Genomic DNA, 55,630 nt, shown 5'->3' with positions numbered 1-55,630 from the left:
CAAAGACATTCACGGCGTCGGTCACGCGGTAACGCAGCATCAGGCCCACGCCCGCACTCTTGAGCCCGCTGCCTGCGGTGTAGACCGGCAGGCCGGAGTTCAGTGACTGTTCGCTGCTGACGCCGAAGTAGCGTTGCATGTACTTGTCGTTGGCCCAGACGACATCGGCCGAAGGGATCAGCGCCAGCTTGTCGTTGAGCCTGAACAGGTAGCCCAGCCCCAGCTCTGCCGTGGTGCCTGTCTTGCCTGTGCCAGTGGTGAGGGTCTTGGCGCCTGCCCGCACGAAGGCGCGCCCGATGCGGTAGTTGCCGAATGCGCCGACCTCGGTGCCGCCTTTCACGTCGCCAAGGCCGCGAAGTTCCTGGCTGGCGGATTCCTTGCGGCCGCGCTGGTAGCCGAGCGACAGGCCCAGATTCAGCCCCTCGGCGGGGCGGACCGACCAGTTGAGGCCACCTTCGCCCAGGCCGAAGCGGCCGACGGGGCTGTTCGCATAGGCCCTGATGATCGGTAGCGCGCGCAGGGCGTGTTCGTCACTGCCCTCGTAGCGCGGCCGCAGCCCCACGCCGCCACCCAGGTCGAGGCCGGCGCGACCACCGCCATCGCCGGGAATTTCCTGGGCGTGGATCTGGGCAAGGGGGAGCATGAACAGCGCCGCCGCCATTGCGTGCAGGCGGAGTCGGGATCGCAACATGGTGAGAAACCTGCGGCAGTGAGAGAGCCCGCATTCTGGCGGCTTCGTCAGCGCACCGTCTCAGCGATTGTGTAAGTGATTGTTTGCGCCGGGAGGGCGGTCATGGCGCGCGGCAGGTGAGGCGTGGCATATGACGCGCGGACTTCCCTGGCACGGGCCGCCGAGCCCGGCGTCAAAGCCGGAAACGTTGTGCTGCGGCTTGCAGGCGTTGGGCCTGGGCGCTGAGCGTGCGTGCTGTCGTCGAGACGCTGCCTGCCGCCTGGCTGTTTTCCTCGGTCATCTGCGAGACGACTTCGACGCGGTTGGCGATTTCGGTGCTGGCGAGTTTCTGTTCCGCCAGACTCTCGGAAATGTCGCGCACCAGTTGAGCGACCTCTTCGGCGCCGCACTGGATGCTGTGAATGGCTTCACTGGCAGCTCCGGCCCGTTTGGCGCCTTCACCAGCCAGAGTGCTGGCGTCATCAATGTGGATGCGCGCGCGGGCGCCTGCGTCCTGGATGGCAGCCACCACTTGCGTGATTTCACCCGTCGAGGCGCTGGTGCGTTCTGCAAGTTTGCGTACTTCGTCAGCCACTACGGCAAATCCACGGCCCTGCTCTCCGGCCCGTGCCGCCTCGATAGCGGCGTTGAGCGCCAGGAGGTTGGTCTGGTCCGCGACCTCGCGAATGACCGACACGACGGAAGCAATCTGCTGGCTCTGTTCGGTGAGGCGGGTGATGGTTTCAGCCGAGGCGGCGACAGTCCCGGCGATCCGGTTGACGTCTGCCACGGTGGCCCGGACGCCTTCGGTTGTGCCGGCAGCCGTCTGGTGGGAGCGCATCGCGGTGTCGCTCGCTGTCGAGGAGTGCGCAGAGATCGTCTCGATGCTGACGGCCATCTGTTCGACGACTGCGGCAATGGCGGACGCGGCATCTGCTTGCCCTTCGGAGCCCTTGGCCACCTGCTGTGCCGCCGCAGAAAGCTCGTGGCTGGATGCGGTGACCTCGCTGGCGCTCTGATTCAGGTCGGTCGCGAGATCACGCAGGTTGCGATGCATGCTGGCCATGGCTCCCATCACGCTGTTTTCATAGCCCGTGCGCACGCTCACATTGCCGCTGAGATCGCCTGCCGCGACGCGGCTCGCCACGCGTGACACTTCGTCCGGCTCTGCGCCCAGTGCGTGCAGCAGGTGGTGGATGATCTTGTACGCCAGCCCGGAGCCCAGCGCGATGGCCACGAGCAGGACGCCCGCATTGAGTACCAGGCTGTTGCGGCGGGCCACCTGTGCTTGCGCGAACTCTTCGCCGGCGACACGCAGCTGCAGATCCATCAGTGAAGAGATGGCTGCGGTGAGCGGGTCGATGGCAGGGTACATCTCGGTGGCCGCAAAGCTGCGCAAGCCGTCCTTGTTGTCGGCACGCATCAGGGCCTCTGCCTTGGCGGTGGCGTTGTCTGCTGCGCCAAGACGGGCCGTGGCTTGCACCACAAGCTGCTTTTCTTCGTCGGTGAGATAGGTTGCCGTGTAGGCCTGCCAGTTCTTGCTGACGGCTTCACGAGCCCGGGCCACACTTTGCAAGCCCTCTGCAGGCGTCAGCGCGCCATCGCGAACCTTGTGGGTGGCATCGACGATATCGACGGCATAGGCGTCCGAAACACGTTTGAGCTGATCCAGCGGAATCACGCGATCCTGGTAGGTGGTCGAGAAACGATCGAGCATCTCCCCACTGCTGCGCATGCCCATCAACGCGATGAACAGCTGGCAGGCAAGCAGGGCAGCCACGAGAGCGCCTAAGCGCTTGGCAACGGACCATTGGGAGAACATGGTGCCTCCGGTGAAAGGGCTGGGAGAGCCGAAAATGGCTTTCTGAAGACGGTAACGACCTGAAATACATGCCGCTTGAGTGACGACTGTGAGGATCTGTGTCCTTGCAGCCCCGAATGGGCGCTTGAAAGCGCCGCCACGGCCACCTAGCATCCAGCCATTCCGCTGCGCGAGACGGCGGTAAGAACTCCAGAGAGGTCGGCGATGGTCGAGATGCAGGGGGGTAGCAGTCCGGAACGTCCGCAGGAGAAAGGTGGCGACGCGCCGCGCGGCGCACCCGCGCCGGACGGCGCGCAGTCACCCGCCTACCGCAACGCGCCGCTGGTGGGCATTGTGTTGAGCCTCGTGCTGCTGGCTGTGGCGACGGCTTTCGCGATCCGTCAGGCACCGCACCCCGACATGCTGCGCCCGGTCGGCAACTGGGACGTCGGTAATCCCGGCTGGTGGGCCTGGCCGCTGGAGCGCAACGCTTTCAAGCGGCAGATCATCCGTGGCCACCTGCGCGACGTATACCGCTTGCCCGGTACCAGCCAGCTGTGGGCGGTGGGCGAAGGCGGTCTGATCCTGCACTCGACGGATGGCGGCGAGCACTGGACGCAGCAGCATCCGGAGCCGCCCAAGCCGCGGACTACCAGCTTCAACCTGATCAGTGCGGCACAGGCCTTTGACGGCCCCGACATCAAGCAGGCCTACACCTCGCAGTCCAAGGCTGCGCCAAGCGACAAACTGCCGTCGCAAAACCAGTCGTACCAGAACCAGCAGGTTCAGCAGACGGTGCTGCCGGAGAGCAGGGTACCTGCGGCAGACAGCAAGAGCGCGCCAGTCGCTGACAAAGGCCAGGCTGCACGCCCACAGCCACGCGCCACACCGCGCCCCGAACCGAAGGACCCGCTGACGGCGGACCTGAGCGGCGTGTACTTCATCGACGCGCAGCTGGGCTGGGCCGTAGGTGGGAACGGCGCCGTGCTGAAGACCGAAGACGGTGGCGAGAGCTGGACCGTAGTGAACGTCGGCGCAGAGACGCATTTTGGTGGCGTCGTCTTCTCGGCAGACGGCAAGCGCGGCTGGGTGCTGCCCGCGCAGTCGTCGGGCGCCGCGCGCGTCTCGCAGGACGGTGGGCGCAGCTGGTCGGCCAGCTCGCTGGGCAGCCTGTCGATGCTTGATGCGGCACCGGCGCTGGGCAGTGATCGCAATGCGCTGGCCCTGCGTGGCAATGCGCGCGGTTTGCTGCGCAATGGCGGCAAGGAATCCTGGTTCATCGAGCCCGCCGGGGCCGGCAGCCGCTTGAGCCGCGAACGTGGTCAGCCACGCGAGACCCAGGTGCTCGCCGAGTGGCCGGACTTCCGCGCGCTGGCGCTGCAGGTGTCGGCCGATGGGCAGCGCATTGTGCTCAGTGGCGAGCGCGGCATGATCCGCAGCAGCCGCGACGGCGGGCGCAGCTGGCAGGACGCGACGGCTGTCGGCGGCGACCTGCATGCCCTGCAATGCGACGACGCGCTGGATGACTGCCTCATCGTCGGCGATCAGGGCACGGTGCTGCGCGGCAATCTGGAACGCGGCTGGCGGCGCATCACCGCAGGCGCCGGCGCCAACCTGTTGTGGGCGCGCGTCGGCAGCAGCGTCGACATCGACGTGCTGACAGCCAACAACCTGCAGCTGCGCAGCCGTGACGAGGGTGAGACCTGGTCGGTACTGGCCCGCAACACCCTGCCGGCGGATGTCGCGCGCACGGGTAGCGTGCAGCCGTCGCGTTTCATCGATGGTAAATACCAGTGGCGGGTCGGGCCGCAAGGCTATGCGGAGCGCAGTGACGACGGTGGCAAGACTGTCAGCCTCGTCAACACCGGCACGCAGGCCTGGCTGACCGGCGTGGTGTTTCTCGCTGACCATCAACGCGGCTGGATCGCCGGTGATGACGGAAGCATCCTCGCAACGCGTGATGGCGGCGCCACCTGGCAGAAGCAGGGCACGCCGACGCGCAACTGGCTGTGGCACATCGGCATGAATCCGGACGGGCGCACGGGGCGCGCGGTGGGTGCCTATGGCACGGTGCTGCTGACCCGCGACGGCGGTGCGCACTGGCGTGAAGCGGCGGACTACGTGCGCTACCCCGCGCCGTGGTACTGGCTGGTGTTCGTTGCGTGCGGCATCGCGCTGGCGGTACTGGTGCCGCGCCACCTGCGCAGCCGCCAGCCTTCGGTCAACGAGGGCGAAGGCGCGGCGGCAGCATTCGATTCGGATCAGCCCGTGACCGACGTGAAGCAGGACCGGCTCGGCTACCGCCCCGCCGTCGAGGCGATGGCCGACTTCCTGCGCAACGCGGCGACCGAGCCGCGCATCACGGTGGCGATCACCGGCGAATGGGGCAGTGGCAAGTCGTCGATGATGCGCATGCTGCAGACCGAGATGGCGGCCAAGGGTTATCGCACAGCCTGGTTCAATGCCTGGCACCACCAGCAGGAGGGGCGCCAGCTCACCGCGCTGTTCAACGTCGTGCGCCGGCAGGCCGTGCCGAAGTTCTTCCGCCAGCCACTGGCTGCGCTGCGTGTGCGCTCGCGCCTGATCTGGGGCCGCAGCGCGTTCTACAAGTTCGTCTGCGTCGCCGTGCCGCTGTTCGCTCTGGTTGCGCTCGGTGACTTCTCGCGCCAGTCCGATGCGCTCGAACGCCTCAAGTGGTGGACGGCGCATCAGTTGCTGCAGTGGGATCGCGTGGTCATCACCGACAAGAGCCTCGACAAGCTCAAGCCCGTGCTGACGCGCACGGCGGCTGAATCATCGAGCAGCAGTGCAGCGGCTGACCCCGACGGCAGCGATGCGCCGCCCATGAGCACGTCGACGGCGGGCAATGTGAAGGCCGCCGTGCAGCTGTCGCAGCGCTCGCCGGTGCGGCCCGAAGTGTTCAACTACATGAAGAGCGCCCTGGTGTGGGAGTCCGGCAGCGGCACCCCCAGTGGCCGCTGCGGTGACAAGCGCAACATCGCCGACGAGGATCGCTGCGTCTTCAAGCAACCCGCCCAGCTCATCGCCACCATCGAGCAGCGCGTCGGGCCGCTGTGGCCCAGCGAGCGTGAGGCCATCCTCAAGGCGGCCGAGTCGATTCCGCTCAAGCCGCTGTTCCCGGCGCTTGAGCACTTCATCGTGCCCTTGCTGGGGCTGTTCACGCTGCTCTTCACACGCGGCATGACGGTATACGGGCTGCAGATCCTCGCGCCGCTGCAGAGTCTGCTCGGTGCGAAGTCTGACAACGGTGGCAAGGAGGCGAGCGGCTCGGTCGAACACTACAGACGCGAGTTCTGTCTGCTCACCGAAGCGCTCGATGGCCGTTTGCTGATCTTCATCGACGACATCGACCGCTGCAATCCGGACACCGTCAACAGCATCATGGAGCTGACCAACTACCTCGTGGACGTTGGTCGCTGCTTCGTTGTGCTGGGCATGGCGATGGAACGCGTCAAAGCCAGCATCAAGCCGCCCAACGACAAGGCCGAGGCTGACTACGCCGACAAGTACCTGCGCAAGCTCGTGCATATCGAGCTGCCCGTGCCCATCGCCAGCGCGCAGGAGAGTCTGGGGCTGTTCGCACAGCGCAAGCTGTCGCCCGAAGACAATCTGCGCAAGACCGAGCGCCGCCGCTGGCTCGTCGAGTGGTGGCACTTGCTGCGGCCCTGGTTGTTGAGGCTGATGGTCCTCGCCGGTGTGCTGGCGATGATGACGGCGGCAGTGAGTACGGGGCGCCTGCTCAACAACTATCGCCAGCTGCCCGCACTCAAGATCGTCGAGCCCGATCGCGTTGCGACGGCGCCTGCAGCGACAGCGCGTGGCGGCGCGACCAGCTCTTCAGCCTTGCCTGCCGCGCCAGACAACAGCGCCCAGGTGCCCGAGGCGGATCTCGCACTGGGCGGTGGCGACATCGGCCTCAGCGAGCCGGAGGTCACCAACATGCCCTGGCGGTGGCTGGGCTTTGTCGCCTTGGTGCTGATCTTCGCGCTGGCGCTGCGCAGTTCGAGTGTGCTGCAGGAGCGCGTGCTGCTGGCCCTCGGCAGCGCCCTGCGCACGCGCGACTCCGAACGCTTCCGCGAAGCCGTGCAGCTGTGGCTCGACGTCGTGCGCCTGCACGACAACACGCCGCGCGGCATCAAACGCTTCTGCAACCGTGCGCGCTTGCTGTCGATCTATGAGAAGCAGGACGTGGCGGCATTGAAGCGGGAGGGGCAAGCTGATCTGGAGCCGACGCCGGAGATGCACATTGTTGCGTTGGCGGCGATTCATCATGTGTCGCCAGCAGCCTTGCAGTCAGTGGAAGGGATTGCAGGAAACCGCATTGCTGATCTTGCGGTGTCGGAGTCACCGACCCATGCTTCGTTCCGTGATATCGAGCCATACCTAAAGCGGCACAAGGAGAGGTTTGGATGGCCTGACCATGAGGTCATTGCACGCTTCATCGAACGCGTGAAGCGAATCTCGGTGCGATAGCAACACTCCCGCCAGAGTAGGGTGGATAAGCGCAGCGCATCCACGCGTCGGGCGCACAGCTGGTGGATGCGCTTCGCTTATCCACCCTACACATGCCTCGCTGTACCGGTCGCCCGACCGGTACAGCATCGGCCTTCCCCTGACTGACGCCAGCGCGGCTTATCGGTGATACTGCCCAGCCATTCCTGCCGGAGCCGGCCATGCCTGCATCGCGCCTTCCCACCTACTGGATCATCACCCTCCTCGCTGCCGCCACGCTGATGGTCACCATGGGCGCGCGGCAATCGCTGGGCCTGTTCGTCTCGCCCATCAACACCAGCACCGGGTTGGGCGTCGCGAGCATCAGTCTGGCGATGGCCATCGGCCAGTTCGTGTGGGGTGCCGTGCAGCCGATCACCGGCGCTGTTGCGGATCGCTACGGGCCCGGCCGTGTCATCGCTTTCGGTCTCGTACTGCTGGCGCTCGGCAGCGCGCTGACGCCTTTTGTGTCGAGCACTTTCGGCCTGTGCATCACGCTGGGCCTGTTGTCGGCAGCAGGCTCGGGCGCTGGCAGCTTTTCCGTGCTCATCACCGCCGCCGCGCAACGCCTGCCTGCTGAGCGACGCGGCTTTGCGTCGGGCGTCATCAACGCTGGCGGTTCGTTCGGGCAATTCGTCTTCGCCCCCGTGCTGCAGAAGCTGATCCAGACCTTGGGCTGGATGGGGGCCATGTGGTCGCTTGCCGCCATCACGCTCGCCGCGCTGCCACTCGCCTTCGGCCTGCGTCGCCCGGTACAGACGGCGGCCGAGAAGCAGGCTGCGCAGAACAGCGGGCCCAGCCTCGGCGCCAGCGTGCGCAGCGCGCTGCAGGACCGCAGCTACCTGCTGCTGCACGCCGGCTTCTTCACCTGTGGTTTTCACATCGCTTTCCTCGTCACCCACCTGCCGGGCGAAGTCGCGCTGTGTGGTCTGCCGGCCGGCGTGGCCAGCTGGTCGCTGGCCATCATCGGCCTCGCCAACATCGTCGGCAGCCTCTGTGCGGGCTGGGCCGTGCAGCACTACCGCAGCAAGTACGTGCTGTTCTGGATGTACGGCTCGCGCGCGCTGCTGGTGCTGCTCTATCTCGCCGCACCCAAGACCGCGCTGACCTTCTACCTCTTCGCTGCCGGCCTCGGCGTCACCTGGCTTGCCACCGTACCGCCCACCGCGTCGGTCGTCGGCAAACTGTTCGGCAGCAAGTACCTGGGCACCCTGTTCGGCCTCACCCTGCTGAGTCACCAGGTTGGTGGCTTCTTCGGCGCCTGGCTGGGCGGGCTGGCGATCACGCGGCTCGGTGATTACTCGGTGATGTGGTGGATCGACATCGCCCTCGCGGCGACAGCAGCACTGTGCAATCTGCCGATCCGCGAGGCGAAGCTGATGCCTGCAGCGCAGCCAGCAATGCCAGCGCGCTGACGAGCGTGAATGGCTGTTCGAGCTGGCCTGTCAAGGAAGGCCGGATACCCGAATCCGCCCCTCGCGTTGCCCGTGCGTCTTCCGATATCGTGAGAGCAAAGAAAAGGCGCTGTGCGCTAGCGAAGCGCCTTTGGTGGGCAGTACCGGTTTTCAGCCCAGCCGGCGGCGTGCCATCAGGCCCAGCAAACCAAAGCCAGCCAGCAGCATGGCCAGACCGGAGCTTTCTGGCACGGCGGTCGTGATGCCAAACGAAGAGGACAGCAGCGACACGGCGCCGCCCGCATTGCCCTCGAGTTCGTTGTAGTTGTAGCCCAGCGGGTAGACCCCGGCGTTGCTCAGCACGGCGTACTCGAACGTGAAGGATTCGCCCGGTGCCAGCGTAGCCAGTTCGACATACCCCGTGTAGTTCAGCGTGAAGACGGTCTTGCCCGCAGCCGGCGTACCGGCATAGATGGCAGTCAGGGGATCAACCGGCTGATCGCCGAGCGCGGCCAGCTCGGGTGCGGTGGCGCCGTTGCCAGAGAGGCGATGGGAACTGTTCCAGACATTGCTGCCGTTTACGTTGATGAGGATCTGCTGGTCCACGAACGAGGGCTCACCGCTGCCAACGAAATCGAGGATGAGTGCGCCAGTCAGCGAGAAGTTGAAGCCGTACGACTTGCTCGTCGCGCCATCGTTGAGCACGGTGGCGTAGTAGCGGCTGCCCGAGTAGGAGGGGCCGCCGAGGCTGGCTTCCAGACCGCCAAAGCCGGAGGCTGCGCCCACGAAAAGCGTGTTGCTGGAGACGTTACCCGCGACGTGGTAACCATCAACATAGCCACCGCTGGTCTGGCACAGCAGCATGCTTTGCGCGTCGCACTTGTCTGCAAAGGCACTGACGTCAGTGCCGTAAACCGCGCTCGATGCGCCGAGATTCGGAACGTAGTAGTGACCGAGGATGTTCTCGCTGCCGCTGACGACATCGGTGCCAACTGCATTGGCGGTATTGGCGAGGGATGCGCTCACGGCAGCAACGATGGCTGCCAGGAAAATTTTCTTGTTCATGATTGTTGCGACTGCAGGTTGGGGGGCTATGGCGGACGCCAACAGCGAGGCCGATTGTAGTCGTGGAATGCCTTCGGCATGCACGGGGTTACGACAGGCGTGCAGGAATCGACCGGACAGACGGCGCAATCTGCCGTAGCTGTCGAATACGGAAAATTCGCGGCGGTGTGCCGGGTGCGCGATGCCTGCTGACGAGGTGGATCAGTACGCTGCGATCACTCAGCTCGCGAAGGTCACCACATGATCCACATCCAGGCGTATGCCGATGGCTTCGCCGATGGCGTGGTTGTGGTGGCTGGGCACGAGGGACAGAACGGTCTGGCCGCTGGGCAGGCGCAGGGTGTAGAGGAATTCGCTGCCGCGGAAGGCCTTGGCGACGACTTCGGCCTTCGTGTCGCTCGCATCGTCGTGGATGATGTCGTCGGGCCGCAAGAGCACTTCGATGGGGCAGTTGCGTTCGCAACGCTCGCAGCCGATGTCGCATTGGCGTGGCACGCTGGCGTGCAGCTCGCCGAGCTCGAAGCGCACGCTGTCGCGTGACAGGACTTCGGCCTTGACGAAGACACCCTGCCCCACGAAGTCGGCGACGAAGCGGTCGGCCGGCTCGTGGTAGAGGCGGTAGGGCGTGTCCCACTGGCGGATGCGGCCTTCGCTCATGACGCCGATCTCGTCGGCCATGGCGAAGGCTTCATGCTGATCGTGCGTGACGAGGATGGCGGTGGTGCCGGCACGTTTGAGGATGTCGCGCACTTCGAGCGAGAGACGCTCGCGCAGGTCGACGTCGAGATTGGAGAAGGGTTCGTCGAGCAGGATCAGCGCCGGGTGCGGGGCCAGTGCGCGCGCGAGCGCGATGCGTTGCTGCTGGCCCCCGGAGAGTTCGTGCGGGTAGCGCGTGCCGATGTCGGGAAGGCCGATGAGCGCCAGCATTTCGGCAACGCGTGCGGCTCTGGCGGCGCGGTCCATGTCGCGCAGGCCGAAGGCGATGTTGTCGGCGACCGTGAGGTGCGGGAACAGGGCGTAGTCCTGGAACACCATGCCGATGCGTCGCGCTTCGGGCGCGAGGTGCAGGTCGCTGGCGGCGATGCGGCGGCCATCGAAATGAATCTCGCCGTCGCGTACCGGTTCAAAGCCGGCAATGGCCCGCAGGATGCTGGTCTTGCCGCAACCCGAAGGGCCGAGCAGGCAGGCGATGCTGCCTTGTTGCAGCTGGAAGCTGGCGCCGTGCACGACCTCGTGCTTGCCGTAGGCCAGATGCAGGTTCTCGACGCTGAGGACGGGTGAGGCGCTCATGCGAGGGGGTCGCTGATTTCGATGACGGCGCGAAGCATGACCGGAATGCCCGCACGCAGGGAGTTGGCACCGACCACCGAGCGCGCATGCACGCCGCGTTCGCCGAACACGGCGGCGAGCAGGTCGGACGCGCCGTTGAGGACGCGTGCGTGCTCTTCGAAAGTCTCGACGGTGTTGAGGAAGCCTTGCAGCTCGATGATGCGGGCGATGCGATCCAGCGAGCCGAGTTCGTTGCGCATGACGGCGATGAGGTCGAGGCAGGCCGAGCGCGCGAAGTGGTAACCCTGATCCGCGTCGAATTCGCGCCCGAGGCGGCCCTTGGGCAGTTTGCCGTCGACGGCCTGTGGCGCCTTGCCGGAGAGGAACATCAGCTGACCGCTGCGCACGGCGTTGGCGTAGTTGGCAGCAGGGGCGCTGCCAGCGGGCAAGCTGAGGCCCAGGTCGTGCAGGCGTTGTTCGGCGCTCATGGTGTCGGGTGGAACGGCTGGCGGGATGCGTGCCATCCACGCAATACGGACGGGGATAGCAAGTTGAGAATGGTTATCATTGTAGCCGTCAGCGATGCACGGGTGACAGCCCGGCGTCGCGCAACGTCACCGAGCCCCTGTCTTGCAAGCTGAATCTTCGTCCCTGCCTCCGCCCGCTTACCTGCCGCGATTGCCGCGCGTGCGTTCCTTGACGGTGCTGGCCGCCGTCATCGCTGTCGTGCTCGCCGTTCCCGTGTTGGTGGTGGCGGGCAGCGTGCTGGCGGGTGATACCGGCGGCATCTGGGCGCATCTCGCTTCCACCGTGCTGCCCGAGCTGCTCGGCAACACGCTGGTGCTGGTGGTGTTCGTTGCCCTGGGCGTCGGCATCATGGGTGTGGGCTGCGCGTGGCTGGTGAGCATGCTGGACTTCCCCGGCAGACGCATCTTCGAGTGGGCGCTGGTGCTGCCGCTGGCGATGCCGGCCTATGTGATGGCTTACGTCTATACCGATCTGCTGCAGTTCGTCGGACCCGTGCAGAGCGGCATCCGCGCAGCTTTCCACCTCAAGGCCGGGCAGTACTGGTTCCCGAATGTGCGCTCGCTGGGCGGGGCCTGCCTGATGTTTGCGTGCGTGCTCTACCCCTACGTTTACATGCTGGCGCGCACGGCTTTCCTGGAACGTGCCGGCAACGTGCTCGATGCGGCGCGCTCGCTGGGGCAAGGGGCCTGGGGCGCGTTCTGGCGCGTTTCGCTGCCGCTGGCGCGGCCGGCCATCGTGGCGGGTGTATCGCTGGCGCTGATGGAGACGCTGGCCGATTTCGGTACCGTCTCCTACTTTGGTGTGCAGACCTTTACCACCGGCATCTACCTCGCGTGGTTCTCGCTGGGCGACCGCATCGCGGCCGCGCAGTTGTCGGCGGCTTTGCTGGGCGTGGTGGCACTGGTGCTTGCCGCCGAGCGCCTGACGCGCGGCCGTGCGCGTTTCGGCGGCGGTCAGCGAGGCGGAGCAAAGCGTCGCGTGGCGCTGCACGGCGTGCGTGCCTGGCTCGCCATGCTGGCCTGTGCAGTGCCGCTGACGCTGGGTTTCCTGTTGCCGGCCGGCTTGTTGTTGCGCATGGCTTTCAGCGAGGGTGATGCGCAGTTCGGCAGCCGCTACTTCGAACTGGTCGGCAACAGCGCGATCCTCGCTGCGGTGACGGCAGTGTGCGCAGTGCTGCTGGCCGTTGTGCTGGGGTATGCCGTACGCAAGAGCAGCGCGCGCCTGCCGGCCTTGCTCAATCGCATCGTGGCGCTTGGTTATGCCGTGCCCGGTTCGGTGATCGCTGTCGGCATCCTCATTCCGGTTGCGCGTGTCGATCTGGCGCTGGCCTCGTTGGTTGAGTTGCTCAGCGGCCATCGCCCGGGCCTGTTGCTGACGGGCGGCATCACGGCGCTCGTCTATGCCTACCTGGTGCGCTATCTCACGGTTGCACTGGGCTCCGTGGAGTCAGGGCTGGCGCGCATCCGCCCCGCCATGGACGAGGCGGCACAAAGCCTGGGCAGTTCGCAGAGTGAAGTGCTGCGTCGCGTGCACTGGCCCTTGTTGCGCGGCAGCCTGCTCACGGCGGCGTTGCTGGTGTTTGTCGATGTCATGAAGGAGCTGCCGGCAACGCTGGTCATGCGCCCCTTCGACTTCGATACCCTGGCGACCCAGGTCTACACGCTGACGGCGGACGAACGACTCGCCGAGGCTTCGACTGCGGCGCTGACTATCGTGGCTGTTGGCCTGCTGCCGGTGATCGTGCTTTCCTGGCGGATTGCGAAGGGCCGCTGAACCTTCGCGCGCTCATGAAAAACCCCGCCGAAGCGGGGTTCCCTGTCTTACGAGACAGCTTTGCTCAGCGCCAGCCGGCGCGGTTGTAGACCATCTGCGCCTTGATGGCCGACTTGGAGATGTCGCCGATGGGTTGCGCGTCGGCCTTGAAGGGGCCGAGACGTTCGAGGGCAGGGTTCTTCACCTTGACGCTGGGCACGACGGGCCATTCATTATTGCCGTCAGCAAAGTAGACCTGCGCTTCGTCAGAGGCGAGGTACTCAAGGAACTTCACGGCAGCCTCCTTGTGCGGCGCGTTCTTGAGCATGCCGCCGCCCGAGATGTTGATGTGCGTGCCGGTGCTCTTCTGGTTGGGCCACACGACGCCGACTGCTTCGGCGATGGCGCGGTCTTCAGGCTTGCTGGAACGCATCACGCGTGCGAAGTAGTAAGTGTTGACGACAGCGACGCCGCATTCACCGGCGGCCACGGCCTTGATCTGGTCCAGATCGCCACCGACGGGGTTGCGCGCGAAGTTGGCCGCCAGGCCGCGCGCCCATTCTTCAGTCTTCGCTTCGCCAATGTGATTGATGAGCGAGGCGCCCAGCGACAGGTTGTAGGCGTGCATGCCGGAGCGCATGCAAACCTGGCCCTTCAGGCCGGGGGCAGCCAGCGACTCATAGGTCTGCACGTCCGCCGCCTTGACGTTGAGCTTGTTGTAGACGATCACGCGGGCACGCGTCGAGAAGGCGAACCAGTCGTTGGTGCGCAGGTTGGCAGGGATGCGCGACTCGAGGATCTGCGACTTCACGGGGGCGAACAGGCCGGCGGCGTCGGCTTCGGCGAGACGCGCGGCATCAACGGTGATCAGCACGTCGGCGGGGCTGTTGGCGCCTTCGCTCTTGATACGTTCGAGCAGGGCGGCTTCGGTGCCGTCGATGCGGCGGATCTTGATGCCCGTAGCTTTCTCGAAGTTGGTGTAGAGGGCTTCGTCCGTCTGATAGTGGCGGGCCGAGTAGAGATTCAGCTCCGTGTCGGCAGCCTGGGCGGACAGGCTCACGGCGCAGAGGGCGAGCAGAAAGGTGTTCTTCATGGTGGAATTTCCGGGGACGAGTGGGATCAGGTTTGAGACCAGGACTTGGGCGCATGCTAATGTGGCATTGCGCTAAACGCAACTGATTCTCATTGGCAGCCTTGTCCGGAAAAGGTTCCCGTCAGCCTTCCACAAAGGCTGCGATAACCTTGAACCTTCCCGGATCCTCCCCATCTAAGACGCTGTTGCCGCGCGAAGTGCGCGAGCCATTTCCCCCTCTGGAGAGAAGAGCATGTTCAAACGGTTTGCCCTGTCATTGTTCGTTCTGGTCGCCGCGCTGGGCCTGTCGGTCGAACAGGCTGAAGCCAAGCGCTTGGGTGGTGGTGGCTCGGTCGGCATGCAGCGCACGATGCCGCAACGTCAGGCCACCATGCCACCCGCCTCGGCGCAGCGTCCGGCAACCCCCGCCCCCACACCGGCTGCGCAGCCCAGCGGCTGGCGCAAATGGGCTGGCCCCCTTGCCGGTCTGGCTGCGGGTCTGGGTCTGGCCGCACTGGCTTCGCACCTGGGCCTGGGCGCCGAGTTCGGCTCGGTGCTGCTCATGATTCTCGTGGCCGTGGTTGCTTTCGCCCTGATCCGTCGCTTCATGGCTGCGCGCTCGCCGCAGCCCGCCACCGCGGCTGGTCCGGGCTGGCAGCAAGGCCCGGCGCATTTTGAATCGCAGCAGGCCTATGGTTCGTCACAAGATTCGTCATATGGTTCGTCGGCTCCGGTTGCCAACATTCCGGCTGACTTCGATGTGGCAGGCTTTTCGCGTCAGGCCAAGGTGAACTTCATTCGCCTGCAGGCTGCCAACGATGCCGGCAACCTCGACGACATCCGTGAGTTCACGACGCCCGAGATGTTTGCCGAGATCAAGATGGACATCGACTCGCGCCGTGGCGCCTCGCAGAAAACCGACGTGGTGAACCTCGATGCCGAAGTGCTCGAAGTTGCCGAAGAGGGCAATCGTTACGTCGTCAGCGTGCGCTTCTTCGGTCTGCTGCGCGAAGAGAAGGATGCCTCCCCGACCCAGTTCGACGAAGTCTGGCACCTCACCAAGCCGCGTGACGGCAGCCGCGGCTGGACGCTGGCTGGCATCCAGCAGGTCGCCTGAGGATGTTGCAAGAGCTGCTCTTGCAGCCGCTCAACCGCCTGATCCGGGCTGAGAGCTGGGCGCGTCTGCTGCTGCAGGGCCATGCGGGCAAAGGGGCCGAACTGAAAATCGGCCCCGCCGCATTGCGCTTCCGTATTGCAGACGACGGCTTGCTGGTGCCGCTGGCCGACGGTGTCGAACCGGCCGTTTGCATCAGCGTGCCTGCCGAGGCCTTGCCGCAGCTGCTGTCGGGCGGGCCCGATGCGCTCGTGGCCCGCGCCCAGCTGAGTGGTGATGCCGGCCTTGCTGACGCCCTGGCCCGCCTGATCCGCCACTTGCGTCCCGACCTTGGCGCTGCCCTGAGCCCCGTGCTGGGGCGTGTGCTTGCCAACCGGGTCGAGCAAGGGGCAGGCAAAGCCTTTGCAACGCTCCAGGATGGCGCACAGCGTCTCGGCGCCAACCTGCGCGAATACCTTGCCGAAGGTGTGGCCCCCGCCGTCACCCGATCCGAGCTGGATAGCCTTGCCGAAGGCAACCGCGCCCTTGCCGCGCGGCTGGATCGACTCGAAGCACGCCTCCCGCGCCAAGGCTGACATCCCGGCGCCTGCCGGGCGGGAACACACCTTGCTTGAAGCCTTGCGTCAATCACGCTGACGCCGGGCTGCTGCGCCCGTTACGTTGCACTGACCGGCATGCGCCGGCGGTTGCGGTCAGCTTCGAACGGGAGGATCCAGCATGTCGCACACGGCCAATTGGGAATCGGTGGATGTCCACCTGCTGCGCGTTCTGCACGCCTTGCTTGTCGAATGCAGCGTGTCCAAAGCGGCGCGCCGCCTCAACCAGTCGCAGCCTGCAGTGAGCACCGCACTGCGCCGACTGCGCGAACTCACGGGTGACCCGCTGCTCGTGCGCAGCAAGAACGGCATGACGCCGACCGAACGTGGCGCAACCCTGCTGGAGCCCGTCAAGCTCGCGCTGAGCAATATCGAGAGCATCGTCGTACACCAGTCGCGCTTCGACCCGGCGACGACGCGGCGCGTGTTCAACATCGCCACGCCTGACTATCTCAACGCTGCGCTGCTGGGTCGCATCGTCGCCCGCATGCGGCGCATCGCGCCGTGCTCGCAGGTGATCTTTCACTCCCTGGGGCCGGACCAGGACTTCACGACAGCACTCGAAGACGGCGACCTCGACGTGGTCATCGGGAACTGGCCGCAGCCCCCCGAGCAGCTGCGCATTTCGCCCCTGTTCGATGACGAGGTCGTGTGCCTGATGCGCGCTGATCATCCGCTGTCGACGCGGCCCATGACGATCAAGCACTACCTCGACGCCGAGCATGTTGCGCCAACGCCGTACTCGGTCGGTCGTCGCGGCGTCATCGACATGCACCTTGCGCGCGAGCGCCTCAAACGCAACATCGTGGCCTGGGTGCCTTACTTCAACCTCGCGCCCTACATGCTGCTGGAATCGGACATGATCTTCACCAGCCCGCGCATGCTCGCCGAACACTATGCACGCCTGCTGCCGCTGGCCATCACGCGTTCGCCGATCGACTTTCCGCCGATGAACTTCTACCTGCTGTGGCACGACCGTACGCACCACGCAGAAGAAGCGCGCTGGTTCCGTGAGCAGATCGTGTCGGTGTCGCGCGCCTATGCCAGCAAGCCCACGCATGCCACGCCGGTGATGCCGGTGCGTCTGCACGGCATGCCGATGGCGGTGTGAGTCACATCGCTGATCAATAGACCCTCATTCCCGCGCAGGCGGGAATCCAGCGTCGTTTGATACGCACGGAAAGACACTGGATTCCCGCCTGCGCGGGAATGACGTAGTAGAGCGGACTTCCGTCACCAGTCCGCCACCCGCTCTTCCATGCGCAGTCGCGCAATACGCGTGATCTGCTGCAAGGCTTCGCTGAACTCGTTTTCCACGCTGTTCTCCAGTCGCTCTGCAAAGCGCTGGATGATCTGTGCGCGATCGTAGCCGCGAACGGCGAGGATGAAGGGGAAGCCGAACTTCTCGCCATAAGCACTGTTGAGTGTCTGCAGGCGTGCGAACTCTTCCGGTGAGCAGGCGTCGAGCCGCGCACCAGCCTGTTCGCGCGTCGACTCTGCGGTGAGCTCCCCGCGCACCGCAGCCTTGCCCGCCAGCTCGGGGTGCGCACGAATCAATGCCAGCTGCTCATCATGCGTGGCAGACAGCATGGTGCTGCACAGGGCTTCGAGCAAGGCCTCACGACTCGCAAACGGTCGTAGCGTCCAGGCGCGTTCAGCGACCCAGGGCGAGTGCTCGAAGATTCCTTCCATGGCCTGCACGAACTCGTCCTGCGAGAGAGCAGAGAGGCTTGTTGTGGTCAGCGTTGTCATTGTCCTGACGGTACGGGTCTTGTCGGGTTGTCGGGAGTTCACGGTTTCGAGCTTAGAAAGCTGCTCGCAACTCGGCAAGCGAGCTTCCGTTATATCGCCTTTCGATGCCGGCGTATGTTGCCGCGCTCAAGCAGTCCGTCGGGCCACTGGCAATACGTCATTTGACTCAAGGAGCGGAAATCCCGCTGCGGGAATAATGCCTCTCAGCGACGCTCTGCGATGAAAGCAGAGAGCGTCTCCAGTCTCAGCAGCATGGAGTGTCGGCATGACTCAGCGTGATATCGGACCGCGGACAGGGCAACCCGTCTGCCAGATCTGCCCCGTCAGCTCGTGCGCGCTCCCGGCTCTCGCGCTTCACAGTCCCGTTCATGAACTCACATGGCATTTGAGGCACGGTGCGATCAGCTCGCGCCGGGCGCAGCCATGTCTGGATTCCTTGCAGTCCGATCACGCCACAGAGCGTGTCATCCCCGACGGGCGAGGTGCATTCCGCGCCACCGCCTGCACTCTTCACTGACGACTTATCGGAGAAATCATGCGTATCAAGACACTCACCCTGGCAACCGTCTGTGCACTGGCCAGCACTTTCGCTCACGCCGAAGATCCCAAACTGAAATACACCGTCTACGGCATCGTGGGCATTGACGTCGTCAATGCGAGCGACGTCTACAACTCGACCTCGGGAAAGTCTTTCGCCAAGACTTACGTCGACAACAGCGCACAGAGCGCCTCACGCCTTGGTTTCAAGGGCACGCACGACGTCAATGCTGACGTGCAGGCCTTCTTCGGCATCGAGGCCGGCCTGCGTGCCGACACCGGCGAGACCACCGCCAGCCGCCTGTTCAATCGCGGTACGGTGCTGGGCCTCAAGGGCAAGTTCGGTACCGTCAGCGCCGGTCGCCAGTGGAACCTCAACGATGACTCCGTCTGCGGTTACATCGTCTGCGGCGGTTACGCCATGTTCCGCTTCTCCGAGTTTGGTGATGTCAGCAATCTCTACGACAACTCGGTCAAGTACTACACGCCGAGCTTCGGCGGCGCGCAGGCCAGCGTGATGTACGGTGCTGGCGAAGCCAGTTCGAGCACCGATGGCTCCAACATGTACGCCGGCAAGCTGACCTACGGCATCGGCGGTTTCAACGCCATGGCCAGCTACCATGCCAATATCGATTCGCTGGGCGACAAGACCAATCGCCTGTCCCTGTTCGGTGCCAGTTACAACTTCGGCGTCGTGAAAGCACGTGCTGCTTACGCCGTGGCACATCAGCCGAGCATTCCCTCGAATGCCTCTTCCTACGATGTGGGCGTGGACTACACCGTCACCCAACCGCTGGTGCTGTCGCTCGACTACGTCAAGCGTGACAAGAAGAAGAGCCCGGACGACACCTACTACGTCCGTCTGCGCGCCGTCTACGCCATCGACACTGCGTTGAGCCTCAACGCCAATCTCATCTGGCTCAAGAACAAGGCCGCGGCGACAGAGCACTTCTACGGTGACGGCCGCGCCGGGCAGAAGCAGCGTGTCATCGGAGTCGGCATGGCCTACGCGTTCTGAGCCTTCCGGTTCCTTCCGGTGCCACGGCGCCCCCGACCCTTGCAGGGCGGGGGCGTTTTTCATGCACCGGGACAGCGCGCGCAGCACTGATTGCGTGCATTTGAAAACGGTTTTTGCATACAAAACAGGGTAGGCAAGGGGTGTCTGGCGCGTAAACCGCACTTGACCGTGCTTGGCATGTCGCGTGCTAGGTCTCCGGGCAGACCTGCAACGGGCGGGTCGCGACCGTGTGCCAGCGTCGGCCCGGTCGTCACGGCAGAGGAGCCACCCATGTCCGGCAAGCAATCCGATCTCGAACTCATCAAGGTCAGCAAACGCTATGGACAGGTGAGTGCCGTCGACGCCATCGACCTGCGCATTCCGTCTGGCAGCTACTGTTGCCTGCTTGGCCCCTCGGGCTGCGGCAAGACATCCACCCTGCGCATGATTGCCGGGCACGAGACGGCCAGCGATGGCGACATCCTGCTGGGCGGCCGCAACATCACCGTGCTGCCGGCGGCTGATCGCGGCACGGCGATGATGTTCCAGAGCTACGCGCTGTTTCCGCACCTCACGGTGCTCGACAATGTGGCGTTCAGCCTGAAGATGAAAGGCGTTGCCAAGGCAGACCGTCACACGCGTGCCCAGCAGCTGCTGGAACGTGTCGCCATGGGCCAGTACGCCCACCGCAAGCCGGCCGAACTGTCTGGCGGGCAACAACAGCGCGTGGCCCTCGCCCGTGCATTGATCACCGAACCGAAAGTGCTGCTGCTCGATGAGCCGCTGTCAGCGCTCGACCCATTCCTGCGCATCCGTATGCGTGCCGAGCTCAAGCGCTGGCAGTCCGAGCTGGGCTTCACCTTCGTGCACGTCACCCATTCGCAGGAAGAGGCGATGGCGCTGGCCGACCAGGTGGTGGTCATGAACGCCGGCAAGATCGAACAGGTCGCCACGCCGCACGAAGTCTTCAACGCGCCGGCGACCGAGTTCGTCGCGCGCTTCATGGGTGGCCACAACGTGCTCGATCAGGGCGAGGACAGGATTTCGGTGCGCGCCGACCGCATGCGCTTGTTGCGTGAGCCCGCAGGCGGCGCCATCGAGGCGCGCGTGGCAGCGGTCGAGTACCAGGGGACCTACGTGCTCGTCGAACTGCAGCACGAGGCCATCAGCGAGTTTTCCGCGATGGTCTCCGAAGCGGACTTCTACGCCGCGCCCTGGCAGCCCGGCGAGACCACCTGGGTTTCCTGGCAGGCCGGCGACGCACACAGGCTGGCCTGATCCCGCGACTTTCTTCCCGCCGGCGTGCAGTCGGCTTTTGCGCTCACTTTTCGATGGAGATGACGATGGCAGAGAATGAATCCGGCAAGACACAGTCCGCTGTGCCGCAAGACGCGGCGAGCGACACCAGCAACATGCGACGCAATGTGCTCAAGGGCACGGCCGCGATCCTCGCCAGCGGCATGTTTCCCGCCATCCACGCGCAGGAGAAGCTGGTGCTGCGCTACCTCGGCACGGCGGTGAACCAGGACAAGGCGATTGCCGACAAATTCAAGGCCGACACCGGCATCGAGATCCAGTACATCCCGGTGACGACGGACGAAGTGACCAAGCGCGCGGTGACGGCACCGAACAGCTTCGACCTCATCGACACCGAGTACTTCTCGCTCAAGAAGATCGTGCCGACCGGCAACCTGCTGGGCATCGACGTCAAGCGCATCAAGAACGCCGACAAGATCACGACCCTCTTCACCAAGGGCGAAGTCGCCGGCAAGAAGGTCGGTGACCAGGGCACGGCACCGAAGAAGGTGATGTACCTCGAAGGCGCCACCTCCAAGAAGTTCTCGGCCACGCCCACGCAGTTCATGACGCTGATTCCCACCGTCTACAACGCCGACACGCTGGGCATCCGCCCCGACCTCATCAAGCGCCCCATCGACTCGTGGAAAGAGCTGCTCAACCCCGAGTTCAAGGGCAAGGCCGCGATCCTCAACATCCCCTCGATCGGCATCATGGATGCCGCGATGGTCGTGGAAGCCATGGGCATCCACAAGTACAAGGACAAGGGCAACATGACCAAGGCCGAGATCGACCTGACGATCAAGACCCTCATCGAAGCCAAGAAGGCCGGCCAGTTCCGCGCGCTGTGGAAAGACTTCAACGAGTCGGTCAACCTCATGGCCTCCGGCGAAGTGGTGATCCAGTCGATGTGGTCGCCCGCCGTAACTGCCGTGCGCACCAAGGGCATCGCCTGTACCTTCCAGCCGCTCAAGGAAGGTTATCGCGCCTGGGCGGCCGGTTTCGGTGTGCCCAAGACTGTGTCGGGCAAGAAGGCCGACGCCGTGTACGAGTTCATCAACTGGTTCCTCGATGGCTGGGCGGGTGCCTACCTCAATCGTCAGGGCTACTACAGCGCCGTACTGGAGACCGCCAAGGCCAAGATGGAAGCCTACGAGTGGGCCTACTGGATGGAAGGCAAGGCTGCGACGCAGGACATCAAGTCGCCCAACGGCGATGTGCTCGCCAAGGTTGGTGCCGTGCGTGACGGCGGCTCGTACGAACAGCGCATGGGCGGCATCGCCTGCTGGAACGCTGTGATGGACGAGAACGAGTACATGGTCCGCAAGTGGAATGAGTTTGTTGCCGCGTAAGCGGCCTGTTCAGGCGCCCCTCTCCCGCTTGCGGGAGAGGGGTTGGGGGAGAGGGCCGGTTGCCGCGGCTTGACTCCCCTCTCCCGGCGCGTCGCGCCACCCTCTCCCGCTTGCGGGAGAGGGGAACCCCACCTGAATGACGGCGAATCCCGATGAGCGCAGCTATCAAAAACCTCTTCTCGCGCGCCGCGCCCGCCTGGCTGCAGGCCGGCCCCTATGCGCTTGTCTTCCTGCTGTTCTTCCTGCTGCCCTTGGCGCTGATCGTTGCGGTGAGCTTCTGGGACGCCACCGAGTACGAGCTGATCCCGGCCTTCGTGCCGAAGAACTACGTCGCCATCTTCGAAGGCTGTGCGAGCGGCCCTGATCTGTGCGTGACCTTCAAGACTTATCTGTCGACGCTCAAGTTCTGCTTCCTCACCTGGTTCTTCACCCTGCTCATCGGCTTCACGGTCGCCTACTTCCTGGCCTTCCATGTGCGTACGCCGGGCATGCAGACCGCGCTGTTCGTGCTCTGCACGATTCCGTTCTGGACGTCCAACGTCATCCGCATGATTTCGTGGATGCCCCTGCTGGGTCGCAATGGCCTCGTCAATGACGGGCTGATGGCCACCCACCTCATCTCTCAACCTCTGGAGTGGCTGCTGTTCTCGCCGTTCTCGGTGGTGGTGGCCTTCATCCACCTCTTCACGGTGTTCATGATCGTGCCCATCTTCAATTCGATGATGCGCATCGACCGTTCGCTGCTCGAAGCCGCGCTCGATGCCGGCGCCACGCCCTGGCAAACGCTGTGGAACGTGATCATCCCGCTCTCGCGCACCGGCATCATCATCGGGTCGATCTTCGTCATCACCATCGTGATGGGCGACTTCGTCACCATCGGTGTCATGGGCGGTCAGCAGATCGCCTCTGTCGGCAAGATCATCCAGGTGCAGACGAGTTACCTGCAGTTTCCGCTCGCTGCTGCCAACGCCGTGATCCTGCTGCTGGTCGTTCTCATGATCATCTGGGGCCTCACGCGGCTCGTCGATATCCGCAAGGAACTGTGAGGAGGCCAGAATGAACGAAAACCGCAGCTTCGGTTTCTATGCGCTGGCCGTCTTCTTCGGCCTGTTCCTGCTGTTCCTCTACGGCCCGACGATCACCATCTTCGTGCTCAGTTTCCAGGGGCCCGAGGGCGGACTCACCTTCCCCATGCGCGGCTGGTCCACGCACTGGTTCAGCGAGCTGTTCAAGGGCATCGGCGTCATCGACATCGGCGCGGCCTTCCTGCGTTCGCTCAAGCTCGGCGCGCTGGTTACGCTGTTCACGGTGCTGCTGGCGGTGTCTGCAGCCCTGGCCTTCCGCAAGGCGCTCAAGGGCGGTGGCAGTCTGTTCTACATCACGGTGGCGAGTCTCATCATGCCTTCCATCATCGTGTCGCTGGGCATTGGCCTCTCGTTCCGCCTGCTCGACACAGGGCTCAAAGCCTTCTTTGAGTGGGCCGGCTGGACAGGTATGGCAGAGAGCTTCAGTACCACGATGGGTCTGTATACTTCGGCGCTCGGAGCGCAACTTACCTGGACCCTGCCTTTCGGCCTGCTGATCATGTTTGCCGTCTTCAATCGATTCAATGCCGCCTACGAGGAAGCCGCACGCGACCTCGGCGCCACGCCCTGGCAGACGTTCCGGCACGTCGTGCTGCCCCTCATCGGGCCATCGGTCATTGGTGTCGGCATGTTCGGCTTCACGCTGTCGTGGGACGAAATCGCGCGCAGCTCGCAGGCCATCGGTGACCTCAACACCTTGCCACTTGAACTGCAGGGCCTCACCACCACGGTGACCACGCCGGTCATCTACGCGCTGGGTACAGTCACCACCATTGTTTCCTTCGTCGTCGTGGCCGTGACCCTCGGGCTCATCGCGCTGGGCAAGCGCCGCGCCCGTTCGCGGAGCAAGGGATGAGCGCTGCCGCGCCGACCGATGTGATCGAAGCCGCGCTCAGCGATGCCGACATCTACGAGCGCATCGTCGAGGCCGTCATGGATCATCGGCTTGCGCCCGGCACCCGGCTTGGCGAAGAGAAGCTTGGTCGCGCCTTCGGCGTGTCGCGCACGCGCATCCGGCAGGTGCTGATCCGCTTGGCGGCCGAACAGATTGTCGTCCTCAACCACAACCGTGGCGCCAGCATTGCCTGTCCCACGCCGCAGGAGGCGCAGGAAGTATTTGGTGCGCGCATCCTCATCGAACTGCCCATCCTCGAATCCTTCATCGACAACGCCAGCGCACGTGATCTGGCGAACGTAGCGCGCATCCTGCGAGAGGAAGAGCAGGCACGCCGCACGCAGAACCGTCGTGCGGCGATCCGCCTGTCCGGCGAGTTTCACCTCGCCATTGCAGCCGGTGCCAACAACGCCACGCTGGAGAAGATGCTGCGCGAACTCGTCTCGCGGACCTCGCTGATCCTCATGACCTACCAGGACACCGAGGCGGGCCGGCACGAACATGGCTGCGGCTGCGACGAACACGAGTCCTTGCTTGAAGCCATGCAGGCGCGCGACGTGAAGACCGCCAGACGCCTCATGAAGCGTCACCTTGAGCACCTGCAGTCGCAACTCTCCTTCGAGCCTGACAGCAGCGATTCGCCCAACATCGAGAACCTGTTCCGGCCAGCATGAGCGAATGGCGATATTGCTTATCGCCACATCCCCATGCCAGCCTCCTTATACTTGGATGAACTGATCGTCAGGCAGGCGAAATACACATGGGCAGACTGACCACACACGTACTCGACACCGCGCACGGCTGCCCCGCTGCCGGCATGGCCTTCGCGCTGTTCCGCGTCGACGACCCGGCTGCGCTCGTCAGCGGTTGCACCAATGCCGACGGCCGTTGCGACGCGCCCCTGCTGCAGGGCGATAGCCTGCTGCCGGGCAAGTACATGCTGCGCTTCGAGGTGGCCGCGTACTTCCGCGCACGCGGCGTGCAACTGCCCGACCCGCCCTTCCTCGATACCGTGACGCTGGACTTCGGCATCGCCGACACCAGCGCGCATTACCACGTGCCGCTGCTGGTCTCGCCCTGGAGCTTCAGCACCTACCGGGGCTCGTAGGGCGGAACGCCGCAGGCGGTTCCGCCGCCCCATGGCGCGAATGAACACTGTAGGGCGGGTTTTAACCCGCCATCCCGGCTTCGTGCCGGGTGATGGATCGGAATGCGACGTGGGTTTGTGCGGTTGAAACCGCACCTACGAAGCGCCGCCGGGTTGGTGGTTTCGCCGCGCAAAAAATACGCGCACGACAAAATCGGATTGAGCCGGGTCGTGCGGGTGCCGCGTCAAAAGGCACCCGTGAAGTCAGGAGTCACTCATGGATTGGTCTTACCTCATCGACGCCGCCAGCATGCTGCTGCGCTGGCTGCACCTCATTGTCGGCATCGCCTGGATCGGCGCCTCGTTCTACTTCGTCTGGCTCGACAACAGCCTCAAGCCGCCTAAAGACCCCAAGCTCGTTGAAGACGGCGTCGGCGGCGAACTGTGGGCCATGCACGGCGGCGGCTTCTACAACCCGCAGAAGTACGCCAACACCCCGAAGCACCTGCCTGAAGACCTGCACTTCTTCTTCTGGCCCAGCTACACGACCTGGATCACCGGCTTCCTGCTCATCTCGGTGCTCTACTACTTCCAGGCCGCCACCTGGATGATCGATCCGGCCGTCTCGTCGATCACGCCGGGGCAATCCGTCCTCATCGGGCTGGCGACGCTGGTGATCGGCTGGGTGGTGTACGACCAGCTCGCACGCCTGCTCATCGAGCGCAGCCAGCTGCTGTTCGCCGTCATCTACGTCGCCTTTGTCGCGCTCGTCAGCTACGTGCTCTGCAACCTCCTCGCCGGCCGCGCCGCATACATCCACGTCGGCGCGATGATCGCCACCACGATGAGCGCCAACGTGTTCTTCTGGATCATCCCGGCGCAACGGCGACAGGTCGCGGTGATGAAGGAAGGCGGCGAGGTCCCTGCCATCTGGGGCAAGCGCGCCAAGCAGCGCAGCTATCACAACAACTACCTCACGCTGCCCGTGCTGTTCGCGATGATCAGCAACCACTACGCCAGCACCTACAGCCACCCGCACGCCTGGGCTGTGCTGATCCTCATCATGCTGGGCGCGGTGCTGATCCGTCACTTCTTCAACCTGCGTCACAAGGGCATCATCCGCTACGAGTACCCGGCGACCGGCCTCTTCATCATCCTCGCGGTGCTGGTCTGGATCGCGCCGAAACATGCCCCCATTGCGGCGGGCAAACCCGTGCCTGCAATGACCGAGGTCAAGGCCATCATCGATGCGCGCTGCACGGGCTGCCATGCCGAGAAGCCCACGCTGATGCCCACAGCACAAGCCGGTGTGATGCTCGATACGCCCGAGCGCATCAAGCAGCATGCACAGCGCATCTACGAACGCTCGGTGCAGCTGAAAACCATGCCACTCGGCAACGTGACGAAGATGACGGACGAGGAGCGCGAGAAGCTCGGCATCTGGTTCCAGTCTGGCGCAAAATAGTGACTTCGCATCCAGCCGGATGCCTGCACGGAGTAGCGCCGACAATGGCTTCGGGAAAGACGCTCGGTATTGCGGTAGTGATCGCGGCGGTCGTTGCGGCCGGTTTCTGGATGCAAGGCGAGCGCAGCAAACTCGCAGCCGAAAAGGCGCGCCTTGCCGAGGCCGAAGCGCGGCTCGGGGCAGGCGTCGAGCAGGGCGTTCGCGCGCTCGATGCGGCGGCCGGCAGGGTCGGCCAGGAGACCGCAGCGCTTAACGACGCCGTCAGCGCCGGTGCCAGTCTCGCTGCAGCTCAGAGACAGCGTGCCCTGCAGACCGGGCGCCTGATGGAAGCCTTTGTCGCGGCGATGCAGGTCAAGGCTGCGATCGTCTCGGCCTACCAGAGCAACGATGCCTGGCCGCGTGACAACCGCGAAGCCGGCGTGCCAGCGCCCGAGGACTTCCGCAACGAGCGGATCTACAGCCTTTACGTGCAGCCCGGTGGGCAGATTCGCGTCGTACTCGCACAGGATGGCAAGCCTGCCGAATCGTTGATCCTCCAGGGTTCGGTCAATCGTGCCGGCCTCGTCAGCTGGCAATGCAGCAGCCCCGACCTGGCGGATATCGAGCAGCTCGTGCCGGCTTGCAAACGACAAGGAGAGGGTTCATGACGGATCAATCATCTGCCTATCCACGCGATCTCGTCGGCTACGGCCGCAACCCGCCCCACGCCAACTGGCCCGGCCGCGCAAAGATCGCCGTCCAGTTCGTCCTCAACTACGAAGAAGGCGGCGAGAACTCCGTACTGCACGGCGACCCCGGCAGCGAACAGTTCCTCTCCGAGCTCTTCAACCCGCCCGCCTTCCCCGACCGCCACATGTCCATGGAAGGCATCTACGAATACGGCTCGCGCGTCGGCGTCTGGCGCATCCTGCGCGAGTTCGAAAAACGCGGCCTGCCCCTCACCGTGTTCGGCGTCAGCATGGCCCTCGAACGCCACCCCGAACTCACCGCAGCCTTCAAGGAACTCGGCCACGAAATCGCCTGCCACGGCTGGCGCTGGATCCACTACCAGCACATCGACGAAGCCACCGAGCGCGAACACCTGCGCATCGGCATGGAGATCATCGAGCGCCTCACCGGCGAACGTGCACTCGGCTGGTACACCGGCCGCGATTCGCCCAACACCCATCGCCTCGTCGCCGACTACGGCGGCTTTCTCTACGACAGCGACTACTACGGCGACGACCTGCCCTTCTGGATGCCCGTGCAGAAGACCGACGGCAGCACCGAGCAGCAACTCATCGTGCCCTACACGCTCGACGTCAATGACATGCGCTTCGCCCTGCCACAAGGCTACTCGCAGGCCAGCGATTTCTTCACCTACCTGCGCGACACTTTCGACGTGCTCTACGCCGAAGGCGAAGACGCCCCCAAGATGATGAGCATCGGCATGCACTGCCGCCTGCTCGGCCGCCCGGGGCGCATGAAGGCCCTCATCGACTTCCTCGACCACATCGAGAAGCACGACCGCGTGTGGGTCACGCGTCGGGTGGATATTGCGCGGCACTGGCGCGCGCACTTTCCGGCGCCCTGAGGTAGCAGTGAGGCGTCAGAATCCCCTGCATCCCGCCCTACATTTTAGGGTTTTGTTGTAGCTCCCTCTCTCACCCCGGATAGCTACAATCCTGACGGCTGCGGATTCGACCGTGCGCGTCGTTGTAGCTCCCTCTCTCACCCCGGATAGCTACAATCTTCGACGCCGTCGTGCGCATCAGCCGCGTCGTTGTAGCTCCCTCTCTCACCCCGGATAGCTACAATCCGCGGCAGAGACATTCTCTGCTCAGGAAGCGTTGTAGCTCCCTCTCTCACCCCGGATAGCTACAATCGGCCAGGCCGGCACGCTGCGCGCGGCGTCAGTTGTAGCTCCCTCTCTCACCCCGGATAGCTACAATCTGCGGCGTACCCAACATGGGCATCCAATCGGTTGTAGCTCCCTCTCTCACCCCGGATAGCTACAATCGCCGACCTCAGCCTGCAGATGGACGACGACGTTGTAGCTCCCTCTCTCACCCCGGATAGCTACAATCTGGATCTCGTCCGCGATGCTCGACCGCCTCGTTGTAGCTCCCTCTCTCACCCCGGATAGCTACAATCGTAGTCGAGCCGCGCCATGCCGATGGTGCCGTTGTAGCTCCCTCTCTCACCCCGGATAGCTACAATCTTGGCATGTGTGCGAAGCACTCACAGGAGAGTTGTAGCTCCCTCTCTCACCCCGGATAGCTACAATCTGAGACATAACGTTTGAGATCAGCGGCAGCGTTGTAGCTCCCTCTCTCACCCCGGATAGCTACAATCCCGACGCGCTGCGCGACACCTACCTCAACGGGTTGTAGCTCCCTCTCTCACCCCGGATAGCTACAATCCGCGACAGTTGGCGCACCCTGCAGAGCTGGGTTGTAGCTCCCTCTCTCACCCCGGATAGCTACAATCGAGGCGCGCAAGCGTGCGTCGTTCCAGATTGTTGTAGCTCCCTCTCTCACCCCGGATAGCTACAATCGACAGAGCGGTTCAGGCCATCAGCGGCAATGTTGTAGCTCCCTCTCTCACCCCGGATAGCTACAATCCCCTTCTTTGCGCAGGCCTCAGCAGCACTCGTTGTAGCTCCCTCTCTCACCCCGGATAGCTACAATCACGGCAGCGGCTGATGCCTTCCTGCAGCTGGTTGTAGCTCCCTCTCTCACCCCGGATAGCTACAATCGCGGCAGCAGCTCCATCGAATAGCAAATGCGTTGTAGCTCCCTCTCTCACCCCGGATAGCTACAATCGCTGCGCCTGTATTCCTGTTCTGTTTTGTTGTTGTAGCTCCCTCTCTCACCCCGGATAGCTACAATCGCTCTGTCCAGTTGTGAGAGCCTGTCACGAGTTGTAGCTCCCTCTCTCACCCCGGATAGCTACAATCCTACATCGCAGACGACGCAGCCGGCGCGCTGTTGTAGCTCCCTCTCTCACCCCGGATAGCTACAATCCAGCGCGCGCAACGAGCCATCGCGCCAGCAGTTGTAGCTCCCTCTCTCACCCCGGATAGCTACAATCGCTCGTCGTGATCAAACCAACCGGCGAAATGTTGTAGCTCCCTCTCTCACCCCGGATAGCTACAATCCGACAACTGACCACCCCCAGCAATCCGCACGTTGTAGCTCCCTCTCTCACCCCGGATAGCTACAATCGTAGAGATAGAACACATCGGGCGCGCCATCGTTGTAGCTCCCTCTCTCACCCCGGATAGCTACAATCACACTCCCGCGCCTCGTCAACGCCGCCGCGGTTGTAGCTCCCTCTCTCACCCCGGATAGCTACAATCCGTCGCACGGTTGATGCGATGCTGCAACTGGTTGTAGCTCCCTCTCTCACCCCGGATAGCTACAATCGGCCTGCAGTTCATCCTCTCGCGACAACGTGTTGTAGCTCCCTCTCTCACCCCGGATAGCTACAATCAGACACAGCGTCTTGCCCTGCACAGGCAGGGTTGTAGCTCCCTCTCTCACCCCGGATAGCTACAATCGAGTGGCATCGCATCGTGTTCAGCGGGAAGGTTGTAGCTCCCTCTCTCACCCCGGATAGCTACAATCGAAGAAGTGATGAAGTCCATCACCACCCGCGTTGTAGCTCCCTCTCTCACCCCGGATAGCTACAATCCTTGCAGTCGTCCAGCACCTCGACCATGATGTTGTAGCTCCCTCTCTCACCCCGGATAGCTACAATCCGACCGGTTGTCGAAGTTGCCGTTCGCGGCGTTGTAGCTCCCTCTCTCACCCCGGATAGCTACAATCGCGAGGCGCTTGAGGTAGTCGCTCATGTGGGTTGTAGCTCCCTCTCTCACCCCGGATAGCTACAATCGAAACCGAACTCAAGAAGGCATACGACAACGGTTGTAGCTCCCTCTCTCACCCCGGATAGCTACAATCAAATCGTCTCATCTTTCCACTGAAAATGAGGTTGTAGCTCCCTCTCTCACCCCGGATAGCTACAATCGGCGGTGTGAATGTGGGCAAGACGCATGTGGTTGTAGCTCCCTCTCTCACCCCGGATAGCTACAATCTTCGCCTCTGTCGGCGGTGCTTGCCGAGATGTTGTAGCTCCCTCTCTCACCCCGGATAGCTACAATCCATCCCAATGGTTGCCTGTTACCGTGAAGAGTTGTAGCTCCCTCTCTCACCCCGGATAGCTACAATCAAGGCCGCTGCAGCTGCTCCGGTTGAAGCCGTTGTAGCTCCCTCTCTCACCCCGGATAGCTACAATCTGACGTTCCACGACATGCGGCACGAAGGCAGTTGTAGCTCCCTCTCTCACCCCGGATAGCTACAATCAAGACGACGAAAAGCGCCTGCTGGTGCATCGTTGTAGCTCCCTCTCTCACCCCGGATAGCTACAATCAGAGGCAATTGAAACCCGCGTCAAGCTTGGCTTGGCGCGGGTTTGTTTTTCCAAAAGCCATCAGAACAGCAGCAATTGATTGGCCGTGACGGCTTTTTCCTGAAAAAGCGGCATGCCGACCAGCAGTGCCATGGAGGCGTACTGTTTCTCTGTGACGGTCAGGACGCGTACTGAGCCGTCAGGCGGCAGGTTGGCCACCAGGCGCTTCATGTGTTTCTCCTGCGCGTCCGCGCCATTGAGGATGCGGCCGTAGACCGAGAACTGGATCATGTCGTAGCCCTCGCTGAGCAGGAAACGGCGGAACTGGGTGTAAGCGCGGCGCTCAGCGCGGGTGACAACGGGCAAATCGAAGAAGACCATCATTCGCATGTATCGCCTCGTGTCCTGTCCCACGGTTTGGCTCCCGCTATCCCTCGACGACGTGCTGCCTAAGTCCGATCAGGCGCGGCAGCTCCAGCAGGGTTTCGCTGCCACCCTCATACACGCGAACCAGCGATTCAATCATCTGCTCGATGGAGGACAGCACGCTCATCGTGCCGCGTGGCATACCCATATCGACGTTCAGCAAACCCACCAGCGCTACCTTGTCGGCGGGTGACAACTCGCGCTCGGCATCGATCTCGGCATTGGCTTGCTTGACCACATGCAAATCCACCAGCGGGCGGAAAGGTTCGATGACATCGTCGGCAAGGTTGAAGGCGTTCTGCTCGCTGCGATGAAACAGGCCGATGCTGGGCAGGAAGCCGTGCGCCACCAAGCCACGCGCAATCGCACCGCGCAGCACGGCGTAGCCATAGTCCAGCGCGGCATTGCTCCAGCGCTCCTGCGCGCGGTGGAAGCCGGTGCCGAAAAGCTGCGGGAAGTAATAGGCGCTGGCCTGCGCCTCCATGTTTTCCGTATCGCCTGAACGCACGCGCCGCGAGTAGGACTCCAGGCGCCCCGCATCGCCACGCTTGGCTAGAACCATACAGGCCGCCTGATTGGCGATCTTCACCTTCACGATCTCGGCCCAGGCGCGCTTGGCGCTGGGCTTGTCGATGTCCAGTTGCAGGCGTTGCATGCGCGTGGCGCGACTATGTTGCAGGAACGGCAGGAATACGCCGCTGGGCTGATGATTGTCTCCGGTGGCAAAAAGTCCGATGCCGTATTCACCGCAGGCCGACAGCACTGGATGGGTGAGCGTGATTTCGCGGTGATTGAGAACGATCACCGCGATGTCCTCGAACGGCACGCGCGCAGACTCATCCTGCTCGATGACCAGCGAGAAATGTTCGCGCCTCAGCTTCGAGGGCCGCGAGATGACAACGCTACGCCAGACCACGACGCGCTTCCTTTGGCGCTGGGTAGATATTGCCGAGGACGTCGACATTGCACTTCTCGACAGAAAGTGCAGTCTTGACGCCAATCTTACGAATCAAACCATCGGTCCCGACCGATGTGTTTCTATCGTGGCACCACACTGCAACAGATGCGTCACTTCGATCACATCCTGCGTAGTAGCCAACGATCTGCTCTTTACCCTTTTGTTGAATGCGAACGAAGTCGTTGGGATAGAGCGAGAAACAGAATACAAAACTATCGTCAATCAGCGTCCATTCCTCCTCATCCTTGAACGCCACAATCGCCCGGTTCGGCAACTCCTTGGCCACGCTGTGATGCACATACACAGGCACCAGATGGAACTTGCCTGCCTTGCTGAACACGTCCACGCGCAGCATGCTGTCGTTCTTGGCTATGCCGCCACGTACAGGGATGCCGGAGAGTTTGTCGATCACTATCGTGACCGTGCGCACCACCGGCCCGGTCGGATTACCGTCGCGATCCGGCTTGCGCAGCGGGTTATTGGGCGGGAAGGCTTTGTCGCCTTTGCCACCGTGCGCTTCTAGTCTCTCGCGGATAGCGGCATAAAGTTTCTCGTTTCGATGCGGGTCGATGAGTTTGCAAGGCTTCTTGTCGTTGCCGGGCTCGCCAAAATCGGCAAGGCTCAAGCTGGACAGAGGCACTTTCTGCGTCACGCCGCCCTGTGCTTTCAAGCTTTCGCGCTGACCGTAGATCGTGTCCTTATGTGCGGCACCTCCGTTGCGCCGCTGCGGCGCACGGGATACGAACAAGGGCCTGAGTTTTTGTAGCGCTTCTTCAGGGTAGGTGCCGAGTTTTGCGAGGTCTTCGCGCGCTTGCTCGACGTTGTCGTTGAACAAGCGCGTATTCAGTTCATGGCGGAAGTGCGGCCACGGGTCAGGGAAGTGTGCTTCGAGCTGGCCAAGCATGGCCGGGTTCACGATTTCGCCCGTCTCGATGTCGACGAATCCTTCGCGCACTTTCTCCAGCACCTTGCGGCGTGAGTAATCGGACAGACGCTTGACCATGCCGTGCGTGCAGGCCGCGACCACGGCAGCATCCAGCGCGTGGTGACGATCGCTGTCGCTGCGCACTTTGTGGAGGCCCCAGCGTGCGCGCAGGAAAGACGTGAGCTGGCCGCTGACAACGACCACACGCTTGTTGTCGCTGTCGTCCGCAAGCTTCAGGTAACGCTCGACGTAGTTCTTGAAGAAGCGGCAGATGTAGCGCGTGTCGTTGAGGTTGCGGTCGCGGAATCCTTCGGCCTCTTTGTCGCCAAAGTCCTTGCGCAGCAGGCGAGAGCGTTTGGCGAGCCGATAGAGCTTGTTACCTTCGACCGCCGCGACGAAGAGCCGCCAGCGCTCGCTATTGCTGGTGCCATCCAGATACTCGTAAGGCGTCTGGTTGCCCTTGTTACGGTTTTCTTCAACAAGCACCAGCACCTTGTTGTTCTTGCTGTCGTCAAAGCTGCGCGAGTAGGGCAGCGCGTGGTCGACCTCGGCATAGCCCTGATCATGCAGCACGCGATGGAGGTCGAGGGGTTTGAGTGAATACGCGCATTTGCCCTGCTGCTCGCGATAGAGCTGATATCGCTCGAATTCCCGGCTCTTCGGGTTGATATCGAACTCGGCGGCAAACGCGGCTTTGTCCTTTTCGTTGCGTTCGCGGAACTCGTCTTGCAGCTTCCTGACCTTGCTGCGCTCATCCATCGGGCGCGACAAGTCACGCGCCATTTCAATGCGCACGGAATCCGGCGAGCCATATTTGCGGATCAGTGCATTCATGACTTTGCGTGCCTGATTGAGCGAACGCAGCACGACCGGGTTGCGCGGGATGTCCATGTTTTCGTCAAACACCATACGGCCATCCTTGTCGCGGCCCGAGTAGAAAGGCGGCAGGTATTTGCTTTCGCCTTCACCAACCTTGAAGAGCTGGCTGTGATGATAGCCAGCGCGCACGCAGGCTTCGTCGTAACGCAGGCCACTTTCCATTTGCGGCACGATGGCGCGCAGCGCCTTGAGCGAGAGGGCGTGGAATTTGTCGAAGCGAATGTCGAGCAGGGCGTCGATCATTTTCTCGCCGCCGGGCAGCGCAAGTTTGCCCAACTCGCTGCTGACTTCTTCATCGTCTTTGAAGACGCTCAATACCCAGGCAATCTGGTCGAGCAGTTCGGGATTGCCCGCTTGCGCGGCACCCGCCATGCCTTGCCACTCAGTCTCAAGACCTTTGTCCTTGAGCAGTTTGCGCAGGGTCTGGAAAGCAGGCAATTTGGTCAGTGTTCCGGTTTCCGGATCTTTGGCCTTGGCCTCCATTGCCTGCTTCTCGCTGGGGTAGGCCAGTCCGGTGAAGCGGAATGTTTCCGGCAAACCAGCTTTGACCAGGGCTGCGCGCAATTGCTTGTAGGTGAGGTCGCTGGCTTGCAGGTAAGGCAAGGGCAGGGCGATTTGCCGCTCAGCTTCGTTAAGCCCGCGCGTGATGCCATCGACCACGATGCGCGTGTTGTTCAGACGCGTCAGCCAAACGTGGCGCTCGGCGGTGAAGCTGGCCTTGGGCGCGCGATATTCGGCTTTCTCGAAGGTGCATTTGCCCAGCATTTTGAGCAGGTCGGCTCCTGCGAGTGGAGGCTTCTGTTGCCAGAACAGACCGCTCTTGCGGTCGCCTGTGCCGAGGATGGCCAATTCAAGTTCTGCGCTGGCGTATGGATTGTCGAAGCTGCGCTGCTGCGCGAACAACAAGGCCAACTCTTTGCCGAGTTCGATGCGCGACAAGGCCTTGCCGTAATCGCCGCGCTTGTTGCGCTGCGCTTCGGGGAATTCAGCCAGCACCATTTCAGCGGCTGTGCGGTAGCCCTTCTCCTGCATCAGCTTCTTGGTGGCCGCCAGACCCTGCTTGACCTTGCCACCTTCACCCTTGGCATCGCCTTCGGCCTGTTTTTCTTCGGCGCGGCTGATCCAGTGGAAGCCGCGATGCTTGCACAGGTGGTAGATGACTCGTGCCCATTCATCAGCGGAGAGGCGGCGATCCAATCCTTCTACGCGCAAAGCCCACGCGGACTTCAGTTCCGGTTGATGGCGCGTGAAAAACTTCGTGTCGGCGATCAGTCCTTGGCGTTTCAGCAAACGCGCCAGCTTGGTCAAGCGCCAGGCGCGGCGGCGCAGGCGACGTCGCATGAGGCGGGCAGTGCGACGTGCGAGGTTGAGAGGCTCCCCTTCCTTGGCGGTTTCGGCCTTATCAAAACAGCGCACGCCCAGATCGACGATTCGTGTCGAACTCAGCACCGCCCAGCCGACTGAAGCGATACCAATATCAAAGCCAAATGTCAGCGCCTCTTCGGGCTTGTTGCCTTGCATGCATGTCTCCCTCATAATCGGCTCATTGTTGCTATCCGGGGTGAGAGCCGTTGCTACAATAATTTCCGGTCGCAAGACCGGGAAAGTATCCAAAGCGCCCGACAGAGAAATCTGTCGGGCGCTTTCCTTTTGTCATATCTAGTCGGAGTTGGCTTGCGAAATCAGTCGCAAAGAATGCGCACTGCCCTTCAGGGCATGTTGGGCGTTCGATTCGGTGCGTTCAGGCCAGCTGGCTGCGCACGATTTCGGCGAGGCGCTGCAGGGCGCTCACGGCCTGGGTGTCGAAGGGGATGCTGCTGTTGAGGCGGATGTAGTCGTTGTAGCGCTCGGAGTTGGAGAAGATGTGGCCGGGGGCGATGCGGACGCCTTCGCGCAGGGCGGTCTCGAAGACGGTGGCGTTGCGGCGCAGGGGCGGCAGTTGCAGCCACAGCAGCATGCCGCCGTGGGGCACGGTGAGGCGTGTGCCGGCCGGGAAGTGGGTGGCGATGGCTTCGGCGACCTGTTCGCGACGGGTGCGCAGGAGGCGGCGCAATCGCGCGAGGTGGCGGTCGTAGGCGGCGCTGCCGAGGTAGTCGGCCACCGAGCGTTGCGCGAGGGTGTCGTTGGGGCGGCTCTGCGCGTACTTGAGCATGCGGATGCGTGCGTGCCAGCGGCCGCCGCTGATCCAGCCCAGGCGCATGCCGGGGGCGAGGATCTTGTGCAGCGAGGCGCAGTGGATGATGGCGCCATGGTCGTCCCAGGATTTGAGCGCGCGCAGCGGCGTGGCATCGTCACCCAGCGCGGCGTAGGTGTCGTCTTCGATGAGGGCGACGTCGTGCTGCGCGCAGAGTGCGGCGAGCGCGGCCTTGTTGGCATCGGGCATGACGCTGCCGAGCGGGTTCTGGAAGTGCGGCACGACGACCACGGCGCGGATGTCGGGTTGCGTCTGCAGGGCGAGGCTCAGTGCTTCGACCGAGATGCCGGTCTGCGGGCTGGTTGGAATCTCGATGCTGCGCAGGCCCAGGCTCTGCAGAATCTGCAGCAGGCCGAAGAAGGTAGGTGATTCGACGGCGACCATGTCGCCGGGCTGGGTGACGGCGCGCAGGGCGAGGTTCATGGCTTCGGTGCAGCCGTGCGTGACGACGATGTCGTCAGGCGTGAGGCGCATGCCGGCGTCGAGTGCGCGGCGCGCCAGCACGCTGCGGAAGCCGGCGTCGCCGTGCGGCGGCACGGGCGTCACGAGCAGGTCGGGGTGCTGGCGCAGCACGTGGGTGGCAGCGCGCGTCAGGGCGGCGGCGGGGTAGGCATCGGGCGAGCCGTAGGCGTTGGCGAAGTTGACGCGCACGGGGTGCAGCTCGCAGCGCGCGATGAAGTCGGAGACGCGTTCGTGGATGCCGAGGTATTGCGTGGCGTCGATGCGTGCGGGCGGTTCGCTGCTGGGCGGCAGGGCCATGCGCTGCGGGCGGCGCACGTAGTAGCCGGCGCGCGGCCGCGCTTCCAGCCAGCCCTGATCTTCAAGCCAGCGGCAGGCCTGCAGCGCGGTGGACAGGCTCACGCTGTGCAGCTGCGTGAGGGTGCGCACCGAAGGCATGCGCGCGCCGGGCTGCAGGGCGCCGCTGCGGATGGCGCCGAGGTAGTGCTGGGCGATCTGTTCGTAGAGCAGGGCGGGGGCTGTTGCGGTGTCCATCGGCATGATCATCGGCGTAGGCGGAGCGGCAGAACAGATACAGCTGCACGCTGATTCGACCATAACAGCATGGGTCGGCATGGCCTGATATGCAATACAAAGCGGGCGCGTGTGCCTGTTGCGGCGTGGGGGCGGTGCGTAAGGTGTGGCTGTCGCTGAACACCACGAAGGAGCCCCACCATGTTGCCGACCGATCTGCCCGCCGCCGCCCTGGCCCCCGCTGCACGACTGGCCAGCCGTTCTGCTGCCCTGACCTGGGTGGCGGGCGGCACGCGCCTGCTGTGCGAGAGCGGCCACCTGCACTGGCAGCGCATCGGCGATGCGCTGCCACCGACCCGCTTGTGCAGCGGCGAGTGCCTGCTGCTGCCGGCATCGGGCTGGTTGCGCATCGAGGCGGGCGCACGGGGCGCAGGCTGGCGCCTGATCGCGCCGCCGCCGCCCGCGTGGCTGCGCTTGCTGGCGCGTGTGCGTCGCAGCTTCAGGCAACAGCCAGCCTTGCTGCGTGGTACGACGCCAGACCTCTGAGGTGAGGTGCAGCCAGGCATTACTGTTGCCCTGAGCAGATGGCATGCCGCCCGTAACCAAGCATGTGGGCCATGCATCTCAATTCGCCATCCTGGCCCGCAAAAAAAGGGGCCGATTGCGGCCCCTTGTTGTCGATGCGAAGTGAGGCTCAGCGTGCCAGCGCCTTCTTGAAGTCAGCGTCATCGAGAAGGATGCCGATCAACTTCCGGTAAAGACCTTCGTACTCGTTGGCCGCTGCGGGCACTGCGATGCCGGCAACGAACGAGGTTTCCCAGGTCGAGGTTGCGACCAGCTCCTTGTCGAAGCGGGTGGCGCCGCCGCGCGTTACAACGAATCGCGCTCCGAGAACACCTTTGCCGGTACCGAAGCTTTCCACGCTGCTTTGCGTCAGGAAGCCGCTGATCACTGCACCCGAGTTCGGGTCAAGCAGACCGGCGGTCTTGAGTTCCTCAGTCAGCGTCGCTTGCAGATACTGCGCGAACGAACCGTTTACCGGCGAGATTGCCTTGTTGCTGCCGCGCAGGCTGATGCTGGTATCCAGATCGGCGCTCTTGGTCGGATCAACCACGAACTTGCCAACTGCAGCGGGGGCCAGATTGGCCGAGCGTGCTTTCTGGGTGTTGTCGATGCTTGCCTTGGGCTGGTTAAGCGCGATCTGAGCGCAACCGGTGGTCAGGATGCTTGCTGCAACGAGCAGAGACGTGGAGAGCTTGATGATGATGTTTTTCATGGCCATTTACCGGAGTGGTTCAGGGGAAAGTGGGATCGAGCGAGAGGTCTTTCAGTGCAGTGCCTATGATCTGTCGCGTCATCGTGCGGACAGCTACTTCGACGCTTTCGGCCTTGTTCACGTTCTGCGGGACCTCGGTGGCGCCAATCGTAGTGTGAATGGCATGCTGCGACACCTTGACGATGCTCTTGCCACCATCCGGCGGCAGATAGGTAACCGTGCACACATAGTTGTCAGTTACCTTGGTGCCCGACGCACCAAAAGTCAGACCAACCTTGAAGCCTTTGGCTGCAGCGTCAGCTTCCGGAATGTTGTTGATCGTCACGTTAAGGACGGCGCCCCCAGGGACAGGTTTTTCATCCACGGTGGCGAAAAGACCGCTGCCCTTGACCTGGTCGACGACCTGGTCCTTGAGAAAGCTCACCGCGCGGGAATTGGGAGCGCCCTTGGTCTGGAAGTCGAAGAGCAGTTGCACGGCCTTGGGCTGTGCCGGCTTTTTGAGTTCGGCGACCGGAACTTCGCGAGTTGCCGTATCAACATAGAAGGTCGGGCTGACACACCCGGTCAGTACGACGGTGGCGACGACGAGCCCTGCGTTGAGAAGTGCGCGAATATTCAGGCGCGATCGATTCTGAATCAATTGCATGAAACCCCCGGAGTGAATGAAGTGCAATCAAGTTGCCGATGGAATATCGGCTTGTTGCGCGGCGATTCTGGCATAGAAGCGACCGGCACGGAGCCTGTCCGCGAGCCGGCTCATTCATTGCCCTGATGGTTATCGGTCCCGCCGTGAAAAACTTGACGCCCCGATAGGCCTCGGTAGCTGTCGGACTGCCAAGTAGCAGCTGGATATGGATTACGGATGAGCGGATCAATTGTCCTGCGGGCGCTACATCCCGTTGCCTGACTTGCCATCCACCAGACGCCTGAGGCGCGGCGCGAGTGGGCGTTCGACACCCCGGTGGATGCACCAGCTGGCGGTGAGCACGCTGGCCACGACCAGCAGCAGCGCCAGCCAGGCATTGCCGGTGGCGCCGCGCAGGGCAGCGTGCAGCACGTAGCCGATGTTCTCGTGCAGCAGGTAGACGGGGTAGGTGAGCGCGCCGGCGAGCGTGATCCAGCGCGTGCCGGGTACGCGCAGCCAGCCCTGCGTGATGGCAGTCATTGCAGCGAACATCAGCGTGACGAGGCTGGCGACCACGACGGGATTGAACGGCTGCGTGGCGCTGAGGCTACGCCGGCTCTCGACCCAGGCATAGGCCACGGCAAGCAGCCAGCTGGCAAGCAGCAGGGCATTGCGTGATCTGCTCCAGCCTTCGCTGCGCACACGGAACAGCACGCAGCCCGCCGCAAAGAACGGTGCCCATTTGGCGTTGAGCCAGAACTCGACCGGGTACATGGGGCGCAGCCAGTTGATGGCGCTGACCAGGAGCCAGGCGGCGAGCAGGGCTTCGAGCCAGCGCAGGGCTTTGAAGCGCAGCACGAGCCACACGTAGATGTAGAAGTGCAGCTCGACGGCCAGCGACCAGTAGGCGTCGTCTACGAATTTCAGGCCCAGCCAGTGCGCGAACATCGTGAGGTTGCCGATGGCATGCGAGAGCGGCACGGCAAGGCGCGCGTCCTGCCCCCACCACACGACCAATGCCGTCAGCGGCACGGCGACCCAGAAGGCGGGATAGAGGCGGGCAACGCGTGAGGCGATGAAGCTGCGCGGGGTCGCTTCAACAGGGAAGCCGCCGGGCCGCCCCAAGGCTTCCCTGGCCCCCTCGGGGGGCGTAGTGGGGAATTCGTGGAGCATCGCTCCACGCCCGCGCAGCCGGCAGCCTGTGCGAAGGATGCCGTGGAACGGACTGGCCCCAAAGGGCCGGGCCGGGGGCTCTGGCTGAATAGACCAGAGGATCACGAAGCCGCTGATGATGAAGAACAGGTGCACGCCGAGATAGCCATAGCGGGCGACGCCTTCAAGCAGGGGCGCATCAAGGCCCTGCATCCAGCCCCCGGCAGGGCCGCGCGAGAGATAGTGGAACAGCAGCACCGACAGGCAGGCGATGCCGCGCAGCAGGTCAATGCCGGCGAAGCGCGCCTTGCCGGACTCAGCGTGCATGGATCAGCCCGCTCAGCACGCGGTAGCCCTCTGCGTTGAGATGAATGCCATCGCCCGCGTCGTATTGCGCCTGCAGCTGGCCCTCTGCGTCGGCCAGCAGGTCCAGCGGCACATGGCGACACGCGGCGCGGGCGGCGCACAGCTGCTGCAGGTGGGCGTTGATGGCGCGTCGTTGTGCGACCTTGTCGGCGGCTTCGCGCGCGGGGGGCACGTCCACCAGTGTGACGGGCAGGTTCGCCGGCAGTTCTCCCAGCATGCGCGTGAAAGCCTGCGTGATCGCAGTCACAGGCAAGCCCTGCTGCAGGTCGTTGCGACCGGACAGCAGCACGACAGCGCGTGCGTTCCTGATCGAGGTGTAGCGTGGCATGCGCGCTGCGAGGTCGATGGCGGTCTCACCACCAATCGCGAAGTTCGTGACGATGCCGTCCTGGAGCGCGGGCGGGAAGTGCTGCAGGTGACTGTCGCCAAACCACACGGCGCCCGGGGCGCTCTGCATCCGGTCGATGTGCAGCTGCACGCCGGTCAGCGTTTTCTCAAGTCGGTGCTGCGCGACGGATTTGAGGCCAATACGCCAGGCCAGCCCGTCGGTGAGCGTGAGGTAGAGCGCAGGCGACAGGATCAGCAGCAGGCTGGCCGCGAGGCCGCCCACCACGAACATCACCAGCCCCACGCGCAGCGCACGTGCTGTCATCCCGTCTCCCGAATACGACTTGTTACACTGCGCGGCATCTTACCGCGAGCGTGCATCATGACATTCACTACCCTCGTCACTGCCAGCCAGCTGATCGGCCTGCCCACCGTGCGTGTGCTTGATGTACGCCACGACCTGACGAATCCGGAAGCGGGGCGTAGCGGCTTCCTTGCTGGGCACATTCCAGGTGCGGGATTCCTGCATCTCGATTCGGATCTCTCGGGTGCCAAGACCGGCCGCAATGGTCGCCACCCGCTGCCCGACCCCGAGGTGCTGGCGCAGACTTTCGCCGCAGCCGGCATCAGCCGTGACACGCAAGTCGTCATCTGCGACGCACAGGGCGGCATGTTCGCCGCACGCGTGTGGTGGATGCTGCGCTGGCTGGGGCACGAGGCGGTGGCCGTGCTCGATGGCGGCTGGCAGGCCTGGCTGGCGGCGGGGGGCGCGACGGAAACGGGTGAAGCGCGTGCAGTGGCGCCGGGCAATTTCACGCGCGGTGCCTCGCGGGTGGCGACGCGCAACGCCGACGAGGTGCTGGCGAACCTGGCAACACAACAGAAGCTGGTGGTCGATGCGCGCGCGGCAGATCGCTTCCGTGGCGAGAACGAGACGCTGGATCCTGTCGGCGGCCACATTCCCGGCGCACGCAACCGCTTCTTCAAGGACAACCTCGCGGCCGACGGAAATTTCAAATCGCCCGCCTTGCTGCGCGCAGAATGGCTGGCCGTGCTGGGTGACAAGGCGCCGCAGGACGTCATCGCGCAGTGCGGCTCGGGCGTGACGGCTTGTCACAATCTGCTGGCGCTGGAAGTCGCGGGCCTGCCGGGAGCGGCGCTGTATCCGGGTTCGTGGAGTGAGTGGTGCAGTGACCCGTCGCGGCCTGTGGCCAGCGGCGCGGACTGAGGGAGCATTCAGCTCACCAGCATCTTCTGCACCAGCGGGTGGGCGACGCGTTTCTCGGCGGTGATGGCGTAGAAGCGCTCACTCACACCTCGGCAGCGGCCGATCTGGCGCACCTGGTAGCGCGCGACCAGCTCGTCGTGGACGATCTCGGCCGCGGGAAACACGCCCATGCCGTTGGCGCCGAAGGTCTTGAGCAGGGCGCTGTCGGCAAACTCGCCGACGATGCGTGGCTGTACTGCCTCCCGTTCGAACCAAAGGTCCAGTGGCATGCGCACCGCGGCCTGCGGTGCCGGCAGCAGCACCGGCACCTTCGCGAGTGACTGCGGAAAGTCGCGCTGGGCTTGCGCGGCATGTGCAGCCGAGGCGTACCAGGCAATCTCTGATGCACCCAGCGGGTGGCTGTAGATGCGCAGGTTGGGGTTGGGCGCGACAGCGCGGTCGGTGAGCACCAGGTCGAGGCGGTGCAGGGCCAGGTCGGCCAGCAGATCGTCGATGCTGCCTTGCCGGCACAGCAGGCGCAGGCGCGGTTCGGCGAGCACGTTGTGCATCAGGCGGTGCACGACCAGCTTGGGCAGCTCGTCCGTAATGCCCACCACCAGGCGTAGCGCGGGCTGGCTGGCCGCGTCGCGCAGCAGGTCGGGCAAGGCTTCGCCAAGCTGGAAGATCTGGTCTGCCCGGGCGGCTGCAATCTGGCCCGCATCGGTCAGTGCCAGCGCCCGGCCAGCCGGTTTGAACAGGGCAGTGCCGAGGTTCTGCTCCAGCTCGCGGATCTGGGTGCTCACCGTTTGCACGGCCACCCCCAGGCGGTCAGCGGCGCGCGCCATGCCGCCTTCGCGCGCGGCCACCCAGAAATAGTAAAGATGGCGGTAGTTGAAGCTTTGCATGACTTCTGTTTTCCGGAAGTAACAGTTCTTTATTGTCTGCTTTTTCTTGTGTCACGGATACGTCATGCTGCACTGCATGAAGTACTTCGACCGCGTACTTGAGGAGGCAGCCATGATTCCCGTGGGCTCTTTTGCCGACGCGCTGCGTTGGCTACCGCGCCGTACCGGCGTTGCACCGGTAAGCCCCGTCACACCGGTTGCGCCGGCGGCGCAGCGTGATGCGTCGTCTGATCCGGATCCTCAGGCCGGCTTGTCGCGCCGGGACGACGCGGCCGGCTCAACGGTTGCAGCGCCCCCCGTACCACCGCTTTACAAACCCCGCCCATGAAGCCACTCCTCGACCCTGCCATCCTCTTCTTCGTATTCGGCCTGCTGGCCGGTGCCATCCGCTCCAACCTGGAGATCCCGGCACAGATTTCCCGCTTCCTCTCCCTGTACCTGTTGATGGCGCTGGGCCTCAAGGGCGGCTTCGCCCTGTCGGCCTCGGGGCTGACGGCCGAGGTGGCCATCAGCCTGTCGCTCGCGCTGCTGCTGGCGGTCGTGGTACCTGCTGCGGGGTACATGGTGCTGCGGCGCTTCGTGTCGGGATTCGATGCGGCGGCGATCGCTGCGACCTACGGCTCGGTGAGCGCGGTCACGTTCATCACCGCCGTGCAACACCTGGAGTCGTCAGGCACGCCTTACGGCGGCCACATGGCGGCGGCGATGGCGCTGATGGAGTCGCCGGCGATCATCATGGCGGTGTTCCTCGCCAACCATGTGCGCTCGCTGGGGGCAGGAGGGCAGGCAACGACCGGCAATCTCTCGCTGCGCAAGCTGCTGCACGAATCGCTGACCGATGGCGCGCAGCTCCTGCTGCTGGGCGCGATGGTGGTGGGCTTCGTCTCGGGCGAGTCCGGACGGCAAGCCATGCAGCCTTTCTCGGGTGACCTGTTCAAGGGGATGCTGTCGTTCTTCCTGCTCGACATGGGCCTGCTGGCTGCGCGCAACATGGGCAAGCTGCGCGGGCAGCCGCCCTTCCTGCTCGCCTATGCCGTGCTGGGGCCGCTGGTGCACGCATCGCTGGCGCTGCTGCTGGCCTGGCTGGCGGGGCTGGAGAGTGGCAACGCCGCGCTGTTAATGGTGCTGGCGGCGAGCGCTTCGTACATCGCCGTGCCGGCCGTGGTGCGTCACGCGATTCCCGAGGCCAGCCCCTCGCTCTACTTCGGCATGTCGCTGGGGCTGACCTTCCCGCTCAACATCCTGCTCGGCATTCCGCTCTACACGAGCATCGCCAGTCGCCTGCTATGACGGCGCGATTCAGCGGCTGCGGCGCTTGCGCGCAGCCGCCTTCTTCGGCGCGAAGAGGGCCGTGCGTGCCGCCTCGGTGATTGCGGCCACGCAGGGGTGCGTGATGCGTCGTTCGACCGACACGGCGTAGAACGATTCGGTCAGCTCCTCGCTCTCGCCGACGACGGTGACGCCGTACTGGCGGCAGATCTCTTCAGCCAGCACGCTGGGCCCCATGAACACGCCGTGCCCCGCGCCGCCAAAAGCCTTCATCAGCGCGCCATCGTCGAACTCGGCCACGATGCGTGGCTGGATGCCGTGGCGGTCCAGCCAGCTGCGAAAGCCGCCCCATACCGCTGCGTCGTCACCCATGCACAGCATGGGTACGCCATCCAGCGAAGCGGGGAACGCCCCCTTGCATTGCGCCGCGATGGCAGGTGCTGCAAAGAAGCTGATGGTCGAACGGCCCAACTGATGATTGAAAGCCTTGAGACCGCTGCCCGGCGGCATGGGCGCATCTGAAATCACCAGATCCAGCCGGTGCAGTGCGAGCTCGGAGAGCAGGCGATCGAGCTTCCACTCGCGGCACACCATGCGCACCGGCTCGGCCAGTTGCATGGCAGGTTCCAGCAGGCGCAGCGCGACAGACTTGGGCACCGAATCGGCAACGCCAACGCGGAACTCGATGGCTTGCTGCAGGGCGGCGCCACTGCGCAGCGCACTCTCCAGCTCGGCGCCCAGCGAGAAAATGTCTTCAGCATAGTCGAGCACGAAGCGCCCCTCTTCGGTGAGCTCCAGTTTGCGCCCCGATTTGCGGAAGAGCGCATGCCCCAGCTGGTCTTCAAGCAGCTTGATCTGCCCGCTGAGAGTTTGTGGCGTGATGAAAAGCTTCTCGCTGGCCTTGGCGATGCTGCCGGCCCGAGCCACGCTCCAGAAGTAATGCAGGTGCTTGTAGTTCATCGTCAGACTCTTCGAGAAAACCGAAGTTTCTTTGCTGAAAAATCGATTTTACCTGCGCATCGGTGATGCCCACAATGGCTTCACAAGGTTCTACAACCCGGTGAAAGGAGCACACCATGCAGATCGAGATTCAATCCGGCAACCTGGAGATGAGCGACGCCATCCGCGAACACGCGAGCCGGCGTGCCACGTTTGCGCTGTCTCGCCTTTCAAGCCGCATCCGCCGCGTGACGATTCACCTCTCTGACGAAAACGGCCCGCGTGGTGGCGTAGACAAGCGCTGCCTGGTCAGCGTTCAGCTGGAGGGGGCGCCGGAGGCTGTTGTTGAGGACTCAGGCTCCGACGTCTATACCCTGATCGACCGTGCGCTGGCCCGTGCCGGCCGCGTGGCCAGTCGCCGCCTGGAGCGCATGCAGCTGGCCGGCCGGCGGCACGAGCGCGTGTTCGGCGACGCCACCAGACACCTGCTGGATTCGCGTCGCCGCTTTGCCCTGCGCTCAGCCCGCGCAGTCACCGTTGCCTACAACGAAGAGTGAGGAAACCACAATGAGACAGTATCGTCGTAACAGCCCCCAAGCCGCCGCCCGTATTCTGGCGCTCGCCGTCCTTGCCGATGGTGAGCTGGATGCCGCCGAGATGAGCCTGATCGATGCCTTGCAGGACACGAGCCGCTTCGGTTTGTCCGAACAGGCTTTCGAGCAGGTGCTGCGCGATTTCTGCAGCGACGTGCTGACCGAGGCCCGCGTCGATGCGGCAGAACGCTGCATGGTGTCGCCGGCAATCATGAAGGCGCTGTTTGCCGAGATTGACGACGAAGTGCTGCGCAACGAGATCGTGCGGCTGGCCCTGCGTATCATCCGTGCCGACCTGCGCTTCCATCGCGGCGAATCCATCTTCCTGCAGGCGATGCTGCGCGCCTGGCAGGCGCCAGCCTCTCCCGCGCCCGAGACCATCAAGCGGCAACACGCCGCGATGACGGGCATCCGATTGCAAACCCAACCTGGAACGTACTGACATGGAATTCCTCAACGCCGACTTCCTGGGCCACGCCGTCTGGATGTGGCTCGCGTTCGCCACCATCGTGGGCGTACTGCTTGCCTTTGACCTGGGTGTACTGCACCGCGATCAGCGCGAGATCGGCGTGGCCGAGAGCCTGTGGCTCTCGGCTGGCTACATAGCGGTTGCCGTGCTGTTTGGTGCCTGGGTCTGGTGGCTGCAGGGGCCAGAATCGGGAGTGGCCTACTACACCGCATTCTTTGTCGAGAAGAGCCTGTCGCTCGACAACGTCTTCGTCATCTCGATGATCTTCACCTACTTCGCCGTGCCGCGCGTCTATCAGCACCGCGTGCTGTTCTGGGGGATCATGGGCGTCATCGTCTTGCGTGCCATCATGATCGGCCTTGGTGCTGCCATGGTTGCGAACTTCTCCTGGCTGCTTTACGTTTTCGGTGGCTTCCTGCTCATCACCGGTGTGCGCATGTTCACTGCGGCGAACCACATGCCCGACATTGCCACCAACCCGGTGCTGCGTTTCCTGCGCAAGCATCTGCGGGTGACTGACGAACTGCACGGTGAGAAGTTCGCGGTGCGCCAGCCTGATCCCGCCAAGCCGGGCCGTCAGCTGTGGTTTGCCACGCCGCTGCTGCTGGCGCTGATCATGATCGAGTTGGTCGACCTCATCTTTGCGGTCGACAGCGTGCCGGCGGTCTTCGCCATCACGCAGGAGCCCTTCCTGGTCTACACCAGCAACATCTTCGCCATCCTGGGTCTGCGTGCCCTGTACTTTGCGCTGGCAGCGATGATCCATCGCTTCACCTACCTCAAGTACGCGCTGGCCCTGGTCCTCGTGTTCATCGGCGCGAAGATCTTCCTGGTCGGCATCATCGGCAAGATCCCGGCTGCGCTGAGTCTGTCGGTGACCCTTGGCCTGATCGCGGGTGGCGTGCTGTTCTCGCTCTGGAAGACGCGCACCACGCCCGCCAGCGCCTGAGTCTGAGCGAGTCCCCGGCCCGACCTGCAGCGGCACCTGCTGCAGGTCGGGTCGGTTTTCATTGTGCGACACGGCGCCTGGCCAAACCGCCTTGCTACACTGCGCCCAACACCAAACGAGCGCGCAGCATGCCGTTCTACACGACTCTCATTACCGCCCCAGTACCGGCCAGCCTCGACATGGTCCGCATCATCGATGCGCGCGTTGCAGATCGCCCCCGCGGCGAGAACGAGACGCTGGTCCCCGTTGGCGGCGACACCACCTGTGCGCGCAACCGCCTCATCAAGCCGACCGATCAGCTGCGTGCCGAATGGCTGGTCGTGCGCGCGGGGCAGGCCACCGAAAGTGTGATTGCGCTGGAAGTTGCCGGCTTGCCCGGTGCGGCGCTCTACCCGGGCTCGTGGAGCGAGCGGGATAGCAGCGCGGCGCGGCCGGTGGCGCGCGGCTGAGGCGAGGTTTGCACACGACCATGCGCCTTCACTGCATCAACGACAACGTGCCGCAGCAGACGGTGGCACTGCTGAGGGCGGCGGCCGCTGCGCGCGGCATCGAGTTCATCGAGTATCACGCGCCGGCCTTCGACTACCGCCCCGAGCGCGTGCTGGGCGCGGGCGAGCTGCTCTACCGCCCCGCCGTGTCGCTGGCGGCGCAACGTGTCGAGCAGTTCCTCTACGCGCCGGGTGTGGCCAGTTTCTACGCGCACGATGCGGCGGTGCTGCAGCATTGCAGCAATCCGCTGCTGGCCTTCCAGCGTGCAGGGCTGCCGGTGCCGCGTCACTTCCACTGTCACAGCGCTGACCGCGAATTGCTGCGCGACTGGGCCGAGCGCCTCGGCGGCTTCCCGCTGATCGTCAAGTTCGCGGGCTTCTCGGGCGGCAAGGGTGTGCTGCGCGCCGATTCGCTGCCAGCGCTGTTCTCGCTGGTCGACTTCGCACTCACCACGGGCAAGGTGCCGATGCTCATGTCCTACGTCGACGAGGCCGAGCACTGGCGCGTGGTGGTCATCGGGCAGCAGGCGGCAGTGGCCTATCGCAATCCGCTCGATGTGGATGACTTCCGCAGCTACGGCAGCGTGGCGGCCGACGACTTCACGACAGCGGTCGACGCCGACATGGCCGAGCTTGCCGTGGACGCCGTAGCGACGCTGGGGCTGGAGTTCGGCGGCGTCGACATCCTGCGCCACGCCAGCGGCCGGCTCTATCTGCTGGAGGCGAACTTCCCCTGCTATCACCCGCACGCCGAGGAGCATGGCGGGATACCCGTGTCGGGCATGATGCTCGACTACCTGTGCGACAAGGCGCGGCGCCTGCAGGGCATTGCGCCCCGCGAAGCGCCCGCTCCCTGGCATGCATCACGCGGCCCGCTGCGGCGCGGTGATTGCGGGCAACGCCTCGGCGATGCACCCGAGCTGTATGTGCTGGACGATTTCGTGACGGGCGATGAACTGCAGCAGCTGCGCACGCTGCTCGATGACGCGGCCTGGTTGCGCGCGCAGAGCAGCCAGTTCAAGGCGGACTTCACGGGCGAGTCCTGCGAGCTGCCCGTGGCGGCGCACCCCCTGGTCGGCGCCCTGGCCACGCGCGCGCAAAGCCTGCTGGGGCTGGATAACCACATGGGGCAGACGCTGCGCTACCGGCGCTATCGCGGTGGCGAACATCACCCCCTGCACTCAGACGACTACCGGGTGGGCGGCCTGCGCCTGGTGGCGACGGCGATTCTTTATCTCAACGATGCAGGCCCTGGCGGCGAAACGCATTTCCCACAGGCGCAGCCAGCAGCGGTGTCGGTCACGCCACGCGCCGGGCGCCTCGCCTGCTGGCTGAGCGTGACAGGCGAGGGCGCGCAGGACGCAGCGGCCCTGCACGAATCACTGGCCCTGCAGGCGGGCGAGAAGATCACGCTGACGCAGTTCTTCTACCTGCCAGGCTGAGCTGTTCAGTCGTCTTTGCCAGCCTCGGCGGCGCGGCGACGACGCAGTTCGATGAGCGCCACGGCGCCGAGCGCGGCGCCGAACAGCGAGATGGTGGCGGGCTCCGGCACAACGCTGCCGCTGGAACTGCTGGCGCCCTTGCTGACCTGTTCGCCTGCCGACTTGTTGAGCTGCTCGGAGGCCTTGTTTGTTTGCTCCTCGTTGCCACCGGACTTTGCGCTCTGCTCGGCTGACAGTTTGGCCTGCACCTCGGCGCTCTTGGCGCTCTCCTCGCCCGAGGCCTTGCTGGACTGTTCCTGAGACAGTTTGGCCTGCTGCTCGGCGAGCAACTTGTTGCTTTGCTCCTGCGACGAGCTCTTGGCGGCTTCCTCAGCGGCCTTGAGCTTCGAAGACTCTTCTACAGAAACCTTGTTGCTCTGTTCTTGCGCAACGGCTTTGGCGTCCTGCTCGGCGCTCTTCACCTTGCTGCTCTCTTCGGCGCTGAGTTTGGCCTGCTGTTCGTTTGCAATCTTGTTGCTCTGCTCGCTGGCCTTGGTGTCGGATTCTGCCGACAGTGCGTGCGCCGACGCAGCGAAGCCGCCCAGGCCTGCAACCCCCAGCATGTTGACGCCCTCGCGCAACCAGTTGCGGCGGCTTACCCCGCGCTCGGCCGCAGGCGGTGCAGGGCGTTCGACGAGCAGACCCTGGTCGGCCAGTGCGTCGATGGCGGTCCACAGCTGGCGCGTCGCGACACGTTGCCCCAGCTCGGCCGACAGCAGGTCGGCCAGCGCGCTGACGCTCTGCGTGCCATCCAGCCGCTCCCACAGCAGCGACTCGACCGGCCCGAGCTGGATGTCGTGCTGCAGGGAAGCGCTGCGCAGCTGCAGGCCTTGCGGAGTGAGGTGCGCCTGCAAACCGTCGATGCGGCGCGGGCAGAAACGTGATGCGTGAGACATGATCCGGCTCCCGTTGGCACGCTGCGCATACTGCCTGGGGCAGTGCGCAAGCTTGTTCTGTGAATGTGCATCAAGTTTGCAGGCAGCGCTGTGACGGCGCAAGAAGGTCAGGACACCACACCGGCCAGGGATCGGCGAGCGCTCTTTCGCGCACTGCACAGCTTCGGTGCGCGGACACAGCCCGGCGCCGTCTCGTCAGGCTGCCAGCGAGCCGTCCTGCAGGCTCCGCGCTCTCCGCAAAGGCCCGTCCAGCCTGGTTTGACGAATCTTTTCAGGTCATGATCGTCGGGCTGGCATGCCAGATGCTCTAGCTGGTCTGACCGGTCCAACCAGTGGGCCACCCGGACCTGCGCCAATGCCCAAACTCTCCAGCTTCGCCGCCCGCGCACTGCAACGTCAGATTCAGGACGGCCAGTTTGCCCGTGGCAGCATGCTGCCGGGTCAGCGTGCGCTGGCCGCCTCGCTGGGCATCAGCCGCAGCGCGCTGCGCGAGGCGGTATCGACGCTGGAAGCCCTGGGCTTGCTGCACATCCAGCCGGGCAAGGGCGTCTTCGTTGCCGATGGTGCGGTGCGCGCCACGGCCGATCTGCCGGCCTCGCCGATGTTCGACGATCCGCAGGTGGTGTTCCAGTTCCGCGCCATCGTCGAACCGGGGGCGGCGGCGCTCGCCGCGCAACGTGCTGACGCGCAGGGCCTGAAGCGTCTGGCCGACATCCAGCACGCCATGGAAGAAGCCCTGCATCAACAGGACCTGCTCGCTGCCTCCGAGGCGGATCTTGCCTTTCACCTGGCCATCGCCGAAATCGCCGGCAACGCCATGCTTGCCAGTGTCATCCACTCGCTTGAAGCGCCGATTGCGCACAGCCTGCGCCTGCCCTTTGCCGACCCTGACAGCGAATGGATGCCGGCGCTCGAGCACCGTGTCGTGCTCGACGCCGTGGTCGCACACGACACCGCCGCCGCGCATCGTGCCATGCGCCGACACATCGCCAGTGCCGCTGCACGTGTCGGCCTGTCTCTCGATCTTCCGGTACTGGAATCTTCCATGCCACTTCCGCTCACGCCATCCACCACAGGAGTCACACCATGAAACGTCGTTCGTTCTCCCTTCTGCTTGCCGGTCTGCTCGGCTGCACCCTGTTCGCCAGCGTCGCCCAGGCCGATGTGCTCGCCGACATCAAGAAAGCCGGCGTGTTGCGCGTCGCCGTGCCGCAGGACTTCCCGCCCTTCGGCACCGTCGGCACCGACATGAAGCCGCAGGGCTACGACATCGACATGGGCGCGCTGATCGCCAGGGATCTGGGCGTCAAGCTCGAACTGATCCCCGTATCGAGCACCAACCGCATTCCCTTCGTGACCACCGGCAAGGCTGACATCGTCATCTCCAGCCTCGGCAAGAACCCCGATCGCGAAAAGGTCATCGACTTCTCCGACGCCTACGCCCCGTTCTACAACGGCGTGTTCGGCCCGGCCGACATCAAGGTGGAAGGCGCTGCGGACCTCGCCGGCAAGACCATCGCCGTAACGCGCGGCTCGGTCGAAGATCTGGAGCTGACCAAGATCGCTCCGCCCACGGCGACGCTCAAGCGCTTCGAAGACAACAACTCGACCATCTCGGCCTACCTCTCTGGACAGACCCAGCTGATCGCTACCGGCAACGTGGTCGCGTCTGCCGTGGATGCACGCACTGACAAGCGCGACGTGCTGACCAAGTTCATCATCAAGAACTCGCCCTGCTATGTCGGCATCAACAAGGGAGAGGCCACGCTGGTCGCTGCGGTGAATGCGTCGATTGCCAAGGCCAAGTCGAGCGGCGAGCTGAACAAGATCGCCCTGAAGTGGCTCAAGCACCCGCTGCCGGCAGGCTTGTGATCAGTCCCCTCTCCCGCTTGCGGGAGAGGGGTTGGGGGAGAGGGGTTGTTCCGCAATGCCCTCTCCCGGCCTTACGGCCACCCTCTCCCGCAAGCGGGAGAGGGGAGCGCTGACCCACGGGAGGGCTTATGGCCTACCAGTTCGATTTCCTGGCGGTATGGGAATACCGCGAACAGCTCGCCACCGGCGCGCTGCATACGTTGGGGCTTACCGCCGTCGGCGCCGGCCTGGGCGTGAGCCTCGGTGTGCTCGGCGCTGTCTGCCGCGCCTGGCAGATCAAACCTTTCAACAAGATCTTCGGCGCTTATGTCGAAGCCATACGCAACACGCCATTTCTCGTGCAGCTGTTCTTCATCTTCTTCGGTCTGCCCGCGCTGGGCGTCAAGCTCGATGAATGGACGGCTGCCATCATTGCCATGGTGGTCAATCTCGGGGCCTACTCCACCGAGATCATCCGCGCCGGCATTCAGGCCGTGCCAAAGGGACAGCTCGAAGCGGCTGCTTCGCTGGCGATGACGCGGCGGCAGACTTTCTTTCACGTCGTGCTGCGCCCCGCACTGCAGAAGGTGTGGCCGGCCCTGACCAGCCAGATCGTCATCGTCATGCTCGGTTCGTCGGTGTGTTCGCAGATCTCGGCCGAAGAGCTCACCTTCGCGGCGAACTTCATCCAGTCGCGCAACTTCCGCGCCTTCGAGACCTACATCACCGTGGCGATCATGTACTTCCTGCTGGCCTTCGCGGTGCGCTGGCTGCTCAATCGCTTCGGTGATCGCTTCGTCGCCAGGAGGGTCACGAAATGATGGACGAATTCAGTCTGTGGGACATCATCCGCAACCTCGGCGTCGGTGCAGGCTGGACCATCGGCCTCTCACTCACCGCCTTCGTTCTCGGTGGCATTGCCGGCCTGCTGGTGCTGGCGGCGCGCATCAGCAGCAAGCCCTGGCTGCGCAAGCTCATGCGCGGCTACATCGAGCTGTTCCAGGGCACGCCCTTGCTGCTGCAGCTGTTCCTGATCTTCTTCGGCATTGCGCTGATGGGTGTGGATGTGTCGCCCTGGCTGGCCGCTGCGCTGGGTCTGACGCTGTTCACCAGCGCCTATCTCGCAGAGATCTGGCGCGGTTGCGTTGAGGCGATTCCGAAAGGGCAGTGGGAGGCTTCTTCAAGTCTGGCCATGACCTGGTTCGAGCAGATGCGCCACATCATCCTGCCGCAAGCGCTGCGCATCGCCGTTGCCCCCACCGTGGGCTTCTCGGTGCAGGTGGTCAAGGGCACAGCGGTGACCTCGATCATCGGCTTTGCAGAGCTCACCAAGACCGGCTCGATGCTCTCCAACGCCACCTTCAAACCCTTCCTCGTCTACGGCCTCGTCGCCCTGGGCTACTTCATTCTCTGCTATCCGCTGTCGCTCTATGCACACAGCCTCGAAAGGAAATTCCATGGACGAGCACACTGAGAATCACCTGGTCCGCATCGACGCGGTCCACAAGCACTTCGGCAGCAACCATGTGCTCAAGGGCATCGACCTGCGCATCAAGCAGGGCGACGTGGTGGCCATCATCGGCCGCAGCGGTTCGGGCAAGAGCACGCTGCTGCGCTCGATCAACGGGCTGGAGACCATCGACGACGGGCTCATCGAAGTCGACGGCGAGCGCCTGCGTGCCGGCCAGACTGATCTGCGCGCCCTGCGCCAGAAGGTCGGCATGATCTTCCAGCAGTTCAACCTCTTCCCGCATCTGTCGGTGGGGCAGAACGTGATGCTTGCACCGCAGGTGGTCAAGAAGACGCCCGCTGCCGAGTGCGAGAAGATCGCTCGCGAGATGCTGACGAAAGTTGGCCTCGCCGAGAAGTTCGATGCCTTCCCCGACCAGCTCTCCGGCGGCCAGCAGCAGCGCGTGGCGATCGCTCGTGCGCTGGCCATGCAACCCAAGGTGCTGCTGTGTGACGAGATCACCTCGGCGCTCGACCCCGAGCTCGTGAATGAAGTGCTGGCCGTCGTGAAGCAGCTCGCGGCCGAGGGCATGACCCTGATCATGGTCACGCACGAGATGCGCTTCGCGCGCGACGTGGGCAACAAGCTGGTGTTCATGTACCAGGGCAAGGTGCACGAGAGCGGGGACCCGAAGGAGCTCTTCGCCAATCCGCAAACGCCTGAGCTGCAGAGCTTCATCAACGCCGTCAATTGATGGTCGGGGCAAGGCGCGTCACGCGCCTTGCCAGCCTGACCCCGACCGCGTAGTCTGGTGCCGTGTTGCCGCATCACGCGCAGGCGTGTGACTCATTCAACGCCATGCTCGGGACTCATGATCCGCCTTCGCCTCTCCATTGATCTGCATTACGACGTCCTTCAGCCGGACGCCGCTTTCATCTTCAACCTGCAATGTGCCCAGACGCCCTGTCAGCGCGTCGTGCAGGAACAGCTGCAGGTCAGCCAGCCCATTCCCCTCCTGATGCACACCGATGCGGCCAGCCAGTCCCGCTACCTGCGGCTGTCTGCGGCGCCCGGCGTGCTGCGCGTGGGCTACCGGGCCTTGCTCGACCTGCATCACCATGCAGCGGCGCCTGCATCGATCGAAGAGGTGCCTGTAGCGCGCCTGCCGCCCGAGGTCCTGACCTACATCTATCCGAGCCGTTACTGCCCTTCGGACCAGATGGGCACGCTGGCGCTGCAGCATTTCGGTGCCCTGCCGCGCGGCTATGCGCGCGTTGAAGCCATCCAGCGCTGGGTGCAGCAACAGATCCGTTTCACGCCCAACAGCAGCAACGCCACCACTTCGGCGCTCGACACGCTGCGCAGCGGGGCGGGTGTGTGCCGTGATTTCGCCCATTTGATGATTGCGCTATGCCGCGCCCTCAGCATTCCGGCGCGTATCGCCACCGGGATCGATTACGGTGCCGATCCCGCGCTCGGGCCCACCGATTTCCACGCGTATGTCGAGGTCTTCCTCGGCCAGCACTGGTATCTGTTCGATCCCTCGGGCACCGCCATCCCCATGGGCTTTGTCCGCATCGGCACCGGGCGCGACGCGGCAGACGTGTCTTTCGCCACCATCATCGGCAACGTGCGCGCGACCGTGCCGCCAGTGCTTGCCATCGAGGCTCTGCAGGACGCGGCGGCTGGCTGGGTGCTGCCACATCACCGGACTGAAGCCCTCTCCACCTCGGCCGGCGTGTTCTGATCGGCGCAGCGCGCCGAAAATAGCCTGCTGTAGTGCGCCGGAAAGGCGTAAGGTGACAGGGCTGGCGCCAGGTCGTCAGTCCATTACCCCGAATCAGGAGACCCGCCATGATGGAAGTGATCGACGCAGCGGCCGTTTCCTCGCCCGCAGTCCGCAGTGCCGAGAACCTCGCGTTCGAAGCCCAGATGCTTGCCGCGCCACTGGATGACTACATGTCGTCCGCTCAGCTGGCCTATTTCCGTCGTCTGCTGACCGCCGAGCGCGATGCGCTGCTGCTGGCGGCAAGCGACACGACGCACCACCTGCAGGAATTTGCACCGACGCCCGATCCGTCGGATCGCGCCTCGCTCGAAGAAGACCACACCCTGGAGCTGCGCGTGCGCGATCGCGAGCGCAAGCACCTGCACAAGATCGATCAGGCGCTCGAGCGCATCACGGATGGCAGTTACGGCTGGTGCAGCGAATCGGGCGAACCCATCGGCATCCGCCGCCTGCTGGCGCGCCCCACAGCGACCATGACGGTCGAGGCGCAGGAGCGTTACGAGCAGCGCCGCAAGATGACGGGCAAATAGGTGGCATCGTGACGGAAGAACGCCGGTACTGGTTCCCGGCAAAGAAATTCGGTTGGGGCTGGGGCTGGCCGTGCAGGCCGCAG

The 55,630-nt window shown here is 64.1% G+C and carries 51 protein-coding genes and 1 CRISPR repeat array (2 of these 52 only partly in view); of the genes, 33 read left to right on the top strand and 18 right to left on the bottom strand.

All coding sequences use genetic code 11. The annotated features are described in order from the left end of the window. Positions 1-643 carry the 5' portion of a MipA/OmpV family protein gene (locus ABEA02_RS10365; protein ID WP_345532862.1) on the bottom strand. 113 nt of this gene lie to the left of the window's left edge, so only the first 643 of its 756 coding nucleotides appear in the window; the start codon lies at positions 641-643; its stop codon lies beyond the left edge, outside the window. Between the two features lie 220 nt (positions 644-863). Further along, complete coding sequence (locus ABEA02_RS10360) at positions 864-2,492, bottom strand: methyl-accepting chemotaxis protein (RefSeq protein ID WP_345532861.1); 1,629 nt, start codon at positions 2,490-2,492, stop codon at positions 864-866. 204 nt (positions 2,493-2,696) lie between these two features. Here ABEA02_RS10360 and ABEA02_RS10355 point away from each other — a divergent pair, with 204 nt between their 5' ends. Then, a complete protein-coding gene (locus tag ABEA02_RS10355; protein WP_345532860.1) occupies positions 2,697-6,965 on the top strand; it encodes a P-loop NTPase fold protein in 4,269 nt (1,422 codons plus the stop codon). A 200-nt stretch (positions 6,966-7,165) separates the two neighbouring features. Next, positions 7,166-8,398, top strand: coding sequence for an MFS transporter (locus ABEA02_RS10350; RefSeq protein ID WP_345532859.1), 1,233 nt, complete (start codon positions 7,166-7,168; stop codon positions 8,396-8,398). Positions 8,399-8,548: 150 nt separating this feature from the next. Here the strand turns inward: ABEA02_RS10350 and ABEA02_RS10345 are convergent, their stop codons facing one another. The 3 genes from ABEA02_RS10345 to ABEA02_RS10335 form a co-directional block, all read right to left on the bottom strand. Then, entirely contained in the window at positions 8,549-9,442 is an 894-nt protein-coding gene (locus ABEA02_RS10345) for a hypothetical protein (protein ID WP_345532857.1), read from the bottom strand. A 219-nt stretch (positions 9,443-9,661) separates the two neighbouring features. Next, complete coding sequence (locus ABEA02_RS10340; protein WP_345532856.1) at positions 9,662-10,732, bottom strand: ABC transporter ATP-binding protein; 1,071 nt, start codon at positions 10,730-10,732, stop codon at positions 9,662-9,664. Beyond that, entirely contained in the window at positions 10,729-11,235 is a 507-nt protein-coding gene (locus ABEA02_RS10335) for a RidA family protein (protein ID WP_345532855.1), read from the bottom strand. The genes ABEA02_RS10340 and ABEA02_RS10335 overlap by 4 nt, the downstream gene beginning before the upstream one ends. Before the next feature lie 163 nt (positions 11,236-11,398). Between ABEA02_RS10335 and ABEA02_RS10330 the strand changes: the two genes are divergently transcribed. Continuing rightward, complete coding sequence (locus ABEA02_RS10330; protein WP_345532854.1) at positions 11,399-13,012, top strand: ABC transporter permease; 1,614 nt, start codon at positions 11,399-11,401, stop codon at positions 13,010-13,012. A gap of 64 nt (positions 13,013-13,076) precedes the next feature. Here ABEA02_RS10330 and ABEA02_RS10325 read toward each other — a convergent pair whose 3' ends face one another. Then, on the bottom strand, positions 13,077-14,084 hold the full coding sequence (locus ABEA02_RS10325; protein WP_345532852.1) for an extracellular solute-binding protein: 1,008 nt from the start codon (positions 14,082-14,084) through the stop codon (positions 13,077-13,079). A gap of 232 nt (positions 14,085-14,316) precedes the next feature. Here ABEA02_RS10325 and ABEA02_RS10320 point away from each other — a divergent pair, with 232 nt between their 5' ends. The 3 genes from ABEA02_RS10320 to ABEA02_RS10310 all read left to right on the top strand — a co-directional run bounded on the left by ABEA02_RS10320 (position 14,317) and on the right by ABEA02_RS10310 (position 16,884). Next, positions 14,317-15,180, top strand: a complete 864-nt coding sequence (locus tag ABEA02_RS10320) for a Tim44 domain-containing protein (protein WP_345532851.1) — start codon at positions 14,317-14,319, stop codon at positions 15,178-15,180. A 2-nt stretch (positions 15,181-15,182) separates the two neighbouring features. Next, the gene (locus tag ABEA02_RS10315; protein WP_345532850.1) at positions 15,183-15,752 is read left to right on the top strand and encodes a ubiquinone biosynthesis accessory factor UbiJ; all 570 of its coding nucleotides are present in this window, start codon (positions 15,183-15,185) and stop codon (positions 15,750-15,752) included. A gap of 142 nt (positions 15,753-15,894) precedes the next feature. Then, a complete protein-coding gene (locus ABEA02_RS10310) occupies positions 15,895-16,884 on the top strand; it encodes a LysR substrate-binding domain-containing protein (RefSeq protein ID WP_345532849.1) in 990 nt (329 codons plus the stop codon). A gap of 122 nt (positions 16,885-17,006) precedes the next feature. Here the strand turns inward: ABEA02_RS10310 and uraD are convergent, their stop codons facing one another. Beyond that, positions 17,007-17,567: a 2-oxo-4-hydroxy-4-carboxy-5-ureidoimidazoline decarboxylase gene (gene uraD, locus ABEA02_RS10305; RefSeq protein ID WP_345532848.1), complete on the bottom strand. Its 561-nt coding sequence runs from the start codon at positions 17,565-17,567 to the stop codon at positions 17,007-17,009. A gap of 493 nt (positions 17,568-18,060) precedes the next feature. On the opposite strand from uraD, the gene ABEA02_RS10300 reads away from it, so the two are divergent. The 10 genes from ABEA02_RS10300 (at position 18,061) to puuE (ending at position 27,812) form a co-directional block, all read left to right on the top strand. After that, positions 18,061-19,080: a porin gene (locus ABEA02_RS10300; RefSeq protein ID WP_345532847.1), complete on the top strand. Its 1,020-nt coding sequence runs from the start codon at positions 18,061-18,063 to the stop codon at positions 19,078-19,080. Positions 19,081-19,350: 270 nt separating this feature from the next. Continuing rightward, complete coding sequence (locus tag ABEA02_RS10295) at positions 19,351-20,337, top strand: ABC transporter ATP-binding protein (RefSeq protein ID WP_345532846.1); 987 nt, start codon at positions 19,351-19,353, stop codon at positions 20,335-20,337. A gap of 65 nt (positions 20,338-20,402) precedes the next feature. Next, complete coding sequence (locus ABEA02_RS10290) at positions 20,403-21,707, top strand: ABC transporter substrate-binding protein (protein WP_345532845.1); 1,305 nt, start codon at positions 20,403-20,405, stop codon at positions 21,705-21,707. Between the two features lie 152 nt (positions 21,708-21,859). After that, a complete protein-coding gene (locus ABEA02_RS10285) occupies positions 21,860-22,753 on the top strand; it encodes an ABC transporter permease (RefSeq protein WP_345532844.1) in 894 nt (297 codons plus the stop codon). Between the two features lie 10 nt (positions 22,754-22,763). Continuing rightward, the gene (locus ABEA02_RS10280; RefSeq protein ID WP_345532843.1) at positions 22,764-23,648 is read left to right on the top strand and encodes an ABC transporter permease; all 885 of its coding nucleotides are present in this window, start codon (positions 22,764-22,766) and stop codon (positions 23,646-23,648) included. Continuing rightward, positions 23,645-24,361, top strand: a complete 717-nt coding sequence (locus tag ABEA02_RS10275; RefSeq protein ID WP_345532842.1) for a GntR family transcriptional regulator — start codon at positions 23,645-23,647, stop codon at positions 24,359-24,361. The genes ABEA02_RS10280 and ABEA02_RS10275 overlap by 4 nt, the downstream gene beginning before the upstream one ends. Positions 24,362-24,447: 86 nt before the next feature. Beyond that, complete coding sequence (uraH, locus tag ABEA02_RS10270; RefSeq protein ID WP_345532841.1) at positions 24,448-24,795, top strand: hydroxyisourate hydrolase; 348 nt, start codon at positions 24,448-24,450, stop codon at positions 24,793-24,795. A gap of 256 nt (positions 24,796-25,051) precedes the next feature. Then, positions 25,052-26,239, top strand: coding sequence for a urate hydroxylase PuuD (locus tag ABEA02_RS10265; RefSeq protein ID WP_345532840.1), 1,188 nt, complete (start codon positions 25,052-25,054; stop codon positions 26,237-26,239). Positions 26,240-26,283: 44 nt separating this feature from the next. Further along, the gene (locus ABEA02_RS10260) at positions 26,284-26,886 is read left to right on the top strand and encodes a pilin (RefSeq protein ID WP_345532839.1); all 603 of its coding nucleotides are present in this window, start codon (positions 26,284-26,286) and stop codon (positions 26,884-26,886) included. Further along, complete coding sequence (puuE, locus tag ABEA02_RS10255; RefSeq protein WP_345532838.1) at positions 26,883-27,812, top strand: allantoinase PuuE; 930 nt, start codon at positions 26,883-26,885, stop codon at positions 27,810-27,812. Before ABEA02_RS10260 ends, puuE begins: the two co-directional genes overlap by 4 nt. 54 nt (positions 27,813-27,866) lie before the next feature. Further along, positions 27,867-30,652: direct repeats of the CRISPR family, unit length 37 nt; unit sequence GTTGTAGCTCCCTCTCTCACCCCGGATAGCTACAATC. A gap of 60 nt (positions 30,653-30,712) precedes the next feature. Here the strand turns inward: puuE and cas2 are convergent. The 4 genes from cas2 to ABEA02_RS10235 form a co-directional block, all read right to left on the bottom strand. Then, positions 30,713-31,021, bottom strand: a complete 309-nt coding sequence (cas2, locus tag ABEA02_RS10250; RefSeq protein WP_345532837.1) for a CRISPR-associated endonuclease Cas2 — start codon at positions 31,019-31,021, stop codon at positions 30,713-30,715. A 37-nt stretch (positions 31,022-31,058) separates the two neighbouring features. Continuing rightward, positions 31,059-31,973, bottom strand: a complete 915-nt coding sequence (gene cas1, locus ABEA02_RS10245; protein ID WP_345532836.1) for a type II CRISPR-associated endonuclease Cas1 — start codon at positions 31,971-31,973, stop codon at positions 31,059-31,061. Beyond that, complete coding sequence (cas9, locus tag ABEA02_RS10240) at positions 31,960-35,340, bottom strand: type II CRISPR RNA-guided endonuclease Cas9 (RefSeq protein WP_345532835.1); 3,381 nt, start codon at positions 35,338-35,340, stop codon at positions 31,960-31,962. The genes cas1 and cas9 overlap by 14 nt, the downstream gene beginning before the upstream one ends. A 220-nt stretch (positions 35,341-35,560) precedes the next feature. After that, positions 35,561-37,012: an aminotransferase-like domain-containing protein gene (locus tag ABEA02_RS10235; protein WP_345532834.1), complete on the bottom strand. Its 1,452-nt coding sequence runs from the start codon at positions 37,010-37,012 to the stop codon at positions 35,561-35,563. 174 nt (positions 37,013-37,186) lie between these two features. On the opposite strand from ABEA02_RS10235, the gene ABEA02_RS10230 reads away from it, so the two are divergent. Further along, positions 37,187-37,531: a hypothetical protein gene (locus ABEA02_RS10230; protein ID WP_345532833.1), complete on the top strand. Its 345-nt coding sequence runs from the start codon at positions 37,187-37,189 to the stop codon at positions 37,529-37,531. 148 nt (positions 37,532-37,679) lie between these two features. On the opposite strand, the gene ABEA02_RS10225 is transcribed toward ABEA02_RS10230, so the two are convergent. The 4 genes from ABEA02_RS10225 to ABEA02_RS10210 all read right to left on the bottom strand — a co-directional run bounded on the left by ABEA02_RS10225 (position 37,680) and on the right by ABEA02_RS10210 (position 41,056). Beyond that, positions 37,680-38,261: a hypothetical protein gene (locus ABEA02_RS10225; protein WP_345532832.1), complete on the bottom strand. Its 582-nt coding sequence runs from the start codon at positions 38,259-38,261 to the stop codon at positions 37,680-37,682. Positions 38,262-38,280: 19 nt separating this feature from the next. Continuing rightward, positions 38,281-38,934 (bottom strand): hypothetical protein, encoded by a 654-nt coding sequence (locus tag ABEA02_RS10220; RefSeq protein WP_345532831.1) that lies wholly within the window; start codon positions 38,932-38,934, stop codon positions 38,281-38,283. 216 nt (positions 38,935-39,150) lie between these two features. After that, a complete protein-coding gene (locus tag ABEA02_RS10215) occupies positions 39,151-40,365 on the bottom strand; it encodes an acyltransferase family protein (RefSeq protein WP_345532830.1) in 1,215 nt (404 codons plus the stop codon). Next, a complete protein-coding gene (locus ABEA02_RS10210) occupies positions 40,355-41,056 on the bottom strand; it encodes an SGNH/GDSL hydrolase family protein (RefSeq protein WP_345532829.1) in 702 nt (233 codons plus the stop codon). Before ABEA02_RS10210 ends, ABEA02_RS10215 begins: the two co-directional genes overlap by 11 nt. A 57-nt stretch (positions 41,057-41,113) precedes the next feature. Between ABEA02_RS10210 and ABEA02_RS10205 the strand changes: the two genes are divergently transcribed. Further along, on the top strand, positions 41,114-41,959 hold the full coding sequence (locus ABEA02_RS10205) for a sulfurtransferase (RefSeq protein ID WP_345532828.1): 846 nt from the start codon (positions 41,114-41,116) through the stop codon (positions 41,957-41,959). 8 nt (positions 41,960-41,967) lie between these two features. Here the strand turns inward: ABEA02_RS10205 and ABEA02_RS10200 are convergent, their stop codons facing one another. Beyond that, positions 41,968-42,843 (bottom strand): LysR family transcriptional regulator, encoded by an 876-nt coding sequence (locus tag ABEA02_RS10200; RefSeq protein WP_345532827.1) that lies wholly within the window; start codon positions 42,841-42,843, stop codon positions 41,968-41,970. Between the two features lie 64 nt (positions 42,844-42,907). Between ABEA02_RS10200 and ABEA02_RS10195 the strand changes: the two genes are divergently transcribed. Continuing rightward, the gene (locus ABEA02_RS10195; protein ID WP_345532825.1) at positions 42,908-43,171 is read left to right on the top strand and encodes a hypothetical protein; all 264 of its coding nucleotides are present in this window, start codon (positions 42,908-42,910) and stop codon (positions 43,169-43,171) included. Then, positions 43,168-44,133 (top strand): sodium-dependent bicarbonate transport family permease, encoded by a 966-nt coding sequence (locus ABEA02_RS10190; RefSeq protein ID WP_345532824.1) that lies wholly within the window; start codon positions 43,168-43,170, stop codon positions 44,131-44,133. Before ABEA02_RS10195 ends, ABEA02_RS10190 begins: the two co-directional genes overlap by 4 nt. A 9-nt stretch (positions 44,134-44,142) precedes the next feature. On the opposite strand, the gene nhaR is transcribed toward ABEA02_RS10190, so the two are convergent. Further along, positions 44,143-45,072: a transcriptional activator NhaR gene (gene nhaR, locus ABEA02_RS10185; protein ID WP_345532823.1), complete on the bottom strand. Its 930-nt coding sequence runs from the start codon at positions 45,070-45,072 to the stop codon at positions 44,143-44,145. A 116-nt stretch (positions 45,073-45,188) separates the two neighbouring features. Between nhaR and ABEA02_RS10180 the strand changes: the two genes are divergently transcribed. From ABEA02_RS10180 to ABEA02_RS10160, 5 genes are all read left to right on the top strand, one after another. After that, positions 45,189-45,608, top strand: coding sequence for an HPF/RaiA family ribosome-associated protein (locus ABEA02_RS10180; protein WP_345532822.1), 420 nt, complete (start codon positions 45,189-45,191; stop codon positions 45,606-45,608). 10 nt (positions 45,609-45,618) lie between these two features. After that, positions 45,619-46,086, top strand: coding sequence for a tellurite resistance TerB family protein (locus ABEA02_RS10175; protein WP_345532821.1), 468 nt, complete (start codon positions 45,619-45,621; stop codon positions 46,084-46,086). Position 46,087: 1 nt separating this feature from the next. Continuing rightward, positions 46,088-47,062: a TerC family protein gene (locus tag ABEA02_RS10170; RefSeq protein WP_345532820.1), complete on the top strand. Its 975-nt coding sequence runs from the start codon at positions 46,088-46,090 to the stop codon at positions 47,060-47,062. A gap of 128 nt (positions 47,063-47,190) precedes the next feature. Beyond that, on the top strand, positions 47,191-47,511 hold the full coding sequence (locus ABEA02_RS10165) for a hypothetical protein (RefSeq protein ID WP_345532819.1): 321 nt from the start codon (positions 47,191-47,193) through the stop codon (positions 47,509-47,511). A 20-nt stretch (positions 47,512-47,531) separates the two neighbouring features. Continuing rightward, entirely contained in the window at positions 47,532-48,992 is a 1,461-nt protein-coding gene (locus ABEA02_RS10160) for a 2OG-Fe(II) oxygenase (RefSeq protein WP_345532818.1), read from the top strand. Positions 48,993-48,997: 5 nt separating this feature from the next. Here ABEA02_RS10160 and ABEA02_RS10155 read toward each other — a convergent pair whose 3' ends face one another. Beyond that, a complete protein-coding gene (locus tag ABEA02_RS10155; RefSeq protein ID WP_345532817.1) occupies positions 48,998-49,927 on the bottom strand; it encodes a PEP-CTERM sorting domain-containing protein in 930 nt (309 codons plus the stop codon). Positions 49,928-50,282: 355 nt separating this feature from the next. On the opposite strand from ABEA02_RS10155, the gene ABEA02_RS10150 reads away from it, so the two are divergent. The 8 genes from ABEA02_RS10150 to ABEA02_RS10115 all read left to right on the top strand — a co-directional run. Then, positions 50,283-51,017, top strand: coding sequence for a FadR/GntR family transcriptional regulator (locus ABEA02_RS10150; RefSeq protein WP_345532816.1), 735 nt, complete (start codon positions 50,283-50,285; stop codon positions 51,015-51,017). After that, entirely contained in the window at positions 51,014-51,799 is a 786-nt protein-coding gene (locus ABEA02_RS10145) for a transporter substrate-binding domain-containing protein (RefSeq protein WP_345532815.1), read from the top strand. The genes ABEA02_RS10150 and ABEA02_RS10145 overlap by 4 nt, the downstream gene beginning before the upstream one ends. A gap of 128 nt (positions 51,800-51,927) precedes the next feature. Next, on the top strand, positions 51,928-52,599 hold the full coding sequence (locus ABEA02_RS10140) for an amino acid ABC transporter permease (protein WP_345532814.1): 672 nt from the start codon (positions 51,928-51,930) through the stop codon (positions 52,597-52,599). Then, complete coding sequence (locus tag ABEA02_RS10135; RefSeq protein ID WP_425584673.1) at positions 52,596-53,252, top strand: amino acid ABC transporter permease; 657 nt, start codon at positions 52,596-52,598, stop codon at positions 53,250-53,252. Before ABEA02_RS10140 ends, ABEA02_RS10135 begins: the two co-directional genes overlap by 4 nt. After that, entirely contained in the window at positions 53,236-53,982 is a 747-nt protein-coding gene (locus ABEA02_RS10130) for an amino acid ABC transporter ATP-binding protein (protein ID WP_345532813.1), read from the top strand. The genes ABEA02_RS10135 and ABEA02_RS10130 overlap by 17 nt, the downstream gene beginning before the upstream one ends. A 117-nt stretch (positions 53,983-54,099) precedes the next feature. After that, complete coding sequence (locus tag ABEA02_RS10125) at positions 54,100-54,975, top strand: transglutaminase-like domain-containing protein (RefSeq protein WP_345532812.1); 876 nt, start codon at positions 54,100-54,102, stop codon at positions 54,973-54,975. A 107-nt stretch (positions 54,976-55,082) separates the two neighbouring features. Further along, positions 55,083-55,547 carry an RNA polymerase-binding protein DksA gene (dksA, locus tag ABEA02_RS10120; RefSeq protein WP_425584672.1) on the top strand — a complete coding sequence of 155 codons (465 nt, stop codon included), beginning with the start codon at positions 55,083-55,085 and terminating at the stop codon, positions 55,545-55,547. Between the two features lie 8 nt (positions 55,548-55,555). Continuing rightward, positions 55,556-55,630: the 5' portion of a hypothetical protein gene (locus tag ABEA02_RS10115; RefSeq protein ID WP_345532811.1), read on the top strand. Its footprint extends 171 nt past the window's final position; the window shows 75 of its 246 coding nt (coding positions 1-75); the start codon lies at positions 55,556-55,558; its stop codon lies off the right edge, out of view.

This window comes from Viridibacterium curvum (assembly GCF_039544165.1).
GTDB lineage: Bacteria > Pseudomonadota > Gammaproteobacteria > Burkholderiales > Rhodocyclaceae > Viridibacterium > Viridibacterium curvum.
The sequence above is the reverse complement of the archived record's forward strand: the minus strand, read 5'-3'. Positions and strand labels throughout refer to the sequence as shown.

Excerpts from the sequence above, each read along its gene's own strand:
- ABEA02_RS10360 (WP_345532861.1), bottom strand. The coding sequence starts at position 2,492 with ATGTTCTCCCAATGGTCCGTTGCCAAGCGCTTAGGCGCTCTCGTGGCT.
- ABEA02_RS10355 (WP_345532860.1), top strand. The coding sequence starts at position 2,697 with ATGGTCGAGATGCAGGGGGGTAGCAGTCCGGAACGTCCGCAGGAGAAA.
- ABEA02_RS10350 (WP_345532859.1), top strand. The coding sequence starts at position 7,166 with ATGCCTGCATCGCGCCTTCCCACCTACTGGATCATCACCCTCCTCGCT.
- ABEA02_RS10345 (WP_345532857.1), bottom strand. The coding sequence starts at position 9,442 with ATGAACAAGAAAATTTTCCTGGCAGCCATCGTTGCTGCCGTGAGCGCA.
- ABEA02_RS10340 (WP_345532856.1), bottom strand. The coding sequence starts at position 10,732 with ATGAGCGCCTCACCCGTCCTCAGCGTCGAGAACCTGCATCTGGCCTAC.
- ABEA02_RS10335 (WP_345532855.1), bottom strand. The coding sequence starts at position 11,235 with ATGGCACGCATCCCGCCAGCCGTTCCACCCGACACCATGAGCGCCGAA.
- ABEA02_RS10325 (WP_345532852.1), bottom strand. The coding sequence starts at position 14,084 with ATGAAGAACACCTTTCTGCTCGCCCTCTGCGCCGTGAGCCTGTCCGCC.
- ABEA02_RS10320 (WP_345532851.1), top strand. The coding sequence starts at position 14,317 with ATGTTCAAACGGTTTGCCCTGTCATTGTTCGTTCTGGTCGCCGCGCTG.
- ABEA02_RS10315 (WP_345532850.1), top strand. The coding sequence starts at position 15,183 with ATGTTGCAAGAGCTGCTCTTGCAGCCGCTCAACCGCCTGATCCGGGCT.
- ABEA02_RS10310 (WP_345532849.1), top strand. The coding sequence starts at position 15,895 with ATGTCGCACACGGCCAATTGGGAATCGGTGGATGTCCACCTGCTGCGC.
- ABEA02_RS10300 (WP_345532847.1), top strand. The coding sequence starts at position 18,061 with ATGCGTATCAAGACACTCACCCTGGCAACCGTCTGTGCACTGGCCAGC.
- ABEA02_RS10295 (WP_345532846.1), top strand. The coding sequence starts at position 19,351 with ATGTCCGGCAAGCAATCCGATCTCGAACTCATCAAGGTCAGCAAACGC.
- ABEA02_RS10290 (WP_345532845.1), top strand. The coding sequence starts at position 20,403 with ATGGCAGAGAATGAATCCGGCAAGACACAGTCCGCTGTGCCGCAAGAC.
- ABEA02_RS10285 (WP_345532844.1), top strand. The coding sequence starts at position 21,860 with ATGAGCGCAGCTATCAAAAACCTCTTCTCGCGCGCCGCGCCCGCCTGG.
- ABEA02_RS10280 (WP_345532843.1), top strand. The coding sequence starts at position 22,764 with ATGAACGAAAACCGCAGCTTCGGTTTCTATGCGCTGGCCGTCTTCTTC.
- ABEA02_RS10275 (WP_345532842.1), top strand. The coding sequence starts at position 23,645 with ATGAGCGCTGCCGCGCCGACCGATGTGATCGAAGCCGCGCTCAGCGAT.
- uraH (WP_345532841.1), top strand. The coding sequence starts at position 24,448 with ATGGGCAGACTGACCACACACGTACTCGACACCGCGCACGGCTGCCCC.
- ABEA02_RS10265 (WP_345532840.1), top strand. The coding sequence starts at position 25,052 with ATGGATTGGTCTTACCTCATCGACGCCGCCAGCATGCTGCTGCGCTGG.
- ABEA02_RS10260 (WP_345532839.1), top strand. The coding sequence starts at position 26,284 with ATGGCTTCGGGAAAGACGCTCGGTATTGCGGTAGTGATCGCGGCGGTC.
- puuE (WP_345532838.1), top strand. The coding sequence starts at position 26,883 with ATGACGGATCAATCATCTGCCTATCCACGCGATCTCGTCGGCTACGGC.
- cas2 (WP_345532837.1), bottom strand. The coding sequence starts at position 31,021 with ATGCGAATGATGGTCTTCTTCGATTTGCCCGTTGTCACCCGCGCTGAG.
- cas9 (WP_345532835.1), bottom strand. The coding sequence starts at position 35,340 with ATGCAAGGCAACAAGCCCGAAGAGGCGCTGACATTTGGCTTTGATATT.
- ABEA02_RS10235 (WP_345532834.1), bottom strand. The coding sequence starts at position 37,012 with ATGCCGATGGACACCGCAACAGCCCCCGCCCTGCTCTACGAACAGATC.
- ABEA02_RS10230 (WP_345532833.1), top strand. The coding sequence starts at position 37,187 with ATGTTGCCGACCGATCTGCCCGCCGCCGCCCTGGCCCCCGCTGCACGA.
- ABEA02_RS10225 (WP_345532832.1), bottom strand. The coding sequence starts at position 38,261 with ATGAAAAACATCATCATCAAGCTCTCCACGTCTCTGCTCGTTGCAGCA.
- ABEA02_RS10215 (WP_345532830.1), bottom strand. The coding sequence starts at position 40,365 with ATGCACGCTGAGTCCGGCAAGGCGCGCTTCGCCGGCATTGACCTGCTG.
- ABEA02_RS10210 (WP_345532829.1), bottom strand. The coding sequence starts at position 41,056 with ATGACAGCACGTGCGCTGCGCGTGGGGCTGGTGATGTTCGTGGTGGGC.
- ABEA02_RS10205 (WP_345532828.1), top strand. The coding sequence starts at position 41,114 with ATGACATTCACTACCCTCGTCACTGCCAGCCAGCTGATCGGCCTGCCC.
- ABEA02_RS10200 (WP_345532827.1), bottom strand. The coding sequence starts at position 42,843 with ATGCAAAGCTTCAACTACCGCCATCTTTACTATTTCTGGGTGGCCGCG.
- ABEA02_RS10195 (WP_345532825.1), top strand. The coding sequence starts at position 42,908 with ATGCTGCACTGCATGAAGTACTTCGACCGCGTACTTGAGGAGGCAGCC.
- ABEA02_RS10190 (WP_345532824.1), top strand. The coding sequence starts at position 43,168 with ATGAAGCCACTCCTCGACCCTGCCATCCTCTTCTTCGTATTCGGCCTG.
- nhaR (WP_345532823.1), bottom strand. The coding sequence starts at position 45,072 with ATGAACTACAAGCACCTGCATTACTTCTGGAGCGTGGCTCGGGCCGGC.
- ABEA02_RS10180 (WP_345532822.1), top strand. The coding sequence starts at position 45,189 with ATGCAGATCGAGATTCAATCCGGCAACCTGGAGATGAGCGACGCCATC.
- ABEA02_RS10175 (WP_345532821.1), top strand. The coding sequence starts at position 45,619 with ATGAGACAGTATCGTCGTAACAGCCCCCAAGCCGCCGCCCGTATTCTG.
- ABEA02_RS10170 (WP_345532820.1), top strand. The coding sequence starts at position 46,088 with ATGGAATTCCTCAACGCCGACTTCCTGGGCCACGCCGTCTGGATGTGG.
- ABEA02_RS10165 (WP_345532819.1), top strand. The coding sequence starts at position 47,191 with ATGCCGTTCTACACGACTCTCATTACCGCCCCAGTACCGGCCAGCCTC.
- ABEA02_RS10160 (WP_345532818.1), top strand. The coding sequence starts at position 47,532 with ATGCGCCTTCACTGCATCAACGACAACGTGCCGCAGCAGACGGTGGCA.
- ABEA02_RS10155 (WP_345532817.1), bottom strand. The coding sequence starts at position 49,927 with ATGTCTCACGCATCACGTTTCTGCCCGCGCCGCATCGACGGTTTGCAG.
- ABEA02_RS10150 (WP_345532816.1), top strand. The coding sequence starts at position 50,283 with ATGCCCAAACTCTCCAGCTTCGCCGCCCGCGCACTGCAACGTCAGATT.
- ABEA02_RS10145 (WP_345532815.1), top strand. The coding sequence starts at position 51,014 with ATGAAACGTCGTTCGTTCTCCCTTCTGCTTGCCGGTCTGCTCGGCTGC.
- ABEA02_RS10140 (WP_345532814.1), top strand. The coding sequence starts at position 51,928 with ATGGCCTACCAGTTCGATTTCCTGGCGGTATGGGAATACCGCGAACAG.
- ABEA02_RS10135 (WP_425584673.1), top strand. The coding sequence starts at position 52,596 with ATGATGGACGAATTCAGTCTGTGGGACATCATCCGCAACCTCGGCGTC.
- ABEA02_RS10130 (WP_345532813.1), top strand. The coding sequence starts at position 53,236 with ATGGACGAGCACACTGAGAATCACCTGGTCCGCATCGACGCGGTCCAC.
- ABEA02_RS10125 (WP_345532812.1), top strand. The coding sequence starts at position 54,100 with ATGATCCGCCTTCGCCTCTCCATTGATCTGCATTACGACGTCCTTCAG.
- dksA (WP_425584672.1), top strand. The coding sequence starts at position 55,083 with ATGATGGAAGTGATCGACGCAGCGGCCGTTTCCTCGCCCGCAGTCCGC.